This is a genomic window from Parabacteroides massiliensis, from assembly GCF_900155425.1.
GTDB classification, from domain to species: domain Bacteria; phylum Bacteroidota; class Bacteroidia; order Bacteroidales; family Tannerellaceae; genus Parabacteroides; species Parabacteroides massiliensis.
This window is the reverse complement of the sequence record NZ_LT700189.1, coordinates 173014-230684: the sequence shown is the minus strand read 5'-3', so window position 1 is coordinate 230684 and position 57671 is coordinate 173014. Positions and strand designations below refer to the sequence as shown.

The 57671-nt window shown below is 49.5% G+C and carries 46 protein-coding genes and 6 pseudogenes (2 of these 52 only partly in view); 8 read left to right on the top strand and 44 right to left on the bottom strand.

Annotated elements, in window-relative coordinates; genetic code table 11:
• The 7 genes and pseudogenes from BQ9893_RS01005 to BQ9893_RS21950 form a co-directional block, all read right to left on the bottom strand.
• On the bottom strand, positions 1-1014 hold the 5' portion of the coding sequence (locus BQ9893_RS01005; RefSeq protein ID WP_075964331.1) for a fimbrillin family protein. 24 nt of this gene lie to the left of the window's left edge; the window shows 1014 of its 1038 coding nt (coding positions 1-1014); the start codon lies at positions 1012-1014; its stop codon lies beyond the left edge, outside the window.
• Between the two features lie 30 nt (positions 1015-1044).
• Entirely contained in the window at positions 1045-1893 is an 849-nt protein-coding gene (locus tag BQ9893_RS01000) for a FimB/Mfa2 family fimbrial subunit (RefSeq protein WP_244155026.1), read from the bottom strand.
• A 17-nt stretch (positions 1894-1910) separates the two neighbouring features.
• Positions 1911-2438, bottom strand: a pseudogene (locus BQ9893_RS00995) (DUF3575 domain-containing protein); the annotation flags it as partial.
• A 417-nt stretch (positions 2439-2855) separates the two neighbouring features.
• A complete protein-coding gene (locus BQ9893_RS00990; protein ID WP_075964329.1) occupies positions 2856-3827 on the bottom strand; it encodes a fimbrillin family protein in 972 nt (323 codons plus the stop codon).
• A gap of 12 nt (positions 3828-3839) precedes the next feature.
• Positions 3840-5456 carry a fimbrillin family protein gene (locus BQ9893_RS00985; RefSeq protein WP_075964328.1) on the bottom strand — a complete coding sequence of 539 codons (1617 nt, stop codon included), beginning with the start codon at positions 5454-5456 and terminating at the stop codon, positions 3840-3842.
• A 32-nt stretch (positions 5457-5488) separates the two neighbouring features.
• On the bottom strand, positions 5489-6415 hold the full coding sequence (locus BQ9893_RS00980; protein WP_075964327.1) for a fimbrillin family protein: 927 nt from the start codon (positions 6413-6415) through the stop codon (positions 5489-5491).
• Positions 6416-6493: 78 nt separating this feature from the next.
• Positions 6494-7009, bottom strand: coding sequence for a FimB/Mfa2 family fimbrial subunit (locus tag BQ9893_RS21950; RefSeq protein ID WP_262497373.1), 516 nt, complete (start codon positions 7007-7009; stop codon positions 6494-6496).
• A gap of 85 nt (positions 7010-7094) precedes the next feature.
• On the opposite strand from BQ9893_RS21950, the gene BQ9893_RS21945 reads away from it, so the two are divergent.
• Entirely contained in the window at positions 7095-7280 is a 186-nt protein-coding gene (locus BQ9893_RS21945; protein ID WP_244155086.1) for a hypothetical protein, read from the top strand.
• Positions 7281-7309: 29 nt separating this feature from the next.
• Here BQ9893_RS21945 and BQ9893_RS00970 read toward each other — a convergent pair.
• The 6 genes and pseudogenes from BQ9893_RS00970 to BQ9893_RS00945 all read right to left on the bottom strand — a co-directional run.
• A pseudogene (locus BQ9893_RS00970) lies at positions 7310-7798 on the bottom strand (DUF3575 domain-containing protein); the annotation flags it as partial.
• Positions 7799-7831: 33 nt separating this feature from the next.
• A complete protein-coding gene (locus tag BQ9893_RS21545; protein WP_167369819.1) occupies positions 7832-7996 on the bottom strand; it encodes a hypothetical protein in 165 nt (54 codons plus the stop codon).
• Positions 7997-8037: 41 nt separating this feature from the next.
• Positions 8038-9546 carry a hypothetical protein gene (locus BQ9893_RS00960; RefSeq protein ID WP_244155025.1) on the bottom strand — a complete coding sequence of 503 codons (1509 nt, stop codon included), beginning with the start codon at positions 9544-9546 and terminating at the stop codon, positions 8038-8040.
• Between the two features lie 354 nt (positions 9547-9900).
• Positions 9901-10002: pseudogene (locus BQ9893_RS00955) on the bottom strand (AraC family transcriptional regulator); the annotation flags it as partial.
• 126 nt (positions 10003-10128) lie between these two features.
• A complete protein-coding gene (gene tatC, locus BQ9893_RS00950) occupies positions 10129-11010 on the bottom strand; it encodes a twin-arginine translocase subunit TatC (protein ID WP_075964326.1) in 882 nt (293 codons plus the stop codon).
• 3 nt (positions 11011-11013) lie between these two features.
• On the bottom strand, positions 11014-11208 hold the full coding sequence (locus BQ9893_RS00945) for a Sec-independent protein translocase subunit TatA/TatB (RefSeq protein ID WP_075964325.1): 195 nt from the start codon (positions 11206-11208) through the stop codon (positions 11014-11016).
• Positions 11209-11349: 141 nt separating this feature from the next.
• On the opposite strand from BQ9893_RS00945, the gene fabD reads away from it, so the two are divergent.
• Positions 11350-12231, top strand: a complete 882-nt coding sequence (fabD, locus tag BQ9893_RS00940) for an ACP S-malonyltransferase (RefSeq protein WP_075964324.1) — start codon at positions 11350-11352, stop codon at positions 12229-12231.
• A 95-nt stretch (positions 12232-12326) separates the two neighbouring features.
• Here fabD and BQ9893_RS00935 read toward each other — a convergent pair whose 3' ends face one another.
• The 4 genes from BQ9893_RS00935 to BQ9893_RS00920 all read right to left on the bottom strand — a co-directional run bounded on the left by BQ9893_RS00935 (position 12327) and on the right by BQ9893_RS00920 (position 22907).
• Positions 12327-14246, bottom strand: coding sequence for a SusD/RagB family nutrient-binding outer membrane lipoprotein (locus BQ9893_RS00935; protein ID WP_075964323.1), 1920 nt, complete (start codon positions 14244-14246; stop codon positions 12327-12329).
• Positions 14247-14279: 33 nt separating this feature from the next.
• A complete protein-coding gene (locus BQ9893_RS00930) occupies positions 14280-17453 on the bottom strand; it encodes a SusC/RagA family TonB-linked outer membrane protein (RefSeq protein WP_075964322.1) in 3174 nt (1057 codons plus the stop codon).
• Between the two features lie 215 nt (positions 17454-17668).
• The gene (locus tag BQ9893_RS00925; RefSeq protein ID WP_075964321.1) at positions 17669-19657 is read right to left on the bottom strand and encodes a RagB/SusD family nutrient uptake outer membrane protein; all 1989 of its coding nucleotides are present in this window, start codon (positions 19655-19657) and stop codon (positions 17669-17671) included.
• Positions 19658-19670: 13 nt separating this feature from the next.
• The gene (locus tag BQ9893_RS00920) at positions 19671-22907 is read right to left on the bottom strand and encodes a SusC/RagA family TonB-linked outer membrane protein (RefSeq protein ID WP_081415334.1); all 3237 of its coding nucleotides are present in this window, start codon (positions 22905-22907) and stop codon (positions 19671-19673) included.
• Between the two features lie 927 nt (positions 22908-23834).
• Here BQ9893_RS00920 and BQ9893_RS00915 point away from each other — a divergent pair.
• Positions 23835-25064 (top strand): site-specific integrase, encoded by a 1230-nt coding sequence (locus BQ9893_RS00915; RefSeq protein WP_075964320.1) that lies wholly within the window; start codon positions 23835-23837, stop codon positions 25062-25064.
• An 81-nt stretch (positions 25065-25145) separates the two neighbouring features.
• On the opposite strand, the gene BQ9893_RS00910 is transcribed toward BQ9893_RS00915, so the two are convergent.
• From BQ9893_RS00910 to BQ9893_RS00880, 7 genes are all read right to left on the bottom strand, one after another.
• On the bottom strand, positions 25146-25457 hold the full coding sequence (locus tag BQ9893_RS00910) for a helix-turn-helix domain-containing protein (protein ID WP_075964319.1): 312 nt from the start codon (positions 25455-25457) through the stop codon (positions 25146-25148).
• Positions 25458-25460: 3 nt separating this feature from the next.
• Complete coding sequence (locus tag BQ9893_RS00905) at positions 25461-25628, bottom strand: helix-turn-helix domain-containing protein (RefSeq protein WP_048928529.1); 168 nt, start codon at positions 25626-25628, stop codon at positions 25461-25463.
• A gap of 985 nt (positions 25629-26613) precedes the next feature.
• On the bottom strand, positions 26614-28143 hold the full coding sequence (locus tag BQ9893_RS00900; protein ID WP_075964318.1) for an ADP-ribosylglycohydrolase family protein: 1530 nt from the start codon (positions 28141-28143) through the stop codon (positions 26614-26616).
• 1 nt (position 28144) lies between these two features.
• Positions 28145-28825 carry a DarT ssDNA thymidine ADP-ribosyltransferase family protein gene (locus BQ9893_RS00895; RefSeq protein WP_075964317.1) on the bottom strand — a complete coding sequence of 227 codons (681 nt, stop codon included), beginning with the start codon at positions 28823-28825 and terminating at the stop codon, positions 28145-28147.
• A gap of 28 nt (positions 28826-28853) precedes the next feature.
• The gene (locus BQ9893_RS00890; RefSeq protein WP_075964316.1) at positions 28854-30350 is read right to left on the bottom strand and encodes a UvrD-helicase domain-containing protein; all 1497 of its coding nucleotides are present in this window, start codon (positions 30348-30350) and stop codon (positions 28854-28856) included.
• 156 nt (positions 30351-30506) lie between these two features.
• Entirely contained in the window at positions 30507-31781 is a 1275-nt protein-coding gene (locus tag BQ9893_RS00885; protein ID WP_075964315.1) for an ATP-binding protein, read from the bottom strand.
• Between the two features lie 737 nt (positions 31782-32518).
• Positions 32519-33652 carry a site-specific integrase gene (locus BQ9893_RS00880; RefSeq protein WP_075964314.1) on the bottom strand — a complete coding sequence of 378 codons (1134 nt, stop codon included), beginning with the start codon at positions 33650-33652 and terminating at the stop codon, positions 32519-32521.
• A 470-nt stretch (positions 33653-34122) separates the two neighbouring features.
• On the opposite strand from BQ9893_RS00880, the gene BQ9893_RS00875 reads away from it, so the two are divergent.
• Both BQ9893_RS00875 and BQ9893_RS21540 read left to right on the top strand, forming a co-directional pair.
• A complete protein-coding gene (locus tag BQ9893_RS00875; protein ID WP_244050370.1) occupies positions 34123-34458 on the top strand; it encodes a dihydrofolate reductase family protein in 336 nt (111 codons plus the stop codon).
• 91 nt (positions 34459-34549) lie between these two features.
• Complete coding sequence (locus BQ9893_RS21540; RefSeq protein ID WP_167369818.1) at positions 34550-34708, top strand: hypothetical protein; 159 nt, start codon at positions 34550-34552, stop codon at positions 34706-34708.
• A 65-nt stretch (positions 34709-34773) separates the two neighbouring features.
• On the opposite strand, the gene BQ9893_RS00870 is transcribed toward BQ9893_RS21540, so the two are convergent.
• The 9 genes from BQ9893_RS00870 to BQ9893_RS00830 form a co-directional block, all read right to left on the bottom strand.
• The gene (locus BQ9893_RS00870) at positions 34774-36678 is read right to left on the bottom strand and encodes a DNA topoisomerase (protein ID WP_075964313.1); all 1905 of its coding nucleotides are present in this window, start codon (positions 36676-36678) and stop codon (positions 34774-34776) included.
• A gap of 54 nt (positions 36679-36732) precedes the next feature.
• The gene (locus BQ9893_RS00865; RefSeq protein WP_075964312.1) at positions 36733-36846 is read right to left on the bottom strand and encodes a DNA topoisomerase III; all 114 of its coding nucleotides are present in this window, start codon (positions 36844-36846) and stop codon (positions 36733-36735) included.
• A 30-nt stretch (positions 36847-36876) separates the two neighbouring features.
• On the bottom strand, positions 36877-37761 hold the full coding sequence (locus BQ9893_RS00860; RefSeq protein ID WP_075964311.1) for a phospholipase D-like domain-containing protein: 885 nt from the start codon (positions 37759-37761) through the stop codon (positions 36877-36879).
• 13 nt (positions 37762-37774) lie between these two features.
• Complete coding sequence (locus BQ9893_RS00855) at positions 37775-38986, bottom strand: DUF6047 family protein (RefSeq protein ID WP_075964310.1); 1212 nt, start codon at positions 38984-38986, stop codon at positions 37775-37777.
• Between the two features lies 1 nt (position 38987).
• Complete coding sequence (locus tag BQ9893_RS00850; protein WP_244050732.1) at positions 38988-40037, bottom strand: DUF6047 family protein; 1050 nt, start codon at positions 40035-40037, stop codon at positions 38988-38990.
• 68 nt (positions 40038-40105) lie between these two features.
• On the bottom strand, positions 40106-41059 hold the full coding sequence (locus tag BQ9893_RS00845) for a DUF6047 family protein (RefSeq protein WP_225739829.1): 954 nt from the start codon (positions 41057-41059) through the stop codon (positions 40106-40108).
• Positions 41060-41077: 18 nt separating this feature from the next.
• Positions 41078-41890, bottom strand: coding sequence for a DUF6047 family protein (locus tag BQ9893_RS00840; RefSeq protein ID WP_075964307.1), 813 nt, complete (start codon positions 41888-41890; stop codon positions 41078-41080).
• A gap of 5 nt (positions 41891-41895) precedes the next feature.
• On the bottom strand, positions 41896-43332 hold the full coding sequence (locus BQ9893_RS00835) for a DUF6047 family protein (RefSeq protein ID WP_075964306.1): 1437 nt from the start codon (positions 43330-43332) through the stop codon (positions 41896-41898).
• Between the two features lie 4 nt (positions 43333-43336).
• Positions 43337-44425: a DUF4099 domain-containing protein gene (locus BQ9893_RS00830; protein WP_075964305.1), complete on the bottom strand. Its 1089-nt coding sequence runs from the start codon at positions 44423-44425 to the stop codon at positions 43337-43339.
• Between the two features lie 322 nt (positions 44426-44747).
• Between BQ9893_RS00830 and BQ9893_RS00825 the strand changes: the two genes are divergently transcribed.
• From BQ9893_RS00825 to BQ9893_RS00820, 3 genes are read left to right on the top strand one after another with little or no spacing between them, the layout of a single operon-like run.
• Positions 44748-45083, top strand: coding sequence for a M23 family metallopeptidase (locus BQ9893_RS00825; protein WP_075965345.1), 336 nt, complete (start codon positions 44748-44750; stop codon positions 45081-45083).
• A 19-nt stretch (positions 45084-45102) separates the two neighbouring features.
• Positions 45103-45261: a hypothetical protein gene (locus BQ9893_RS21535; protein ID WP_167369817.1), complete on the top strand. Its 159-nt coding sequence runs from the start codon at positions 45103-45105 to the stop codon at positions 45259-45261.
• A gap of 60 nt (positions 45262-45321) precedes the next feature.
• On the top strand, positions 45322-46005 hold the full coding sequence (locus BQ9893_RS00820; protein WP_075964304.1) for a toprim domain-containing protein: 684 nt from the start codon (positions 45322-45324) through the stop codon (positions 46003-46005).
• A 158-nt stretch (positions 46006-46163) separates the two neighbouring features.
• Here the strand turns inward: BQ9893_RS00820 and BQ9893_RS21530 are convergent, their stop codons facing one another.
• The 11 genes and pseudogenes from BQ9893_RS21530 to BQ9893_RS00760 all read right to left on the bottom strand — a co-directional run.
• Entirely contained in the window at positions 46164-46325 is a 162-nt protein-coding gene (locus tag BQ9893_RS21530) for a hypothetical protein (protein ID WP_167369816.1), read from the bottom strand.
• Positions 46326-47069: pseudogene (locus BQ9893_RS00815) on the bottom strand (DNA adenine methylase).
• 36 nt (positions 47070-47105) lie between these two features.
• A pseudogene (mobC, locus tag BQ9893_RS00805) lies at positions 47106-49118 on the bottom strand (conjugal transfer protein MobC).
• Between the two features lie 36 nt (positions 49119-49154).
• On the bottom strand, positions 49155-50282 hold the full coding sequence (gene mobB / locus BQ9893_RS00795) for a conjugal transfer protein MobB (protein ID WP_075964301.1): 1128 nt from the start codon (positions 50280-50282) through the stop codon (positions 49155-49157).
• Between the two features lie 89 nt (positions 50283-50371).
• Positions 50372-50776, bottom strand: a pseudogene (gene mobA, locus BQ9893_RS21855) (conjugal transfer protein MobA); the annotation flags it as partial.
• Between the two features lie 177 nt (positions 50777-50953).
• Complete coding sequence (locus BQ9893_RS00785; protein WP_075964299.1) at positions 50954-51583, bottom strand: RteC domain-containing protein; 630 nt, start codon at positions 51581-51583, stop codon at positions 50954-50956.
• A 292-nt stretch (positions 51584-51875) separates the two neighbouring features.
• A complete protein-coding gene (locus BQ9893_RS00780) occupies positions 51876-53159 on the bottom strand; it encodes a sigma-54-dependent transcriptional regulator (RefSeq protein ID WP_075964298.1) in 1284 nt (427 codons plus the stop codon).
• A complete protein-coding gene (locus BQ9893_RS00775) occupies positions 53156-55564 on the bottom strand; it encodes a hybrid sensor histidine kinase/response regulator (protein ID WP_075965344.1) in 2409 nt (802 codons plus the stop codon). The genes BQ9893_RS00780 and BQ9893_RS00775 overlap by 4 nt, the downstream gene beginning before the upstream one ends.
• A 186-nt stretch (positions 55565-55750) precedes the next feature.
• A complete protein-coding gene (locus BQ9893_RS00770) occupies positions 55751-56512 on the bottom strand; it encodes a hypothetical protein (protein WP_139322546.1) in 762 nt (253 codons plus the stop codon).
• 527 nt (positions 56513-57039) lie between these two features.
• Positions 57040-57393 (bottom strand): hypothetical protein, encoded by a 354-nt coding sequence (locus BQ9893_RS00765; RefSeq protein WP_244155021.1) that lies wholly within the window; start codon positions 57391-57393, stop codon positions 57040-57042.
• Between the two features lie 94 nt (positions 57394-57487).
• A protein-coding gene (locus BQ9893_RS00760; protein WP_081415333.1) for a PepSY-like domain-containing protein crosses the window boundary here: on the bottom strand, positions 57488-57671 show its end. The gene runs 263 nt beyond the window's last position; only the last 184 of its 447 coding nucleotides appear in the window; its start codon lies off the right edge, out of view — the gene reads right to left on this strand; it ends in the stop codon at positions 57488-57490.

Here is a 57671-nt window from a genome sequence, read left to right as displayed (position 1 = left end):
GCTGCCACCGTCGTTCCAGTTTTCGATGGTGCTTCCGCTGAGGGTCAGTTCCGTCTTCTTTACCGTGATGGTGTAGGTGTAGGAGTAACCGGCCTCCAACGCGGGTTTAATCAAACCCGCGTTGGAGTAAGTCTGATTCTCTCCATCATTGGGTGAAATCTCGAAGTTCAGGAAGTCGGTGAGCGTCTGCGGCAGCAGAATCATGGTGAGGGTCATCACGCCCGTGCTGACATCGTAGTCCGACACGCACTTGTATGTGACAGTTTGTGTGGTAGGCGTGGGATACGTGGATTCTATCAGCATCCAGTCGTTCACGACAGTACCCGTGGCTGTGGCTGTTCCGGTCAGTACATCGAACGTCCCCTCATGAATCAGCCCGCCCAGCTTGTAGTTGGCGAACCGCAATACACTTGGTTCGGTGAATCCGTCGGCAGCCGATACCTGCACTTTCAGGATAAGGCGGGCCATCTTGTGCTTGAAGGAGCAGTCGCTGCCGCCTGCGGCGGTGTTGTCCGTGAAGCTGATGACCGGATTGCCTTTACTTCCCTTCGCGCCCGTGGCATAGATGTAGTCTATGGCTTCCTGCTTCGCCACCGTATGTTGGTTTTCCGTGTTTACCGTGATTTTCCCATTGTTGCCGGGCAGGGATGTCGCGTGACTTGTTTCATAAGGTGCATAGGCGGCGAAGGTAAACTCGCGTGAGGCATCCTCGAAGAAAATGCCATCTCCGGCTGTTGTCGGGGCGAAGTCGGCGGAGGTTCCGGTACTTGCGGTCTGGTATTCCACGTTCTTGTACTTTTTGCCCATGGTCGTGAACTCTCCCGGTGCATCCACCGCCATCACGCCGATGTGGTCGGCATTCCACCGGTTGTCCACAGCGCGGGTTTTCGGCCCGCTCACGCCTGCCGTGATTCGTGCTTCCACCGGATTGTTTTGTACCTCGTCCTCTTGTGTACACGCAGCCAATAGCGTTGCTGCTACTGCAAGAATGAAAAATTTCATATTCATTGTCATAATATTGTTTTTTGATTAAAATATTTATCGTCAGTTAGCGTACCCATTGCCGCTTTCTACCTCGTTCCAGTCCGTGATGGTTGCGCCCGTCACCCCGGCCTCTACCGGTAGCAGCAGATTACCCGTAAGTTTTATCGATTTGGTGCCGTTGTTGAAGTCCCTCATGGCCTCGGTAAGGTCGCTCACTATCCGCTGCGTGTCACCGTTGTTGAAAATGATGTCTACCGTCAGCGTCTGTGCTTCCGTCGGGACGATACCGAGCAGTCGGAAAAAGAGTGTGAACTTATTGCCGTCTTGCCTGAAAGCGTTTATTACTTGTGCCGCTGCACTCCGTTCGCCTGTTGCTATGTCCGCAACCGAAGCCACACCGGAGAGCGTTGCCGAAGCCGACTGTACACGGCTGTAGTCGCCTTCGGTGGCGGTCAGTTCGATGTCGAGTCTGCGTACCAATTGTTTCATCCGGGCCGTGACACGCAGCGTGTCATCCGCCAAGACACTGATGTCTTGTACCGAAGCGAACAGATAACCCGGCGTGGGGTTGATGTGCTTGGCAGACGTGGCGTTCACCGAGGCGGTATTGTCGGTGACGGTAATTTGGTCCTGTTTATTGTATGCCGTCAAGGTGTATTTGCCGGGTGACAGGAGTCGGTTGAACACGTTTGTTTCTCCGCTCGCCTCCTGCTCCAGTCCGCCTATACGCAGGGTGTATGCTTGAGGGATGTCGGCCTCGCTGCTCCTATCGCTCCAATCTGCGGTAACGACTACCACTCCACTATCGGGATGCGGAGTATCATAAAGTTCGTCTTTCACACAAGAAGCGAATAATATGGCGGCCAGAACAGCCGTATATGTTATTAATATATGTCGGTTACTTTTCATTCTGTTTCCTCCCTTATTTAAAAGATGTTCCATACGAGTGACACACCGAGGTGGTTCACACCCCAATAATCCTTGTTTTCGCTTCCACGGCGCACGCGCACATTGTCGATGACCACGTACTTTTCATAATCGGCATAGGTACCCCCTATGCCCACGGAGAAGTCGAGAGAGAGGGCGCGGTTCAACTTAAGCATATAACCGCCGGTTAGTCCTCCGCCAATCAGGTCGCCCTGCTTGCCTGTCGCGGAGAGCTTGTAATTGAACTGTCCTGTCTTGAAAATGGCACCAAGGTAACCGTGTTTTTCTTTCCCTATATAATAACGGAGTTCCGGCATCACTTCCCAAAGGGCATACCTTCTATCTTTGTCATTCCACGACCATGATGTCCACGAGCCGTTCACGGATATGCTCCATGACGGGTTAAAACGCCACTCGACACCGAGGTCGGGTGTGAGGGTTGCCCAACGAAGCAGGTTGGCACGCAGAGATATCTCCTTCTGCGGAACGGAACGGAAAGCGTAGGTCGTGTCTGTTTTCTGCCGTGCAAAAGCAGGAAAAATTGTCGATGCCAGCCACAGAAACAAGACAAGGAATAAAATTCTTTTGCTCATTTTTATATGTTTTTTTGAATTTCTGATCCAGAACTCAGCATACAAACATAAGTCAAGAGATTTAATTTCAACCTAATTCTTGTATTCAAAAATCGCCTCAATTGTCAGAATCACACATCTTTGTAGTTTAGAATATTTTGTCTTTGTCGTTTAAGCTATTTTTTGTCGTTCAGATTATTTTCCCCATCCATAACACAGCATATTACTCCACCTCCGTTTTCCTCCATTTGACAGGCGTACAGCCTGTATTTTCCCTGAACAGCCCGATAAAAGCCCGTGGTGACCGACGGGCAATCGAGGTCAACCACAGGCTCAACGGATACTCGGATTATGTCGTCCGAGAATCAAATATTATAGATCAGAAGATGCGCCACTACTCACGGTCTCCATTTCCAACCGTTCGGCTTTGACCGTAATATTATAGGTACGTACCTTGCCGGGAGCGAGAGGCTGGGCATCGGCAGGGGCATTGTAGTAGAGCGTGGTGCCGAGGTCGGTCTCCACGGTCAGCATACACTTGCCAGCGGTTTCCTGCGGAATTACGAGTGCCTCATAGGTGGCGACATGTTGCTCCGGATCTGTCGGGGAAGGCAATAGACGAGGTTCAATGGCTCCTCGTGTGCCTCCCGAGCCCCAGTCACCAATCAATACCCCGATGTCCGGAGCTTTGAAGCCAGCTTCGAGTAACAGGTCATTGCCGATGTGTACCGAACGAATCCGTTCGGCAGAGGTAGCGTATCCCGTCTTGACGATGTTCACCACTACCTTGGCGGTCTGGTGGTAGAACTTCATCGGCACGGGATTGGCGGCATATTCCGCATAGCTTGCCTCCGTCACGGCGAAGAGAAAGTCGCTCTGCACATAGCCTTCGCCTCGCTGGTCGGCCTTGACGCTCCACTTGACGGGAACAGCCGTGGCATTTGCACCGCCTTGAGCAGTAGAACCATCAGCACAGTACCATGCGCAAAGTCGCTTCCACTCGTTATTGCGTGCCCACCAGAAAGGGATACCGGTGGTCAGTGTACCGTCGGCAGCAGTGGTGTAGATCTTCACTTCCGGCTGTACACCAACCAAATAGGAGGTAGCCTCGACTGCCACCTGTTCGCCCCCCATCCAAGCATCGTTGTCAGCCGTGGAGCGCGTCGCAGCACGGACAGATGCCGTCAGCATCACGGGGCATTCGCCGGCAGGAAGGGGTTCTCCCTGCGTCTCGTCAGCCGAATAGTCGCTACACGCCGTGAGCAACCCACCGGCAAGCAGCAGTATTGCCATGCTCCACCGCGCACCGCCTTTCAGGAATCGTTGTAGTTCTCTTGTTTTCATGCCATCATTGTTTTAAAAAGCCAGGATAGGCCGCACGTCTGCCGTTTCCATCTTACCCGGAGCGCGGCTGCTTACACTGTTTGAAGTCACACCCCACCACCAAGCTTTATATTCGTCGGATTCCGAGGATGACCAAAGATAGGCAGGAGCCAAAAACTCTTCGGCTGTAGGTACGTTTTTTAACCGGCTGTTCAGGTTGCCGAAGCAGTAATCATCTTTGCTTTGCCAGAAGTCACCGGTGTTCGTGCGTTGTGCTGCCAACGTGGTCACTTTCCCGAGAACCTCTATCAGATCCCACAACTGGCCTGCGGAAGGCAAGAACCACTGCGTAGCATTAGACGGCACGGGGTTGACACCATTGAAATCAGCAATCACCTTGAATGCGGGGAATTCATCTCCCGTACCGAGCGTTGTCGTATTCTTCAGACCACTGATATCCTTGTAGCTGTCGGCAAATGTCAGGCAATTATCCAAGGCTGTATCCTGATAAGAGTTGCTCCACTTGACTTCCTTGGCGGCAAACTTTATGGACATCACCAGCCCGTGCGGATCTCTGACACCTTTGGCTGCCAACGCATCTTTCTCCGACTGTCCGATGCGTTTCGGGTTGGTCTGGAAGATGATACCGATTACCGTCTTGTCGGGGTCGAGGTCTGTAGAGAAAGTACCGTCCGAATAGAAGTAGTCACCGATTCTTGCAGCCGGCGAAAGCGTTGTTTCCCCTCCGGTCGCCCCCTCCGATGTGTCCCACGGCTCGATTGAACTCTCAACCTTGATACCTGTGAGGGTCAGCTTCACGTTATAGATGTGCTTCTTACCGCTCTCGAAAGCCTTGCCTTCGGGAAAGGTGTAGTACAGCTCGCCACCGCTGGCGAGGGTGAAAGTCAACTTCTTGCTTCCCATATCCTGCGGGACTACAATGGCATCGTTGCTCCCTGCCAGTGCCTTGCCGAGGGTCATTGTCCCTGTTTGATTACCTGTTTTGACCATAGCCGAACGCACCGCCTGCCGCGTGATGTCCGCCGTTGCCCCCGGAGTGAATGTGCCGTCCACCGCCACGCCGTCGAGCGTAATGTTATTGATGTCGTCCGTCACGGTTGCATCCTTGGTGATGTTCAGTTCTAACTTCGAAAGCATGTGGTAGAACTTGAGCTGCACGGCACTTTTCGTCTTAGCAGCCTCCTGTGCTGCATATAAGAGGTCGGATTGCACATAGGCAGCACCTCCGGCACTCTGGTTAGCAGCTACCGTGAAACCGAAGGCGGTGGGGAAGGCAGTGGTGCCCGCCACGATATTTGCCGGCGAGGAGAGCGTACCGTGCAGGGCGCGTATCAGCACCGCGGTGCCTGTCTGTGGGAAGTACATCTCCGTGGTGCCCGTGAGTTCGCCGTTGGTACCGACGGTCAGCTGCTCTGCATTGTAGAGTGCCGTGCCCTTGTGGGCATCGGACACCCATGCCCACACCTTTTCATTGGCTACTATCTGCGTGTTCTGCACGTCGCCGCGCGTCACGGCCTCGATGCCGCTCGTCAGGCGCAGTTCCTGCCGCATGTCGAGACCAGGCGCCTCCTCTTTCGAGCAGGCGGCCAATATAAGGGCTGCCAGCAAGCATAATGTTATTTTGTTCATTTTCGTAGATGTTCTATTGTTGACATTATTGTTTATTCGGCTATTCCGTTGTCGCCTGCTCCCTCTTCCCACTCGGTGACGGTGGCGGTGAGTCCCAACGGCGTACGGTTTACCGTAACTGTATAGGTATAGGACTTGCCCGCCTCGAAAGCCTTGCCGCCAATCGGCCAGCGGAAGGTGTCTGTGCCGAGTGTGAAGTCCATGGTGCGGCCGGCATCAGCTGTAGTCGGCAGTACGAGGGCGGTGCGTCCCGTGCCGTCCGCCGTGTAGTCCTTCAGCGTCAGGGAGGCTGCATTGTCGGTCGGGGTCAGCCTGCCAGTCATGAGGTTAAAGTCAGCCTTCCGGTGCATGTCGGTAATGGAAACCGTCATCTTCTTCAGGTCATCGGCGGTGATGCCATTGCCGTTTTTCACGGTCAGCATGATTCGGGCGTACTGGCGCTTGAAGTTCAGCGATACGTTTGGCTGCATCTTATTGGCAGATGCCGTTATGCCGCCCGTCCAAAGCAGTTCGACCGCTGCCTGTCCGTCGGGGTTCGGCTGCGTGGTGAGGTCTACCTTGTATGTTGTTCCGGTCTTATATATCGGACCTGTCAAATTCTGATGGGGGAAGTACGCCATGAAACGGAGTCTGGAGCCGTTTACAGGAAAGTAGATGGTCTTGTCGACCGGAGTGAAGGTGTTGCCCGAACCGTCACAGGCATAAGGCACGTTGGCGTAGTCGTCCGCAATTTCGTCTGATGTCTGATAAAAGGCATAGATGCCTATTTTACCGGTTTGTTTCCACGGACTCACGGCACGTGTCTCGGGGGCAGGTTCAATGTCGAGCGTCGATCCTGTGAACTGCACCGCCACACGCTTTGCGGGGTCTGTCGGATCTATGGAAGACGTCGTTTCATTCTTGTCGCACGAGGCGAATGCGAGGAGTGCAGCCGCCAGCAAAAAATACTTGTTTCTCATGTCTAATTGATTTTTGTTTATTATATTCTTAATTGATTACAACGTTCTCCTTTTCGCCGACCTCCCAATCGGTTATCGTCACCGTGAAGCCCGCACCGATTGGTGTGAGTAGTTTCCCTTGACGGTCAGCGGAACGGTCATGTCATCGGCGTTGAATCCCGCGAGCAGCTCGGTCAAATCGCTTTCTATGCGCTGTGTGCGTCCGTCGGTGAAAGTGAGGTCGAGCGTAAGGGTCAGTCCGTCACCTGCCACGCCCAACAGACGGGCATCGGCTGTCACCTTGTCGCTACTACGGGTGAAGGTGGGTTCCACCGCAAAACGTTCTGTTTGGGGACGTTGTGTGGCGAGGTCGAACACGCTCGCCACACCGTCCAGTCGTCCGGTGATACCTGCTATCAGTTTTGGGTCACCCTCCGTGACGGTCAGTTCGAAATGCAGGTCTCTGGTACGCTGCGCCATCGGGAGGCGAACATGCAGGGTGTCGTCGCGGGTGACAGTGATTTCTTGTCGCGCGGTGAACAGGTATCCGGGCATCGCGTCGATAATGTTTGCCGACAGGGTATTTATCCGGATGTTCTCGCCTTCGGCTGTCATCTTGTCGCAAACGTTGCAAGCGGTCAGCGGGTAGTTGCCGGGAAGGAACTTTACCGGGTGGCAATAAGGTTGCCCTGCCGGGGCGGTGCAGCTCTCGCTGCTGATAACCAATGTATACTCCCGCGGTGCGGGACAGGATTCGCCGCGCCGCGAGAAGTCAGCCGTCACGACCACTGCTCCCTTGTCGGGATGCGGGGTATTGAAAAGCTTGTCTTTCACGCAGGAGGTGAGCGAGAGGGCGAACACTGCCACCACGATTACTACATTATAAATTGTTCTTGTCATCATATCCTCCTTTCATTAAAAGACATTCCATACTAATGTTACACCTGCCTGCACAGGTCCGATCCAATGTTTGGTTTTGCCGCCCTGACGGACACGTACATCCTCGATAACTTTGTATTTCTCGACATCTGCGTGGACATAACCCAATCCGAGGGAAAAGTCCATGGAGAGGGCTTTGTTCAGTCTTAATTGATACCCTCCCGTAATGCCGCCGCCCGTCAGGTCGCCTTGTTTTCCGGTCGTGGAAAACTTGTAAATGAACTGCCCTGTCTTGAACATTACACCAAGGTAGCCGCGCTTCTCCTTACCTATATAATGGCGGAATTCGGGTGTCACTTCCCAAAGGGCGTATCTTCTGTCCTTGTCATTCCACGACCACGAAGTCCACGAGCCGTTCACGGATATTCCCCATGACGGGGTGATGCGCCACTCGATACCAAGGTCGGGCGTGAGGGTTGCCCAACGCAGCAGGTTGGCACGCAGTGATAATCCCAAAGTTGTGGATGATGCCGGCAGTACGAATTCAGGCTGATTTTCCTATCCGGTAGGAGGCTGAAGGGTCTTCACCTTTAACGAGTCGATGGGCGGAGTGTCCACCTCTTGGGGAACCTCATTTGGCACAACAACCTCATCGTCATTCGAACATGACATCATAAATGTAAACGAGAGAACTATGCTCATCACCAAGAATGTTTTTCTCATAATCCAATAACTTTAGAAATTATTAATATCAACGTAACAAATCATTCATCTTTCAGATCGACAGTCGGCAAGTTAAAAACTTTTTCGATGCCAATCCAGCTTTCTGTCGCATCATCAAATAGCGTTTCATATTGATCATGTAATCCAAAAAGGTCACTAAAGACATATGCTTTCAGTGTTGGATACATACTTAGTTTCCATTCGTTGGCAGCTCCATCAGGTACTGAAATAATAAAATCCGTGGACAAGCTACAAGTGGTTATCCCGGCCTTAGCACCTCCATTGACAGCACTTGACGCGTAACAAAACATATTAAAATGTGAAGAAGGTTCGCGTAAATTAAACTGCCACCTAAGCTGTGGGCTTCCTTGGTTTGGATTACTTCTATTGATAACTTCAATATCATTTATTGTTTCCGTATGGCTATTGGAAATGCTTATTCCTCCTGAAATCTCTGATCCGGTGACACTGACACTTCCTCCTAACTCGAAAGAGACATTGCTGGTATAAGAGCTCTGGCGTTCTGTTGTTTGTGGGGAATGTGCATGAATAATGGCACCATTTGGGTGAACCGGAGCGAATTCCAAATTTACGTCAGTCAGGCAAAAGCCATACGCTTTCATTTTCAGAGAACCGACCTGGGAATGCCATTCTCCATAAAAAGAAGGTTCTACATAGGCTATAAAACCCAGGTTCACCAAATAAAAATGTTCTTTCCGATCTTTGCTATAAGCGGTCCATATCTTAGCTTCTACTTGAAAATTATCGGCTGTCCCTTTACCTTCATGTCCATAAACAGGAGGTGCGGTATAGCTATTTTGACCGATAACGATATAGGCGGATATCAAGTTTTTCAAATCCGACGAACCGTTTGACGGAGCTTTCGGTTCCAGGGCTCTTTGTAAACTTTGACTTGTCATGTCACAATGAAATCCCTGCCCGTATTCATTAATCGTCTGTACAGATTCTTTGCCATCAGCTCCGATAGCAGTACTGAGCGCATTGAGCTTGGAATAGAATCCGCTCGCCGACGGAAGCGGTCCGGAAAACACCCACAGCGGCAGTTCGTCCGAATAAGACTCATCTTCCTTCATATAAGGATTATAGCAATCCAGCAACGTGCAGACGGTATCAAAATCCTCGTTCGTTCCTCCCTCCATCATCATCACGATGCTCCGCTTATGGAACATATCCTTGATGTCAGCCAGCAAATCGGTATCCGACTGAATCAGGTCTATGTCCTGCCGGGTAAAGAAGAACGCGTCGCCAACCTCCATCTTCTTCCCCGGAGCATAAGGAACCGCCTCCTTGTAACGGTTTATCATGTTCTCGGATACCACATGGTCGTCTTCGCTCCAAGACGAAAGGTAATAAAGCGTGTTGTTGTGTCTTACGCTTAACTGGTCGGTTGTAGGCAAAGGATCTGTTCGCTTCTCGGGATCATTTACATTGTCGGGGTCGTAACCATCCTTGTCATCACCGCACGATGTAGCTACCGAAAGAACCAAACAGCACAACAATAAGTAATGAAGTAAATGAATCTTTTTCATGACATTTCAAAGGAGAGTCCTACTGTTTGTATTACTCAAATCAAGCTGTAGAACTCATTTGCCGCTTGAAATAGAGTTGTCTTTATTTGAAGTTATTTGGGTAGCATTTTCTTTTACACACGTTAAAATCACCCATAAAACCCTGTTTTACTCTTTTTGGAAATGACGCAGGCTCAACCGATCAACTGACAAGTGCAAAATAAGCTAAAAGATTTAAATTCAGCCCGATTCTTGCCTATAAAAATTGCCTCAATTGTCAGAATCACACATCTTTGTGGTTTAGAATATTTTGTCTTTGTCGTTTAAGCTATTTTTTGTCGTTCAGATTATTTTCCCCATCCATAACACAGCATATTACTCCACCTCCGTTTTCCTCCATTTGACAGGCGTACAGCCTGTATTTTCCCTGAACAACCCGATAAAATGGCTTGGAGACAAAAAGCCTGATCTTTCAGAATGCTAAACCTTATAAAATAACAAAGCCCCAACTTTCGCAAGTCGGAGCTTTGTGCATAAAAAAAGAAGGTGTACCCCATTTTGGCACACCTTCTCTTATATAACTATTTTACGATGTCCGCAGTTTTAGGCCGGTGCTATTTCCGTACTATCTTCATCTTCGTCATCAACATCATCTTCTTCGGGCGGATCCTTCTTCACAAAGAGGGCACTCAGTTCGAACAGCCCGTACAACGGGAAGAACACGATACTTAATGTGAACGGATCGCTGCTGGGAGTAATGAAGGCTGCCGCAACAAGCAGTCCGACAATCGCATGCCGCCTGTACTTATGGAAGAACGAACGCTTCAACAAACCGATCTGCGACAGCAGCCACGAAACCAACGGCATTTCAAAGACAATTCCCATCACAAAGATCAGCATCAGGAAATTATCCATATACGAATCCAAAGATACCTGTTCTATGATATTAGAGCTCAATTCATACGTTGCTAAAAAACGCAGTGTCATTGGAAATACCATAAAATATCCGACAGCACATCCGATAAAGAACATGATCGTTCCTAAGAGAAATACCCATCTGACATTTTTCTTCTCATTCTCATACAAAGCCGGACTGATAAATTTCCAGATTTCCCACATCAGATAGGGAAATGTAAGCACAAGAGCCAACCAAAACGAGGTGGTCATGTGAGTAAAGAACTGAGAAGCCAGTTTGATATTAAAAATCTGCACATGAAAATTATCATTACAGAAGTCCGGCAATACATCAAACCACGGACTGATATTAATCAACCACTGGTTCAACTCGCAAAGCCATCTGTAAAAAATAAAATCAGAGGAACAAGGCGCCTCTATCACACGGTGGAATATACCATTATCCCCCCGCATAAAGGCAAAACTGCCTATAGCAAAAACAAAGAGCGCTAAAAAAGAACGGAACAAAGTCCAACGAAGTGCTTCCAGGTGGTCCCAGAAGGACATTTCTTCTTGTTCTAATTCTGCCATCTTTTACTTCTTATCCGTATCGTCCAGCTTAATGTCGTCTTCTAATCCTTTTACACCGTCTTTGAAGTTCTTCACACCTTTACCGATACCTTTCATCAGTTCAGGTATTTTTTTACCACCGAAAAGCAACAACACAACAATGGCGATAATAACAATTTCGCCTGTACCTAAATTTCCAAGAAATAATAATTGATCCATGATATTGTATAAATTAGTCGTTAATATTCCTGTTATCGATGGGGCAAAGATACAATTTGTAATGAATAGTACCCCAATTATTCTAAATTTATTACCTTTGCGCCATCTTAAAAAACTGAAATTAGAAAAAGATTAGAAAAAATGAAAGCGTATGTATTTCCCGGTCAGGGTGCACAGTTTGTCGGAATGGGGAAAGACCTTTACGAAAACAATTCCCTTGCAAAAGAGATGTTTGAAAAGGCTAACGAAGTCCTCGGTTTCCGCATCACAGATCTGATGTTCGCCGGAACAGACGAAGATCTGCGTCAGACAAAAGTAACACAGCCTGCCATTTTCTTACACTCAGTCATTCTTGCAAAAACATTAGGTGACCAGTTCAAACCGGATATGACGGCCGGACACTCTTTAGGAGAATTCTCCGCTCTTGTTGCTGCCGGAGCTTTGTCTTTCGAAGACGGACTTGTCCTGGTATCCAAACGTGCTATGGCAATGCAGAAAGCCTGCGAAGCCACTCCCTCGACTATGGCTGCCGTTCTGGCCTTGCCGGACGAAAAAGTAGAAGAGATCTGCCGAAGCATCGAAGGTGAAGTCGTTGTATGTGCAAACTACAACTGTCCGGGACAGCTTGTCATCTCCGGTACCGTACCGGGTATCGATGCCGCATGTGAAAAGATGTTGGCTGCCGGTGCAAAACGTGCATTGAAGCTGAAAGTGGGTGGTGCATTCCACTCTCCTCTGATGGAACCGGCCCGTGCAGAACTGGCTGCCGCTATCGAAGCGACTCCGATCCACAAACCGGCTTGCCCTGTTTACCAAAACGTAAGCACGAAAGGCGAAACCTGCCCCGAAACAATCAAGGCAAACCTGATCGCCCAACTGACCGCCCCGGTTCGTTGGACACAGAGCGTTCAGAACATGATCGCCGATGGCGCCGATCATTTCATCGAACTGGGTCCGGGAGCCGTACTTCAGGGATTGGTGAAAAAGATCAACAAGGAAGTAACGACTGAAGGCATGCAATAAGCAGTTTGCATTATTCACATAAAAAGGTTGACAGACATTCGATCAAGAATTCATCTGTCAACCTTTTTTGTTTTACCCGATATGGCGTAATGCCATTACTTCAGGCCCCACCATAAGGCTGTCTCTACCACATCCGGTCCGCCCAGCAGTTCGAGGGCTTTGTTATAACCTTCGAGATTGTTCGTCTGGATATTGGCCGGGTAGCGGTAACGCTTCGGATAAAATTCAAGACGGCATTCTTTTGAAGCGGCAACCGTCAGCGGAACTTGGTTCAACGGGTTGTAGTCTTTTTCGACTGCCTGGTTCTCGAAGAAAGGCAATCCGATACGGCGATGGTCGCTCCAAGCCTCTTCCGGCAACCAGGGGACTTGGGCTATATATTTCTGCGTGAATATCTTCGTCATCGCATCGTTATTGTAGGCACCGCCACGGTAGATGGAATTCTTCGGATATGCATAAGTCATCGTCTTGTTCTCTTTCGTATACGGATCGACATAGTTTACGGTATAGGGCTTCGCCTCCGTCGTATGGTCGAAATTGACGGACGTCCCGATCCGGTTATACTCGGTAGAAGACAGATAAGCTCCCACTTCACTCAACAAACCGTGATATTCGAAACTGGCAGTCACTCCGTTTTCGTAGTTCGACTTGGGAGAGCCCGGAACATTCCAACCGCGCACACCGGCTTCAGCCAGCAGGAAATAGCTTTCCCAAGGACCGAAATAGACACGTTTCCGGGTACTCATACGGTATTGCTTGGATATGGACGGATAGTTATAGTTCTTCCCTGTCAACTCGGTAGCCAGACTGCCTTTCACATCCCATTCGCCTGCCACCCATGTGCCCCAGGTGTATTTAGGGTCGATTGTCAGCATCGGTTTCGTGTGATCATCCGGATCGAACAGGGAGACTGGTTTCACCTCACCGGCAGCCCCGATATAGTCGGAATAGACCACACCATCGTTCCATCCTACCACACTAAACAGTTTCGGTGCACGCGGATCGACATATTGCGGAATGCCGTCGAAATAGAATCCGGCACACGGATCGTTGGTCGTCAACGGGAAATGCTTATCCAGGTATAAGCCCATGTAAGTATGCGGGTTCTTCAGGTGTGCTTTCAACGAATCGGGTAGCGGAAATTCATTGCTTCCCAAACCGACCACGAGATTCTTGAATGTAACAGACATCGCCTGTGCATTCCAGGTACGGGACATGACACTGGTCAAATCGCTCCATCCGTCCTTTTCCTGCACACCGGCAAGTTCGGAGAGCGAAGAAATATATCCTTTGGAGGCGGCATCTTCAAACTCGCTCTCGGCCAACTTCGGATTGGCATTCACGATACGCATCGCCAGACGCATACGCAAGGAATTGGCATATTTCTTCCACATGCTCACATTTCCCGCATAGAAAGCATCTTCCGCCGACATCGGAGACATATCGATCGACGGATCGAGCGCGGCCTCCGCTTCCTTCAGTTCTTTCAGAATAAAGGTATAGATGGCGTCCACGCTATCGTACTCGCCTGGAACACCGGAGAAAGCATCCAATGCCGGAATCGGGCCGAACCCGTCAGAGACCTCCGAGTTCAGGTAAGCCCGCCAGATACGTGCCATCTGGATCACATTCTTATAATAGGGATAGAGGTCCGCTTCGCCATCCGCCACTTTCTTTTCGCCCAACTGAACGGCTTTAGTCGCCTGGTTCAACCATTTCACGGCGTAGTCGTTGCTCAGGTAGCGCGTGATATAGTCATTATTATCCGTACCGATCGTGAAACCGTTTCCCCGGTTGAAACGAGATGCCCTGTTCCAGGTCAGGATAAACATACGTTCGGCTATCTCCGGATTCATTTGGTCACCGATAATCGAGGCGTTCAGAAACCATTCCGGCTTCACCTTGCTTTCGTCTACCTGGTTCGGATCTTCATTTATCTCCTGAAAATCGTTACAAGATGAAAACAATGCCACCATGGAAAACAGCCCTGCCAATATTTTATTCTTCGTATTCATATCTTTAATTCTCTATTTTTAATTTTCAATTTTTCAGAACCCCACCGTTACGTTAAACGTGAACGAACGGCTTGTCGGAGCAGCCCCGTTTTCGAAACCGGTCGCATTCGTGTTGGTTGCCGAAACGGATTCGGGATCGATACCCGGCAAGTTGTAATGGATCATCCAGACGTTGTTGCAGGTTGCAGACAGGTTCAGACGCTGGAACGGTGTCTTTTTCAGCATTGCTTTGTTGAACGTATATCCCAAGGTGATGTTACGCAGGCGAATATTGGTCGCATCGTATGTGAAAACCTCCGGCAAACCGTAATTGCCGGTCGATCCGATCCGTTCCCAATAGTTTTGAGGAGTGACCGGGACCTTGTTTTCCACATATCTTCCGTCTTCTTGGACGACCGTGTTAGGCACGACAAACTCCCGGCGTTCACCGTCCACAACCGTTCCGGCTGCGTTACCACGAACATGCAAGCTAGAAGCCGTTGCCGAATAGATGTCGCCACCGATACGGAAGTCGACCAGGAAACTTAGGTTAAACCCTTTATAAGAGAAACTGTTCGTCAATCCAAGCATCCAGTCCGGACTTTGGTTGCCCACCTTGCTCTTCTCGGTCGAGATCAGCGGCAGGCCGTCTTCGCCGACGATCACTTTTCCATAATGCGGACTTTCTTTATCCGTCACGCGCAGGAAAGTCTGTCCGTAGATATCGCCATAATAACCGCCTTGAGCCGCGACGATCTGGATCGCATCCAAAGTCTTGATGTCATAAAGCGTCACTCCCGGATAAAGGTCGATGATCTTATTGCGGTTCAAAGAGAACTGAGCTGTCGCATTCCAGTTGAAACCCTGCGGATCATTGCTCTGGAAGATAGCGCCGTTCAGTGAGATTTCCAAACCTTCGTTCTGGATATTGCCGGCGTTCACCTTACGGGAACTATAGCCGGCAAAGGGGTCGAGCGGCAGGTTCAGCAACTGGCGGGTAGCATTCGTCTTATACCAGGCGAAGTCCAACCCCAAGCGGTTTTGTATGAAACGCACGTCGAAACCGGCTTCCCATGATTTGATCAGCTCGCTTCGTACACTCGAATCAAACAGGATTTGACCGGGAGCGGCCGTCGTGTTCCCGTTCTCATCTTTTCCCACCGTGTAATTATTGTACAGCTGATAGGGGTCGAGATCATTACCGACCTCTGCATAAGAAGCCCTCACCTTTGCAAAGGAAAACCATTCCGGCATACTTCCGCCTATCTTAGGCAACATATCCGAGATCACTCCGGAGAGGCTGACCGAAGGATAGAAATAAGAGCGGTTGGCTTTGGACATCGTAGACGACCAGTCGTTACGGGCTGTCACGTCCAGGAACAGATAACCATCCCAGTTCAGTTGCAACGATCCGTAAAGGGAGTTCATCTTCCGGCGGATCAGCTCGGAGGTAACGGACGGTTTATTGATACCGTTGTTCAGGGAGAAAAGGTTCGGGACCAGCAATTCGCCGGCCGATGCGTTCATCTTGGTTCTTTGCTGCATCATCAGGTTGCCACCGAACGTCACGAAACCACCCAGGCGATCCAGCAAATTGTCTTTGTGTGCGGTAGCCAGAAAGCTGTAGTTGTTTTCGTAGAAAGTTTCGGAACCTTCGCTATACAGACCGCGTGGAGAGGTATTGCCTCCGGCATACACTTTCTCGTTTTTGGTTGTCGTATAATAGTCGGTACCGCCGCGCAGTTCGATATCGAACCAATCGGTCGGTGCATACTTCAGCGATACGTTTCCCAAAAGGCGGTTACGAGTATCGTTGTTCTGCCGATATTTGGTCACCCAGTAGGGATTTTCCTGCGGGTTCTTGGAAGCGTCCCACCAGATCATATTGCCTTCTTCGTCCACGCTGTTCTTAAAATCCCTGACATTCAGGGAACGAGGCAGGCCGTAGATCGTATTGAACGCATTCGACGGGTTCACCCCCTGGATCGGGCGGTTGTGGGCATTCATATTGATATAGTTCACTTTGGTATCCACTTTCCATTTCTCCGCCTTATCGAGGAATGTGGTGGCACGCAACGTGATGTTCGTCTTATTCAGCTTCGACTCCGGTGTGATACCGGCATCATCCGAACGGTTGATAGAAGTAAAGACAGAAGTCCCGTTGATATTCTGCTGGAAGCTGACACCTTCGTTAAAAGAGGTTCCAGTGTGGAAGAAGGCGTCGATATTGTCATACGTCCGGAGAGGAACCTGACGTCCGAGCCAGTCCGTCACCGTCTGTCCTTCTGCTTTCGGTCCCCAGCTCAAACGGGACTGGTTGTCGTAAACCCCGACCGAGCCTTGTCCGAAACTGTTTTGCATATCCGGTTTCAGGAAGATGGATTCGGTCGTGATGCCGGCGTTTACCGTAATTCCCAGACCTTCGTTTTTACGTCCCGATTTGGTCGTGATCAGGATCACGCCGTTACCGGCTCTCGAACCGTAAAGAGCGGCAGCCGAAGCGCCTTTCAGAACTGTCATCGACTCGATGTCTTCGGGGTTGATATCAGAGAGGCCGTTACCCATATCCGCACCTGAGTTACCCCAGACATCATCCACCCCACCGGTGAAGTTATCCATCGGCGTACCGTCCACCACGATCAACGGTTGGTTACTGCCGGTCAGCGAACTGTTACCGCGGAGCACGATCTTCGAAGACCCTCCCACCCCGTTGCTGGAGCGGACAATCTGCAAACCGGATACTTTACCGGACAACGAATTGGCCAAATTCGGTTCGCGGGAAGACAACAAATCGTCTCCCTTCAATTCCTGCATGGCGTAGCCCAATGCTTTTTTATCACGCTTCATGCCCAAAGCAGTCACGACTACTTCATCCAATTTCTGCGTGTCTTCTTCAAGATGCACGGACAAAGAGGCTTGCCCGGTATAAGGGATTTCCTGGGTGGTGTAACCGATAAAGGATATTTGGATTATATCCCCCTCTTTTACCCCGTCCAGCGTGAAGTTGCCATCCATATCGGTCATTGTTCCGTTGGTGGTTCCTTTTATAACGACAGACGCACCGGCAACCGGTCCTAACGCGTCCTCGACGACTCCCGTTACTTTTGCATTTTGCCTCAAAATGCCAGTGTCCGGATTACCTGCACTTGAAGCGGCGTATATATTTCCGGAGAAACACAACGCGCTCGCAAGCAAAACCATGCTGACAGGCTTAATTCTCTTCAACATAACTAATGTTTTTTGTTTAATTTATGATACATGTCTTGGCTGAAACCAACATCTTTTTTGATATATGTAACACAAAAAAAGAGAAGTTGTTTTGTATTTAACTTTTCAAGAGGCGTTTTTTAGATTTAGCCACAAAAAACAAAAGCCGCCGGCCCTCTCCCCTACAGAGACAGCCGCCGGCCCTAAAAAGATTTAACTATTAAAACCAATACTTCCTATTCGACTTCCGTCGCACCCATACTGGCTTGATAACCCCATCCCGGATTCTGATAGATAACCGCACTCGAAAAATCATTTTTGTCTACGGCAGTCTGACGGAAGACATCGACACTGATCGGTTCCAAATAATGAGCAGGTGTGAACTTAAAGCCTGATTGCTTAGCTATATCACTATTGGCTGTTTTTTCATAAGGAACAATATAATTGCTTAATGCAGGCGCAGACATATTTCCTTTCGCCGGGTCTACGACGCAAAGATGAGCCAGTTCTTTTTCATAGACACTACCCCAATACAACATACCTTCGATACGATAAGGGTTTACCTTCATCTGGTCCAATGCACGCCAGCGTTTCAGGTCGGTCCAACGATACGCTTCGGCACAAAGCTCGTTACGACGTTCACGGCGGATGTTATATAGGGTCGGGTCGATCAACTGTCCGTGCGAATATGCTCCCCAGTCACCTTTTGCCTCTTCCGACATGATAGTTGCGGCAATCGTTTTATTATAATCTTCGTCAACATTGGCACGGCGGCGCAAAGCTTTCCAATAATTACCGGCCGTAGCATCGACCACACGGTTTTTCTCATAGCTTGCTTCCATGTAAATCAGCATCGCTTCTGTTCCACGGAATACGATGCCACCGGATGTCCCGGCGCTATGGTCGTTAGCCATATGGTTGGAATAGTGTTTACCCTTTTTGATAATGAAACCGGTTGTAGCCAGACTTCCTGCATCTCCATATATGAAACTGATTTCACAAAGCGCCGGCGTTCCGTTCGGTTGATAGAAATTCACATCACCCGGCTTTTTCGTAAAGATCACAATACGCGAATCACGATCCTGCAAGGTAGCATTCACTCCTTCTTTTTCCCAATCTTTATTATAGCCGGAACCGCTTGCATAAATAGGCAAACCATTACGCATCAAGAAAGAATTGACCATACCGCGTGTCCAACCCGAACCTCCGCCGTTACGTTCCAACTCCATCTGCAGGTTGCTGGTGACACCCAATGCTTCGTCAAATTTCTTCCACATCAGAATCTCATCGTATCCTTCCATATTCTCATCACAGAACATGGTATAGTAAGGATTCAGAGAATTCATATTGGCATCCATACCTTCAGCAGCATCCGTGTTGTTTGCCAAATTACCGACCATCTGATCACCGACTATTTTAGAAGAAGCGATTGCTTCATCCAAGAAATAATTGATTTCGGCATCAGCATTGTAACCTTGTGCATCTTTGCCCGGCCAGCCATTGCCTCCCGGAACGAAAGCTGTTCCCTGATGGTACTTTTCCCAAGTCGCTTCCAAAAGAGCGACACGTGAATGAAGCAGATAAGCAACGTTTTTACTGATGCGGTTCTTGCCTCCCGGAGCCGTATTCAACAACAAGTCTTCTGCCTTTTTCAGGTCTTCGATAATAAAACGCGCCACCTTATTACGGGGTTGACGTTCCGATGCTTTCATCAATTCATCTTCAATATCGGGCAGTGCTGTCGTGACGATAGGCAGATCTCCGTATTTTACGAGCATTTGATAATAAATATAAGCACGGTTGACATACATTTCGCCAATATAATGTCTCACATTGTCTTGGTTCCCGCTGATTTCTCCTGCTTCATATTTAGGCAACACGTTATCAAAGAAATAATTGCAGGATCGTACATCTTCCCATTTATAACCGTTATCACCGACGGAAGAAGCTACTTGCTTCAATCCGGGAATCCAGAAATTAGGATCGCCCGTACCTGCTTGATTATCCGTATTGTTGTCTAACCCGAACAAATTGATTCCGTAGCTGTCGGTTACCGTTTCAAATTTATAATTATTAATGGCATACGCCGCTAAATCGCTTTCTGCATTAAAGAATTTTTCGGGAGTAACTTTGTCTAACGGTTCTCTGTCAAGAAAATCGTTACAATTTGTCAGGCCCCCCATTATGAATGCCCCAATTGTTAATACTTTTATATATGTCTTCATAATTTCCTATTATTTAAAAAGTTGCACTTAAACCGAACGAGAAGGTTTTTGACAGAGGATAAGTACATCCGTCCCAGTCACCTACGCCAATTGTCTCAGGATCGAAAGTATCTACCAGGCTCGTGATCGTAAACAGGTTTTCCGCAGAAACGAACAGGCGCAAATTGCTCACATAGAATTTGTTTGTCAACTGTACAGGCAACGTATATCCTAACGTCACATTCTTCAAACGGCAATAAGCCGCATTTTGTAAATACCGGCTCTGCCCCTGGCGGTTCTTTGTATCCTGTACCGGACGCGGATAATAACCGTTGACATTGGCGCCTAACGGACTGTCGGTATCTGCCGGACGGAAATAGTCCAAATGGCTTTCAAAGAAGTTTGTCTGCCAATAACCAACAGATCCCCAGAACATCATAGCTCCATCAGAAGGCATATAATCACGTTTCATCGTACCTTGCAAGAATATTTTCAGGTCAAAACCTTTCCATGCCCCGTCCAAATTCAAACCAAAATTGTAACGCGGAGTGGAGTTCCCCAATAATATCTGGTCGCCATGATCCGCTACAGTGTTATCGCCTTTATTGATAACGCCATCTCCGTTACGGTCTGCATACATGACATCTCCTGCGCCCCAATTGCTTCCCAAGGAAGACTGGTTCACTTTAGACAAATGATCTTGCATTTCCTGATCTGTTTTGGCAAGCCCAATCGTTTGATAGCCCCAGATTTCACCTAAATGAGAACCGTTATAATATTTCTGCCCAAGGTCTTTCGATGGATTCGGGTATTTATCTACAACAACCTGGTTGTCCGAAAGAGACAATGTTACTCCATATCTGAAATCCCGGATCTGGTCACGCCATGTAACCATGACCTCCCAACCCTTGGAAGTCATGTCCAGATTGTTTACGTTCGGAACTTTTGTACCTAAGATATTAGGCAATTCAGGAGCCGGTCCGACTATGTCTTTGGATTTACGCTGGAAATAATCGAAATTGACGTTTAAACGGTTATTAAACATGGCAAGGTCAAAACCAATATCTAATGTTTGCGTTTTTTCCCATCCCAATAAAGCGGAAACCAAAGCCGATTCGGCTGCCGTATTCGGTTTAAGTCCATTAACCAGCCACTTTCCATCATTCTGTTTATAGGTAATGGTCCGATAGAACGGATACCAATTCTCCGTGTTTTGATTGCCCAATTCTCCCCATGATCCACGTATTTTCAACGTACTGATCAGATCTGTCATATCTTCGAAGAAATCTTCACGGGCAATATTCCATCCTGCAGAGAAAGAAGGGAACCAGTTCCAACGCTGGTCTGCCAAAAAACGAGACGTCCCGTCATAACGCAAGTTTACCTCAGCCAAATAACGTCCCTTATAGTCGTAATTAACGCGACCGAAGAAACCGGCTGTAGCCCATTCTGCATAACCTCCGCTTGAACGTGAGTTATCGGATGTCGTATTCAACGTCGGAACTCCTGCCATGATTCCATCCTGCCGGGCCGTAATCTGACGTTCTTTAAACAACTCGCTTTGGAAACCGACCATAACCTTGAAATTATGTCCGCTTTCCAATTGTTTGCTATACTCGGTAAAAATATTCGGATTGAAGAAATTACTCTTATAACCATATTCTTTTACGCCTGAAGTCGTATTTGCTATGGCATACGGGTTTTTACTCACATCATAAGCATAGGCCGTCTGATAATCCGTGTGGTCAAAATTATAGTTTGAACGGTAGTTCAATTCTACAGTCGTTTTCCAATTTTTTATCGGTTCGATCAGGAATTGCAATTGTTGTGCCAAAACATCACTCTGGGTTTTATAACGTCCGCCTGTAGTCAGCTGGTAAATCTTTGATTCAGCGGTATAATAGCCATTAGGGTCCACAACCGGAATTACCGGCCAATAACGACAAACATCGAAATAGAACACGTTGGAATGTACGTCACTTGCACCGGCATTGGCGAATGAAGGCGATTCGAAATCCGAACGATTAAAACGAATGCTATATCCCACTTTCAACCATTTAGTCAGATCGGCATTGACTTTAGCTGTTAAAGAGTAACGTTTTTTACCGTCATCTCCATATTCCAGCAAACCTCCTTGATCCAAATAATTTGCAGACAGATAATATTGCATCGCTTCAGAACCTCCGTTCACACTGAGCGAATGTTCTTGGGTAAAGCTGCTTCCGAATAACTCATGGAGCCAGTCTGTATTTGCGGCAGGCATGATATCCAGACGATTGGGATCATCGAATGAGTTCCAACGTCCGTTAAGATCCCACATATACTGAGAACCTTTTCCTTGTTGGTAGTCTAAAATCTGTTGCAATTTCGTCGCGCTATACATAGGCGCACCGGCATTAGCCGTATTGGCTATCTGATCGTTGACAGCCAAAGCGAAACTATAAGAATCTGCCATATGCGGCATGTTCAACGGAGAGTTGAAACGGAAGTTGTTGTTATAGTTGATGTTCGCCTTTCCGCTTTTACCTTTTTTGGTCGTTACAAGAATAACGCCTCCCGGAGCACGGGAACCATAAATTGAAGAAGCAGCGGCATCTTTCAGGACGGAGATATTCTCGATATCTTGCGGATTGATCGCATTTATGTCACCTTCCATGCCATCAATCAAGACCAAAGGTGTAAGAGCCGACCCGTAATCTCCGATCTTGCCCGAACCGCGAATATTGAATGATTTATCTGCATTCAAAGAACCACCGGCATTACTGGTTGAGATGTTCATGCCCGGCACAACTCCCTGTAGTGCGTCGATTGTCGAATTCACCGGACGGGCAGAAAGTTCTTTTGCGCCGACAGACGAAACAGCTCCGGTTACATTTACTTTCTTTTGCGTGCCGAATGCAACAACAACAACTTCATCCAATTTCTGGGTGTCTTCTGTCAATTTGATACGAAGAGTAGGTTGTCCTGTATACTGAAGTTCCTGAGTCGTGTAACCAATAAAAGATATCTGGATGATATCTCCCTTTTTTACACCTTCCAGAGTAAAGTTACCATCCATATCGGTCATGATGCCGTTTGTGGTTCCTTTCACAATTACCGATGCTCCGGCAACAGGGCCGAATTCATCTTCTACAACACCTGAACATTTTCCATTTTGTTGGGAAACGTTCAGGCTTTCTCCGGCTATAGCCGGTACTGCCCAAGCTCCTTTCGGGAAAGAAAATGCTCCGGCCAGCAAGATTAAGCTGATGGGTTTAAAATTTTTCAACATAAATTCGCGTTTTATTAAATTTAAAGAAACACTCCGCTTTTTGTACTAAATTTTATTCAATGAAACAAACAGGTTCTATATATTTTCGCGTTTTAGCGTGTAAAATGATATTAGTTCTAAAAGAACTCAGGTGCTTTTACTCGAATACAAATTTTTCTTATAGTTTAAATCATCTAATTATCAATATATTACAATGCAAAACCTACATCATACAACAATTAATTAAAATATACAATAGATTTGATTTACTTTTATTAATAAATAGATTATAATTCGACCACGGTTTTTTATTTATCTATTTTTATAGATCCATATATTTACAGCAGATTCATTCTGCTGATGAACAGCACAATATCAGTATGACTCAAATGGAGAAAATGTTAAAAAAGAGACTTCTATGCATTTTTTTGCAGAAAATAACAGGATGATGGAAAATTTCCATATCTTTGACACCGATATGAAATGCACTGAGTTCTTTTAGAACTAATTACAAACACAGATAAACACGATACGCAAAAGCCAAAAAGCTCTAATATTTTGCACATATGGTGTAAAAGGCAAAAGCAAGCGACACCATCCCTAATCTATCTCCGGACAAACGAACAATACCTCTTTCCTTTAGCCGGAAAGCATCGTTTTTAAAACATATATGTTTTCCTAAGAAAAACTAAGTATTTTTTCACAAATTGCAAAGGTAGCGAAAACCAATTAACAATCAAATAGTTATTAATTTCTATTTTGGGTTGTTGGTAGAGAAAGCGGGCATTATGGGGCATATTTTGCTGCGACTTCCGTTACTTATCCGTTACCTTGCGAATACGGATATTTCAAGGAATATAAACGATTATTTTTCAATGCATTGCGTTACTTTTCATAACTTCAAAAAGCTCGATATTTATTAATTTTGTAACTAAAAGAAGCGAGTTTATGAGAAGTACATTTTCCGTGTTGTTTTACACCAAGAACCAATCGTTGAAAGATGGCAAGGTGCCCATTATGGGACGTATAACCATCAACAAGACCACCGCCTGCTTCAGTTGCAAGCGGGAAGTTTCACTGGCATTATGGGATGCCAAGGCCAAGAGGGCGAAAGGGAAATCCGACGAGGCCAGACGGCTGAACCAGGAGCTTGACAATATCAAGGCCCAGATCACAAGGCATTACCAGTATGTCTGCGACCATGACAGCCTGGTGACAGCCAAAAGTGTCTACAACCGCTATCTTGGTTTCGGGGACGATTATCACACCCTTATGGGACTGTTCAGGGAGCAGCTTGCCTCCTACAAGGAAAAGATAGGCAAGGAAAAGGCGGCAAGCACCTATCGCGGGCTGGTGGCCGACTACAAGAATCTGCAGCTTTTCCTCAAAGAGAAGAGACGTATCGAGGATATAGCCATCGCCGAGCTTGACAAGAAGTTCATCGAGGACTATTACAACTGGATGCTCGGGACATGCGCCCTGGCGAGCTCGACGGCTTTCGGCCGGGTCAACACCCTGAAATGGCTGATGTATACCGCCCAGGAAAGAGGCTGGATAAGGCTTCACCCGTTCATCGGTTTCGACTGCCTGCCCGAATACAAGCGGCGTTCTTTCCTCACCGAGGAGGACTTGCAAAGCGTCATCCATGTCAAGTTGAATTACAAGCGCCAGCGGGCTATCCGTGACATGTTCCTGTTCATGTGCTTCACAGGTCTGGCGTACGCGGATCTGAAGGAGATCACGTACAAGAATATCCATACGGATTCCGAGGGTGGTACATGGCTGATGGGCAACCGTATAAAAACCGGCGTGGCCTACGTGGTGAAGCTGCTTCCTATCGCCATCGAACTGGTCGAGAGGTACAGGGGGGACAATGAAAAGAAAAGTTCTCCTGACAAGGTGTTTCCCGTAGGCGAATACCAGACCATGGCATCCAGTCTGAGGGTTCTGACCAGAAAATGCGGCTGCTCGACCGAGATAACCCCGCACATCGGGCGCCATACCTTTGCCGTTCTGGCCATTTTAAAGGGGATGCCGTTGGAAACCTTGCAGAAGGTGTTGGGACATAAGTCCATTCTTTCCACCCAGATTTATGCCGAGCTGATCAATCCGAAAGTCGGGGAAGATACGGACAGGCTGTGTATGAAGATCGGTGACACGTACCGGCTGGCCAACTAAGCCCCGAAACTTATATAAAGAAACTCCTTCAGCCTCGGATCCGGCCGAAGGAGTTTTTTTGTGTGAATACGCACCGTTTGTTTATCCGGCGTATCGCCTGAAGTCCTTATAGTTCTTTTTCAGTACCTCGTACAGTCCGCTTTCCGGGTATAGCAGCTTGCCTCCTGCAGCGGTAATGGAAGTATACGGGATTGCCTTCTCGTCCCTGAGTGCCTGAAGTGTCCTTCTGGATACATGCAATTTCTCGCAGACTTCCTCTCCCGTGAGATAATGCTCGTCGGCTATGCCCGGACGGATTCGTGCCGTCGCGTTTTCCAGTGCCTTTCCGCATCTCCTGATCCATCCGGTGAGTTCCTTGAACTCCTCCGAATCCCTGGTAATGATTTCCGCCATCCGTTATTTTCTGTTTTTGATTAGTCCTTCTTCCAGGATTTGCTGTATGTCCGTCTCACGGTAGAAATATTTTCCGCCGATATGTGAGCAGGGAACCAGTCCCCTGTCACGGTAAGCCTGGAGACACCTTTTCGAGATTCCCAACGCCAGGCATACCTCCTGCGCATCCATTCATTTGTCCGGAGCCGGTGGAGCCATTTTCCGGACGAGGTCCTCCATTTGCACGGACAACGTGCTGAGCTGCCGCTTTAATTCCAGATAAGCGCTTGTTTCGATAATTGTCAGTTCCATATTTATTTCTTTTAATGATTTCGGGTGCAAGATAGTGAGGAAAGTGGGATGTAACTTTCCCGTGTCATGCATAGTCATGTATAGTCACTAATAGTCAGATGCTTTCCTGAAAGCCCGTCGTGAAACACTATACCCTTTCCAATCCTTGACGGGAAGATTATCCGGGCGGATATTTCGTGATTTTTAGAATAATTCCTATATTTGGAACGAAAATATGAGTTTGGGAAAAGAAGGGGTATTTTTCCTTCTTTCTTGATATATAGACATAACGTTCGCAGAACGTCCTAAAAGTGGAATCTGGTAAATTTTGATATACAAATATTTAAATATTTATAAATGAATTGTTTGTTATTTTTTGTCTCGAATTAAGGAACAATACAGAAACAAAATCATCAATTAAAGCAAATTCAGACCTTTTCTATTTTCATTAGGTTTCATTCCCTTCACTTGTTTGCATAAGGAGTCCGAACTTTACAGTGGGTTGTTCTTCTCTCTGTTCCGAGAAATATTTATTGGTAAACATACTTGCAGCCAAAAAAGAAAAAGGATCTCAATTTCTCGTAGGCCACCTTTATTTTTCACCTAACTTCCTCTTACCTTAAGTCATAGGCATACTGAAAAGCAAATATGCCTATATAAATATAGTTTACTTTGGTTTAGCTTATATATAGAGCTAACCGACTAAACTAAACTGAATTTTCGTAGCTTCTACCTCTTCAACAGTGCAGCCAAAAGAAAAATGGCTGAAGCCAATAAGTCTTGGCGCAGCCATCTCTTTTTCTACCCTTTGTTTGACTTTACTTTAATGAGCGTATATATGAGACGGGAATAAAGTAAAGCTCGTATTTTTCTTTTCGCTGCAACCCTATTTTTCATTTATTAGAATCGTCATCATAATATCAAGCTGCTCTTTTGATATTTTCTTTTGCTTGTTAACATATTCATTTAGTTTCTCAAATGCTTTAGGGCGGAGCTTATTTTCTGCAATTTGAAGCAACACTTCAACATCATTGTTTTTGTGTACATTGTTATCTATATTCTCTAATGTATCAAATAGCTGTGATACCACAATACTTTGACCGTTGTCAAAATGAACCCCAAGTATCAGATTGTATTTACCCTTTGTTAGAGTAGGTTGTTTGTCTATAAAAGTGATTTTCCCTCTACCTAATGGAATGAATTCTACTTCTGTATTCAAAGAAAAATCATCTTTATGTATGTTATTCAATGATTGCAGATTAGAATTCGATGTAAATGGAACACTTATAAATCTATCCTCAGAAATAGATAAAAGCTGTTCTGCAATTTTGTCTAAATAGTCATTATCTTGGACTGACTTCCATTTATTGGGGATTATGCTATTGCCATGTAACGCTCCTATAAGTCCACCTGTAAAAGCTGCAATACTATCAGTATCAGAGCCTAATGCATTAACCGCTTCTATAATTGCATTTAGTGGCTTATCGTGAAATTTTGCAGCTAAATAAATTCCAGCGATAACAGTTGAAGTCCCAGATCCTTTTGTAGCTTGGTTAAAACACCCTAATTTCGTCAGTGTTTCTTTTACAGATAGATTTTGTTTGATGCTTTGAAATGCAAATCTCAGATAATTCTGTGTTTCTACTATTATTTCAGAATAAAGACGCTCAAACGTTATATCACTTAATTTATTCCACTCTTTAATCCATTCTTTTATTTCATATCTATTAGTAAATGCAAGGTCAAATTTTTGAAGAAAATCTAATCCTATTCGAATAATATAATTTTCCCAATTAAAATCTTCTGGTCTAAAAATTATAATTTGGTCAATAGCATAACCATATAACATTGCACCCAAAATCGCTCTTGGATGTCCGTGAGTTATTATACTATTGCAGAAAATCTCCTCTTTAATTTTTTCGACATTTCCAAGATTAGCTAACGCAATAGGTAAAATCCTCATTGCAGCACCATTTGCACCACTTTGCCTATAATCTAGAATTCCACCATTCGTTTTGTATGTATAAAAATTACTGAACCATGTAACTGATTTCCTTTTAATCTTTTCAGCAGCGATCTTTACAGTTCGACCTCCACCTCTCGCATAAGTCAACCAATTTGCAAGTTCAACTTTTGCAAAATAGTTATGATCGACCTCTCCGTTTTTTTTTATACTTCGTGCAACAGAAAGAAGTAATTGCGTATCGTCTGAATAGGATCCGGCTTCGATAATATCTACATAACCATAAAATCTACCACCAACTTTTTTTTCCCAAGTATGAAACTCTTCAATTCGAGCATTTCCAAATTTTTCTTTTAGCGATTGCGTGTTTGTTTCAAACTCAGTCATCCACCCCAAAGCATCTCCAATAGCCGACAATTTAATGCTCCCTTTATATTTTGTTTCAGGTTTCATATTATATTCTTGAATTAATGAATAGTGAAGTATCTACTACAAAATTATCGGTATTATAACCACTTAGTGCAGCTTTTCCTGCCGCTAAATCATTGGCATCTCTAAAACAAACTTGTAAAATATCAGATACAGGTATTTCATTTTTTACTAAAACCTCAGCTTGCTCATCCGTGGGATATTTAGATTTCAAAGTTCCCCGTGAAATTACTCTTGAATTATAAGATGTTACGACAGTCAAAGATGGTGTAAACATCATTCGAAATTTATCAATATCACCTGTTACTCCTACATTCCTTTTATTATAACTATTTGCAGCATTTGTTACTGAAAATAAAGTATCTTGGCGATAAATATATTTCTTGTCTATTTTCAGAACACACCAATAAATATGGCTTTCATTTGCTGTTTTTTCTCTAAAGCGATTAAACAAAAACGAATTAGGGTGCTGTATTGAGAGATTGATGTAATTCTTATCATCAAATCTTATATCATCAGTAAACTCAACATAGTCACGAATATCAGTTTGAGCAACATCGAATTCTTCAAGCAATGCTCTAGAAAGTAATTTACCTTGTTCAAAAATACCCATAAGATTTATGGTTGGAGTGAAATGTATCAAATATTCAATTCCTCTCTCTTCTATTTCTTTTTCAAATGCAGTATGGTCTAATTTTAATTGCATAATCACAAAATATGAATGTTATACTTTATTAATTGTCGGCTTTTACGAGCAAATTTTCATCTATTTCAGTCAAATATCTAGAGGGCACCCCACTTGATAAAAGATATAATCGCTCTCTAGCTCTTGTCATCGAGGTGTACAACAAACGTCTTTCTGTAGAAATATGTAATTCATCATCTTCTCCATTGAATCCTGGAGGATAAGGAAGTATATCATCATTCAGATCTATAATAAAAACATTGTCAAACTCAAGCCCTTTCACAGATGATAGTGTACAGATTTTAATAGACTCTCTTTCAAAATCGATCTCTCCCGAGTCTAATAATATTTGTGTGTCATATCCATTTCCCTCTAAAAATGACTGAATTTCATTTAGGCCACTTCGGCTTCGATGAAGCACGACTGTTGAGCTAATATTATTATTTGTCTTTAATTGATTTAATGATTTTAATAAATATAAATTTTGCTCATTCTTATTCTCAAAATATCCGACTATTGGTTTTTCATTTCCACTCCTTGCAGTTTCAACAGTTGTAAAATCGCTTTTATCATTTTCCTTTTCCAAAAGAGAGAGAGCCGCTTTAACTATTTGCACAGTATTGCGATAATTCTTTTTGAGTTCTATTGTTCTTCCACCTCGTACATTGAGACCAACTTCACTCCATGTAAAACCACTTTTATAAATTCTCTGTGCAGCATCAGCAATCACAGAAATACTTTTTGTTTCATCAGATACAAGTCGTGAAATAACAAGAATTTGAGCTTTACTCAAATCTTGCGCTTCATCAATAATAATATGGGAAAAAGGTTTCTCTAAATTAGGTTTTGAATCCAATATTCTCAAACAGAGTAAGGCATAGTCATCAAAGTCTACTTGCACGTTTGTCTTAAGCTGATTATTATAGTCTTCAAAGATGCTCCAAATTATTTCTTTATCTGACTTTGTAACTCTATCGCTAGTTCCTCTACCAGTTCTTTTTGCATCGAAATATTCTTCTTTTGATTGAAATGCCTTCCCTTTTATCCAAGAAATTTCTTCACTGAAAAACTCAACAGATTTATTAGAAATGGCATGAGAAGAATATTTTGCTTTAATCCTAGATATGACACTTAACTGAAAATTTCCTGAAATAGTCTTGTATATTCGTTTATTATCAACAATATCATGTAGAGGGATCCCATTTTGTTCTATAAAATGATATGCCCATTTATGGAAACTCGTTATATAAACATTCAACCCTTTAGGTTTAGTCGGTTTTATCTCATCTGTATCTGGTCGATATCCTCCCGATATTTGTGGAGCAATGGCATTAATATATTTTACCAAAGTTTTATTATATGTAAAAATAGCAACTTTTGCTTCGTTAAATAGATTTGCATAAGTATCGAGTAAATGCTTTGCTCGATACAATGCGACAGTTGTTTTCCCACTACCTGCAACTCCTTTAATTTGAATAGGATCAGTTGCTGGCAAAAATAAAACTCGTTTTTGTTCCCCTTTTAAGATAATTGGTTTTAATGACATATGAGTTATTTTTTTATATCGTTGATGAAATTAGTGATTCTTCAATAAAAACCGAGTGTGATTTGTCGCTTTTAACATCCGCTAGAATTAATTCCACTAATAAGCCTACGAATTAATGTGTTGGTCTAATCAATAGTTTAACTCTGAATTTTATAATTAATTTTTCAAGCATCCAATTGGCACTACATACACTCCATCTGTCCGCCTGTACGCAAAGTCACCAACGCCTGTCAGTACCATACAGAAAGCAGGCGCTTTCATTCGTGTAGTATCTATGATATTCGAAAGTGCAGTCAATGTTTTTGCGCCCTCCTCAATTAACCTGTCTCCACCCAATTTTATTTCAATAAGACCATACGAGCCATTACGAAGGTGTACCACGGCATCGCACTCCAAACCGTTCTTGTCTCTATAATGATATACTGAACCATCCAAGGCATCTGCATAAACCCGAAGGTCCCGAATACACATTGTTTCAAAAAACAGTCCGAATGTATTCAGGTCGTTAATCAAATCATTGGGACCAAGACCAAGTGCAGCTACTCCCACTGAAGGGTCAACATAATATCTTGTATCCGATGTGCGAATAGCAGTTTTACTCCTCAAATTGGGGTTCCATGCCGGCATATCTTCAATTACAAATATTTTACGCAAAGCATTAAGGTAAGAATCTATTGTTTCGTCGCTAACGCTTTCCGGCTCATTTGTCGATATGTCGGCAAGGATTGTAGCGATACTCGCCTGAGATCCTTGGTGTCTGGCATATGACCGCATAATTCTCTTGGCCCGTTCTGCGTCACGTTTCACATTATCAGCACGTGATATATCGCTATTTGTAATGGCTTTATAATATTCTGTCGCTTGCAACAGTGCGGCCTTTTCCGTTTTCTTTAGCAAAGTTTTCGGCCATCCTCCGCGACAAACAATAAATGCGAGCATAGACAGTGTAAGTTTATTCAAAGCCCCTATTTTATCCGGCATAAGAAATAAATCCGATAAGCTTATCTCACCAGTAGAGTCTCCAGATTCCCATAAACTCATAGGGCGCATAGTAAGCCATCCATATCTTCCAGTACCTGTATGATGAATATCTTTGGCGTCAGCAGGTACCGCAGACCCCGTAAGCATAAATTGTCCATCCTCGCCTCTATGGTCTACCTCAAATCGGATGGCATCCCAAAATTGAGGTACTTCCTGCCATTCATCAATCAAACGAGGAGTTTCCCCCTCAAGCAAAAAGCTAATATTTGTTTGCGCCATCTGTTTGTATTGCTGCTGTTTGGTAGGGTCATCCATATAAATAATGCTTTTGGCCTGTTGCTCTGCTGTAGTTGTTTTGCCACAAGCCTTGGGGCCTTCTATCAACACAGCACCCATTGCCTCTAATTTATCACGTAGCAGTTGATCTGCTATTCGATTTTTATATTCCATAGAATTGTGTTTTTTATGCAAAAATAGCACATTTCTTTGTAATTCAATTCGTTTTCGAAGATTATTTGGAAAAATGACGGAATTATATTTGGAATTTTAGCTTTATTTTGATTGGAAATTTGGCGTATAATTATTTAGACTTTGTACTAGATTTAAAAAGCGCACTATTGCAGTGATACTCTTTTATGGCATTTTCATTGAAAAATTCCCAATCTCTGACTTCATAGTAGGTATTAGACGTTCGCCAAAGCCGTTTTAGTTCGGGCTTGCCCGTATGCCTGTAATAAACCCTTCTGGGGAGCCTAATACCCCAATCGCCTTACGTCGTTGGGAGGGTTGCCATACAATCTGCAAGCAGCAGCGATGAGATTGTCCGCTATCGAGGTGATTATAAAGCGGCAAACGGATAGGCAGAGTGTTTTGCGCATATCGGAGAATTTAGCCTATACCTGTTCGTGTCGAGTAGGTATCCGACAAGAGGGATAAGAAAGAATTTGCCCCTTATAGTGTTGCCTCATCCGACAAGAACAGGGTTATATCTTGTTTGTCTTTCATTGGTCTTTCAACACCACCGTCCGAGCAATGACATCCCAGTTTTAGGTGCAGTTTCGAACAACTGAACAGTCTCCAATTTTCTTTTCAGTTATTTGCACGAAAACGGTTTACTTTAGTTTTTCTCCCTTATATATAAATACTAAAGTAAACTGAATTATATATGCATGCGCGGCTGGTAAACTTTAGTCGAACAATCCGTTTACTAAATTGACTGCATCGTCCTTTTTCTGATTGATGATTTTGGCGTACACCTGTGTCATCTTCACATCGGCATGGCCGAGCAGTTTCGAGGTCGTGTAGAGGTCTGCACCGAGCGTCAGCATCATCGTTGCGAACGTGTGCCTGCTCGTGTGAAATGAAAACCTCTTATCTATTCCAGCCGCTTTCGCCCAAGGTTTGAGAAGCGTGTTTATCATCGTTGGGCTCGGCAAATCGAATACATGGTCTTCCGATGTCTTCTCTCCACGTTCCGGCATCCACTTCAAGGCTTCGGGGGAAAGTGGCAGATAAATCGACTCTTTGGTCTTTTGCATGGATACAGCCAAACGGTATTGTCCTCTATCGACAAACACGTCTTTCCACTTCAAGCTGATAATATCACTTATCCGCAGTCCGCAGAAGCAGGAGAACAAATAAGCCTGTTTTACGGCCTCGTTTTTCATCGGAGTAGCAATCAGTGCCCGCACCTCTTCGATGGTCATATACGACCGCTTACTCTCCGGCAGACGGATTTTATCCGAATTGTTGATTTTGGTAAAAGGATTGACTTTTATAATCTCCGCACGCACGGCAGCATTTAAAGCTCCGTTCAGAATGCGGTAGTAGGTATGGAGCGTAAAGTTCGATACACGCTTGCCCTTTGGCCGATATTCCGTCAGCAGATAGTCAATATACTCTTGACAGAACGCCTTGTCGATCTGATCCATCGTTACCCGTTCTCCAACATAATCTTCCAAGATGCGGATAGTAACTTGGATTTGGTTTCCATCTTTCTTTCCTCGCTTCGCCTGATTCTCTTTGTAGGTTTCCATCCAGTCCAGAAGAAAAACCTTTTCACGGGTTTCGATACCCGCTTCGCCGTTGGTAAGTTGAATGATCCGTTTCGATTTGATGGCATTAGCTGCCGCCATAGTCGTTTGGTTCCGCACACGGGCATTATTATCCGTTTCGGGGATAAGATACATCTTCAGATACTCATATGTCCGTTTACCGTCCCGATAGATATCCAAATACAGACTTTTGTTTCCGTTTGCTAAATCTTTCATCCGAAGACGGATAGGTTCTTTGACTTTTGCAGGCTTTTTTATTCGTGGCATAGTTCCTCCTCTTTTACTCGTTATTTCTGCTGCAAAACTACAAATAAAAGCCGAGATTAAGGAACAAATAAGAAACAAAAATGTACCGAAAAAGAGCCAAGCAACAATAATCAAGCAAAACAAGTGAAGATATAAATACACTATAATCACTTATCATACAGTGTATTTATTTTCATTTGATTGGTTTTTATTTTCTTCTTCAATTCATACTTTGTAAATCTGGTAAATTTCAAAAGAATAAAGGACTTCTGTGTAAGGCTATGCTATGCATTGTCATAGCGTGGCTTGCACAGCCTTTATTCTTAGCTTTACCAGAGCTCCACTTTTAGGCTGGGCAAGTCCACGTTTTTTTATGGATTTTGCCTGCGAAATAGACGGTATCATTAAACATTCAGCTTATGGCAAAGATTCAGCTTATGGCCTTTCTCTCCCTTGACGGCTGCCTGTTGGAGCGGTAGTCCCTCTCCGCGTTGCAGGATTCTGCGGACAAATACGGTATCACCCGGATCAGGAAGAAGGCGGTACGGCACCTTGAGGAACCGGTATCTTTCGTCTCGCTTTCCCGATGGAAAGAGGAAGGGGACGGTATCGCCCTTGTCGAGGCCAGTCCTGACACACTCCCGCTTGTTGACAGCCTGCTCAGGTTCTGGATGGTGGACGAGATGGTGATCTACCTTTCCCCGAGACTGCAGGGTGGTATCAGACTGTTCGGAGACGCTCTTGCGCCTTCCGTCTGGAAATTGATCGGAAGCAGACATTTCGATACGGGTGTCTGCCGTCTGGATTATTTACATACAGGATATTGAATGGTGATTGCGGCAGGAGCTTCCTCATAGCGTACCCTGAGCCCCGGCTTGTCCACCTCCTTGCGGACAACAACTCCTTGAACTATCGGCAATGAACTTTTCCGTAAGCGGGCCGCTGGCATTTTCCGTTCCGTCACTTCGGGAAAGGAACCCCGACATTCACTTGGTGGGAGCTACCGTCGGTACACATCAGGTGGTAACGCCCGAGACGGTTGTAATGATATACGGACTTTCCATACACCCTGATTAACGGAAAATCCCGGCCAGTCTCCGAAAAGAGCAGACCGGGACATTTCCCTTGCAGTATCGGTCCTGTTACAGCTCCCGCATGCTGTCCTTGAATGTAAGCTCCACCTTGTAATTCTCGTCCATTCTGAGCGACGCCTCATAGGGTTTTCCCGCCTTGGTGGTAAATTTCAGGAAGGGGGTAGCTTCCCATGCCATCAGCCGTGTCATCTCTTCGTCTGTCATCTCCCGTCCGTTGAACATGCGCGGAAGATGGAACGCGCAGTCGGGATCTCCGCATTTGGCCACCCTGTCGTAGAGTGTCACTGTTCCTGTTCCACATTTCGGGCAGGCGCACCTTGTCACGCCCGGGTTCCTGACCTGCAGGGCGAGCAGTTCCGATACGATTTTCCGTGCATACTCATGGATACCCTTCATGAACTTCCCGGCACTGAGCCTTCCTTCCTCGATTTCACGCAGTGCCTCTTCCCAGGCTGCCGTCATAGCCGCATCGGCGATCAGCTTGTCTCCTACGATACCGTATATCTCCAGCCCCTTCTCCGTAGGGATGAGACGGTTTCCGATACGCTCTACGTACCGGCGGGCCACCAGCAGGTCGATGATTCCCGCACGGGTGCCCGGTGTCCCGAGCCCGCACCTCTCCGTTATTTTCTTTTTGCTTTCACCGTCCGCCGTACCGTCGGCGTTTTCCATGGCAGCCAGCAGTCCGGCTTCCGTGAATGGTGGCAGCGGCTTTGTACTGTCTTCCAGTATTTCTGTTTCCAATACCGCCAGTGTCTCTCCCTGATGGAACTGTGGCAAGGGGGTGCTTTCTTCCGCCATGTCCGGTCCGTTATAAATGTCCCGCCATCCCGGATACTTCACACATGAGGTTTCGGCCTCGAATTCCATTCCGCCGTAATCGGCCCTGACACGTACAACCTCCCTGACACATCCTTCGGAAAATGCTTCCAGCATCCTCCCGGCGATCAAGGAGTAGATGTTCTGCTCGTCCGGGGAGAGCCCTTCGGGTACCTCTCCCGTGATGAGAAGGGCATGGTGTTCCGTTACGCTGTTCCCGTCCACCGCATGAGGGTTCAGCCCTTTCTCGAGCAGCCTTTCTGCGTGCCTTCCGAACCGGGGATGTCCTTTAAGGGAGGCGACGAGTGTGGGTGCCTGCTCGAATATATCTTCCGGAATGTGGCGGCATCCGGTTCTCGGATATGAGACGTATCCTCTCTCGTAGAGCCTTTGGACGACGGCGAGGGTCTGTCCGGCTGCCATGCCCAGGCGTGTATTGGCTTCCCGCTGCAGGCCGGTCAGGTCATGCGGCAGAGGCGGCTCCTCCATATTCTCTTTCTTTTCCACGGCAAGGACCGTACAGCGGCTTTCGCCCTCCAGTCCGGCCCGGGCTTTTTCCGCATCCTCTTTCCTTTCATACCGGAGAGGACGCGTGAAAAGAACTTTCTGCCCGTCCTTGCAGACTCCGGTCCGCAGATGGTAAAAGCTCACGGGCACAAAATCCCTGTTCTCAAGATAACGGCGGCAGACCAGTGCCAGCGTGGGTGTCTGCACCCGTCCGAGCGAGTGGTTGCCCATGCCGGCGGCTATCCCCAGGGCGATGCTCGCGTTCACGCCCAATATCCAGTCCGCTTCCCTGCGTGCCCTCGCCGCCAGGGCGAGGTTGTCGAAGTCACCGTCCTCTCTCAGATTTTTGAAACCATTCAGGATGGCCTTTTCCGTCAGGGAGGATATCCACAGGCGCAGGGCCGGTTTACGGTAACCGAGATAGTCCAGGAGATACCGGCTGACCAGTTCTCCTTCACGCCCCGCGTCCGTGGCTATGACCAGAGCGTCGGCGTTTTCGAGCAACCCGCGGAGCACTTCCAGCTGCCGGATGGCTACCGGGTCGGTGACATACCCTTCCTCCGTCCTGACTTGTCTGACAACGAGGCGGAACGGGACCGGAATGAGGGGAAGCGCCTGCCGTTCCACACGGGCGGGCCCGTAAGCGGACGGCGGTGCCTGTGCCAGCAGGTGGCCGTAAGTTCATGTGACGGCATACCCGTTGCCGTAAAGATATCCTTCCGCCTTTTCGTTGGCGCCCAGTACGGAGGCGATACTCCTTGCCATGACTGGCTTGTCTGTAAGTACGATTCTCATAATTTTTGTCTTTATCAGGTGAATAATTGGTTACATGCTCATGCCTTTGTTGTTGGCCTTTGTCTTTTTGACTTTTGCGTTCCGGACCGTTCTTTTCTCCTTTACGGTACCCCTTCCGTTTTTTTCCGCCTTTTCGGAGAGCGGTACGGCATCTTCCGTCCCATGGGGAACGGAAGGGGCCTTCGGGCTGTCGGGCCGGCGGGCGGGAAGCATGTCATACCCGCCCGGGCCGGCATCCAGCCTCACGTGTTCCAAGGGACGCAGATATTGTAGCCCTTTCCCGCCAGAGGTGAACTCGTAGATGACCGTCTCCCTTCCTTGCAGCAGGCTTTCGTAGTTCTGGTAATACAGGCTCTCCGGCGGCACGCCGTTCTGCCGCAGCATCCCGCAGATCCCGTCCGGGCAGAGGGCGCCGAACCGCCTGTCATGGGGAGCCATGAATATATACCTGTAGGTGGAGAGCAGCAGCCTCTCCGTGAGCAGGCTGGGACAATGCTCATAGCCGGTCATCCGGTTTATCATCCTCCCGACACGGTCCAGCCTTTTGGCAAGGTCACGGGGCCTGGAATGCAGCGGGATGCTCCCCAGCTCTTCCAGCGAGAGGTTGATACGGCCGATGACCGCCCTTTCCCAGTCCGCTGTCAGGTCCGCGCGGTTCTGCCGGAAGTTGTCGCGGAGAATCCGCAGCGGGTTTCTGGTGCCGAGGAACAGCCTGACACGTTTTCCGAGGGTCGGTTCCCTGAGGTTGGACGCGCTCCAGCGGATGACGTTGAAGCGGTAGGCGTCCATGAACTGCCGCAGCGGGTTACGGTACGAGAAGATGTCCCTCAGTGTCCGCATCAATGCCCGTCGGCCGACAGCGCGGCGGCCCATGTCGACGGCCTCTTCCGAGGTAAGTGGTTTGTTGGTTGCCATATATGCTTGCAGTTTACAGTTTTACTTGTCTTCCTTCGGCATGTTTCCGTTTGGAAGAGGGTTGTTTTCTCTTTTTGCCGGTATCGGCCGCCCCCGGGATATCCGCCGGACTCTCCAGCATGCGTGATATCCTGTCGGCATACCTTGTTTCCGACCGTGGCATTCCTGTCCGGACTCCCTCCCTTGCCAACAGGGCGGCGGCGATCTTCCTGGAAGTCTCCCGGAGCTCCGCCATCCTCTCCCCGAGGGGAAAGTCCGGATGGAGCTCCTTTTCCCTGGATAGCCTTCCGAGTTCTTTTTCCACGGAGGCGAACTCCCTCCTGTAACGGAACGGCTCCTCCAGCGCCAGGTGGGCGTATCCCTTTTCCGCGATGTCCTGCAATGTCATGATATCCAGGTTGCGTCTGGAAAGTTCCAGGGAGCCGGCCGTAACGAACCTGTCGAGGTTGGCCGCCGTGGGCGAGAGGTCGAAGGAGGCTACCGGACGGTAACTTCCGAACACTTCCAGTCCGGGCTGGGAGGCGGGGAAGCTCCGTCCGGGCTGCCGGGACATCTCCATCAGCCGTTTTGACGAGGTCTCGATGCGGAATATGGACAATGTCCCCGGTCCCTTTCCACAGGGGGAGTAGAAATTGTCGGCTATTTCCTGCAGGTACTCGTGCAGGTGGCGCGGGCCGTGCAGCCCCCTGTTGAACACCCTGACGCCTTGGTCCGTCTTTACGGCGGTCACGAGGAACCGGGCGCTCCTTCCTTGAAGGATACGTTCCCGTGCGGTCTCGTATGCCACGAAGTCTTTGTAGCCTGGCGAGTGTTCCAGCCCTTCCAGGTTCCTGCGGTCCGTTTCCACACCGTGTGCCTCCAAGTAGGCGGCCCGTCTCAGCGGGACGGAGTTGCCGTCCGTGATCCCGCCGTTTTCGATGATGAAACGCCATGCCTGCCTGGGTTCCTTCTCCTGCAGTCCGCTGACAGGGGGCAGCTCCTCTTTCCGGATGCCGGCATAGAAGAGCAACAGGTTGTCGGGGACACCCCGGGCTTCCTCAAGTACGGCTTTACGGGCCGCTTCCTTGACAAACCGGATGAAGGGGTTCCCGCTTCGGGGCGTATGGTCCGTTATCATGAAGGAGGCTATCCGGTTGTCCGGACACAGTTCCAGACAGAAGTCCTTCAGCTCTTCTTTTGGGGGACGCGTTCTTTGCAGTCCCAGCTTTTCCAACCACGAGGCCATATTATCTTCCTATTTTAGTTTTTTTACCTGTCTTTTCCGGCTTCTTTTCCCGCCTGCGCCTCGTATCCGGGGTGGGCAATTCATATCCCCGCACGTCGTATTCGTTCTGCAGGATGCGCCGTGCCGTATCGCTGACGGCTTGTCTCATGGAGCTCCCGAGCAGCGTGTCCGCCTGTGAGGAGAGGAAGGAATGGTTCATCTGCGAGTGCAGGGAGGAAAAGCTGCAGAAATGCCTGAAGTTCCTGTTTTCCGGCATCTCGTCAAGATTTCCCGTCCTGCACAGCCTGTCCAGTATGCCGATGTTGAAGGGTGTCTCACTTTCCCTGAGCTTGAATGTCTTCAGCATCTCCCGGTATCGGGCGAGGTCGGGGGACATGTCGCACTCCACGGCAGGCTTGCATCCCCGCAGGATGTCCGCCCGGAGGAATTCCGCCCTGGCGGGGATGAAACGGCACCGGTCATCAGGGGTGAACATACTGCCACACTCCCGCGCCTTTTCCACCAGCCTTGCGTTGTCCGTGCTGAAATAATAGACGCCCAGTTTGTCGGTATTCCGGTGTATCGGGCTGAAGAAGTTGTCCGCATTATACTGGAGATAGCTCTCCGCCCGCTCCAGTCCCCGGCCTGTGTCATCGAAGAGCAGCACGCCCTGTCCGGTCTGTATAGCCGTGAGTACACGGTTGCCGGTATCCTTCTCGCGGCTCCGGTGGAAGTCGTGGTAGGCTTCCAGCAGCCTGCCCGCCCTCCCGTTGTGGAGTGTCCGTTCAAGCTCGCCGACAATAAAGTCCCGGCTGTCGGTCCTCCTGTAGGAGTCGGCCGTCTCATGGACAAATCCGATATCCCGCAGCCTCTGGTAGTCGTCGGAGGGCCACGCGCCTCTGTCGATTATATCCCGCACAAGGGATTCCACCCGGTTCTTATCCCCATCGGCGGCCTCGATGCAGTAGATCCTTTCCTCGGGCAGGTAGGCCCCTTTCAGCTGTTTCCTGACCTGGCTGAAGCAGAACTCCCCGAACCGGCGGTCCAGGTCATTTGCGTCAGAAGACAGCATCCGGCAGTATTCCAGGTTGTTCCTGCCGTTCAATATGAATCCGATATACATGGTGGTACTGTTTTAATTTATAATTTTCTGCCGGAAGGCTTCCGTCCGGTCCTTTTCCTTTTCTCTGGTAACTCCTCACACTGCCCTGCCGGATGACGGATGCCGTCCTTTACCCGGTAGGTCCTGACAGGGAACGGTTCACCGGATACCAGTAATTTGTGCTGTATGAAATCCGCCATGCAGTAGAGCAGGTGCCGTGAGGCGGGGCGGTCATTCTCCGGAAGGTACAGGGCGTGGCCTTCGGAGAGCACCCTGAACTGCTCGTTCTCCAGCTTCACGTTTCCCACGAGCAGGGCGGTGTCGGGATTACTGAGGTATTTCTCCAGTGACCGGTGCCCCCTTACGTCAAAGTCCCGGCGGAGGATATCGTCCGCCTTTTTCCTTATCTCGGATGAAAGTTTCCTGAAAGCCTGCGGGTCAAACAGCTCGGCGGCTTTCACCTGCGTCACCTCTTCGAGCCGTTCGGCCAGGGGAAGCAGTTCCCTGTAATAGGTGAACGGCCGGTCATGGATATTCATGTAGCCGCGCTCCCTGATCGATAGCAGGCGGTATATGTCCTCGTTCTCCGCTCTGGAGGAGAGTTCAAAACCCGTATATCCCTTCACTTTGGAGAACAGCCCCCGGTATTCGTCGGCTGTCGGGTTCATCGCATGGTAGAGCCTTGGCTCGAGGCTGTCGACAAACCAGGCGGGGAGGGCCTTCAGTGGAATGTATTCCGCCTTTCCCGTCCCTTCCCGGCAGGACATGCCATGTCCGCCGCCGTTGATATGGTGCATCAGCTCCCTGCGCCGCCCGGAGTACTCGTAGATCTCCAGCGCCCCGTCATGGGCATGCGGTTCGAAGTACCTGTCAGCGGCACGCTGGAGATATCCCCTGAGGGCCTCCTCACCGGCCTTGTTGCCGGAGAACAGCAGGTAACCGTGATTTCGGAGCACCACTTTCAAGGGTGCGGTCCTGTTGCTTTTTTCCATTGTCATATGTTTCTTATTTTACATTTTGGGACGTGTCCCGATCCTTTTACGTGTTTTTCCTGGCGGGCTGTACAGCCTCTTCTCGACCTCCGGTCTGATCCTGACGGTTTTCCGGTCCACAGGCGGGTTGCCGCCGAAGATGATCCGGTCCGTAGCTTGGTCCACCCACGCGTAGGCATGCGAGGGGTTGTTCCCGCTTTCGTGCGGCAGATACAGCCCGAGGCCCTCTTTCAGTACGCTCCTGTGAGGTCCGTAGAGCGGGACTCCTTCCAGGATGACGCGCTCCGCCGGGTCGTCCAGTATTCTCCCGGCCGTCCGGTGTCCTCGGACATCATAGGCGGAGTCCATCAGTTTCTGCAGCTGCCTCCTGGTCTCGAGGGTCTGCAGTAATTCCTCCCTGTCGCGGGCAGATTTTGCGGGTATCCGTTGTAACTCCTCCACCCGGCGGTCATAACGCTCCAGGGCATCCAGGGTGTCCGTGATATTGACGTTGCGGGCACTTATCTCACAGCCCGCATTATGGCAGAAACTGCGGAAGTCCTCCGCAGTGGGTCTCATCTCACCTCTGTAGAGGAGTTCCATCTGGTCGCCATGAGGCTTCGGGCCATAGGGGTACTCGTCCGACCACATCCTCCCCGGGTTGACCCAGGGGCGGTTGCCAAGTTCCCCTTCGGCCCTGTAGACACTTAACGCTCCGGAATTGAATGCCGGATTGAAATAGGCGTCGGCCGTCTGTTGCAGGAACTGCCGCAGCTTTCTCCTGCCTTCCGCCGTGTCGGTAAAGGCAAGGAAGCCGCCCAAGGTCTCTATCGCTGTGTAGGTCTGCTCCATGATGTCTATAACTTTAAATAGTTTCCGTTCCTCTTCCCGTTTCTCTTTGCCCGCGTTTTATCCGTTTTTACTGCCCCCGCCTCATAAGGGACGATCTTGCCGTCCTTGACCTGGTATACAGGTTTGAGCCCTGGAGGATTCTTATAGGCCATGACCCGGTCGCAGGTCTTATCGGCATGGATGTAACGGAGTCCGGGCATTTTTGCCGACAGTCCGGGGAAGTAAATCCATCTCCCTTCGAGCAGCGCCCTTCTCAAAGTGTCATCGGCCTCGTGTTCCCCGATGAGGAACGGCACGCTGCGGTCATTCAGGAGCCGTTCCAGGGTGCGGTGCCCCCTTACGTCGAAATCCGTTTTCAGGATACGCCCCGCCTTGCCGTGCATGTCGTCCAGTATCTTTCCCATGTCATCGCCGCCGGGATTTCCCCGGAGAAAGCTGTCCATGCGTTCCACGAACTCCCGGAACTGGTGCCGGTAGGAAAAGGCGGGGTCAAGGATGAGCTGCCGGTCGAAGTGGCGGGTAAGGGAGAGCAACCGGTAGATATCCGCGTTGCACCCGCTCATCCCGCATCCGGAAAACTCCGTGAGGTTGCGGTATCCTTCAGCGGAGGGTGTCATGTCGGTAAAGAAGACCGGCTCCAGTTTTCTTTCATCGGGCAGGTCCGCCCGTACCGGGGAGTCCGTGAACTCGTACACGTATCTTCCGATATCGGGATCTTTTCTGCAGGAGGCGTCAATCAGCGGGGCCAGGCTTGCCGGAACGGAATGCATGTCATATTGTTTGACCGGTCCCGGTTCGCTGTGTATCCACCAGTAGTTGTCCGCCAGGTGTTGGTAGAACTCCTTCAGCCCTTTCCGACCCGTCGGCCCGTCACTGAAAACAAGTATACCCCTTGATGTTTCCACGATATGCAGGGGCAGCCTGTAGGCGGGCTCATAGCCGTATAGCCGCGCCTTCTCGTCCTGCTGCCGGCGGAAATTCACCAGGCGGTCGAGCTCTGCGGCTGTCAGCCGCAGCCGTCCGCCCGGTTCCATGGACCGTTTCAGGACAGACCTCATGAACACCGCGTCACGCAGGTTGACGCTCACCACCGGTTCCAGGCCGCACCTTTGGATATGGGGCAGCAGTTTGCCTGTGATGTATTCCTTCACGGGGATGTCCCGGGATATGGAAGGGACATCGGACATACAGGGGAAGCGGTAGATCTCCAGGCGGGTATCGGGGACGAAAGCCGATATTCGGGCGGTCTCCATCCCGACATGCAGCAGGCTGAGGAACTGGTAGGTCATGCCGTCCTGATCCGGATTGACAGGGTAAAGCTGGTAGGAAATCGCGGCATGGGGCTTGTCCATGCCGGTTTCGTACCCGATGAGCAGGTACCCTCCGCCGTCCTGCCTGAACAGCTCCTCCAGTTGTTCCATGTTGTCTTTTATGGATGCCATGCCGTTACATTTTCGGGGTTATCTTTGATTTGCGCGCATAGGTCCTCTTTTCAGGCTTCTGCGTTTTCTCCGGTGAGCCGCCCTTCTGTTCCTGCCCCTGTCTGTTCTCCGGCTTCTTCGTGCTTCTTTCCCACAGGAACTCGGTCCCGCGTTCGGCGGCGCTCATCTGGATGGAGGTCCGCAGGATTTTCCCGTTTGAGGACTTGAACTCGATGGGGACCTCCTTGCCGGCCGTGTAGTCGGCGTACTCCTGCTGCGAGAGCGTATAATCCTTGATTTTCTTGGGGCAGCGGGCCTGGTCCGCCGGGAGGAAGAACATCTCGTTGGTAACCGGGTCTTTTGAAAGGTAGCACGGTTTCGTCTCCTTACTGCGGAAGTCGACGACCAGGTCTACCAGCCTTCCGGCATTGCCCGTCCGGTTCAAGGCGTCCAGCACGTCCTCCTCCAGCTTGTATCCCCGGTATTCCTGTCCCACCTTGGGAGCCTGGCGGATAAAGTGCAGGTCGAATTTGGCCAGGCCATTCTCGTCGCGGAAGAGCGAGAGCTTGGCATCCCCCTTCTGGCGTCCCAGCTCGGTGTTCATGGAGATGTCATAGGCTATGCCGGACTGTCTGCCCTGCAACAGCCTTTCCATGTCGCCCGTCTGTCTGAGCACGTCCGGGGTGAGCCCGTAACGCTCGGCCTGCTGCCAGTTGATCTCGCGCTCGTTGAAAAGGTGGTTGTTGTAGATCCGGTTATCCCGGGAGAGCTCGCGTCTTAAGGACTCGTTTTCGGGGAGCTGTGCCTGCTCGATCCTACGCTTGGCTTCCTCCACCGGGGTCTTCTCTTCCATCCGGTACAGCGCATAGCGTGTCGGATGGTTGTACTGGTACATGAAGTTCTTTCCGAAGTTGGTGAAGAAATTCCCATGTCGGTCCACGCGGATAAACTGGTCCTTGTTCGTTTCATTGGCCTCGAGCGTCTCCAGCTCTCCGTTTGCCGCGATGCCCTTGACACCTTTCGCCTTCTGTTCCTTCTTGTCGTAAGCCATCAGGTAACCCTGTTCCTGGGTGGCGTTTTCGCTGCCTGTAGCAGTCGGTTTTACTTCTTCCATAACTGTTAATTTTAAAGTGGATAAATCGTTTCGGGAGATAAAATTACTATCTTCGTCTTAAAATATTCTGATTATGAGAAAGTTGTCATTGATAGTCATGTATTGTCACCTTTTGTCAGTCTCCTCCTGTGTGAGGGGGGACGGTACGGCTGGCGGAAACAAGGGTGAATTGTTAAAGGGACATTTCACCGGTACTGATGTAAAGTGAACGGTTCCTTGAAGGTCCCGACGTAGCCTCATTCTCCTGACGGATTATCCCGTGCTTTTCCCCCTTGACAGAAGATACACCCGTTTCAGGGTCTCGTCCACGTTCGGTATGAGGATGCATCCGGTAAAGGGAAGGAGACTGTTCCACCAGGGGGTGGACCTGGCCGCGCCTTATGGCACTCCGGTGTACAGTGCGGGTAACGGCAGGGTTGCCGAAGCACGCTACAGCCGGAGTTACGGCTGGTTCGTACATGTCCGGCATGCGGGAGGATACTCGACACTGTACGCGCATATGGACAGGCTGCATGTAAGGACGGGCACTCATGTCCGTATCGGGCAGCATATCGGGAATGTCGGGCATACGGGAGTGGCGAGCGGCAACCACCTGCATTTTGAATTAAGGAAGGACGGCATCTCGCTGGACCCGCTCTCATGGCCGCCTTTTAAATAACCTGTAAAACAAGCAAGCGATGAACATCGAGGAAGTAAAGAAGATTCCGCTGGAGGATTTCCTCGGGCGGGCGGGATTCTCGCCTGTCAGAAGACAGGGGGACAGTGTATGGTACCTTTCGCCTTTCAGGCAGGAGCGTACCCCGTCATTCAAGGTCAGCCTTTCCTTGAACCTGTGACATGATTTCGGGGAGGGGACCGGAGGCAGTATCATCGACCTGGCACAAAAGCTGTACGGGGTGACGGATATCCCGACCGTATTGCAGAGGATCGGGAGCGATTTTCCGGCGTTCAGGCCGGTTCCTTCTCCTGCGAAAGGACGGACTGTGGCATCGGCCTTTGAGGAACTGCGCGTCTCACCTCTTAAGAACACCGTCCTGCTGGATTATCTCGGGACAAGGGGTATTCCATCCGATATCGCCTCAAGGGAATGCGTGGAGGTACATTACCGCATGCGCGGCAAATGGTATTTCGCGGTCGGTTTCAAAAACAGGAAAGGGGGGATTGAGATACGTAACCCGTACTTCAAAGGAGCGGTCTCTCCCAAGGATATCACGCATGTCAGCCATAATGCAGTGGATAGACGGCAGTCATCGGTGCTGGTTTTCGAGGGGTTCATGGACTATCTCTCGTACCTGGCCTTGAAGGAAGGGCAAGCCGTGCCGGACTGCGTGGTGCTCAATTCTGTGGCCAACCTGCCCAAAGCCGTGGATATCCTTAAAAGTTACGGACAGGTCTGTTGCTTCCTGGATAATGATGAAACCGGCAGAAAGGCGGTGGAGGAGATCGGAAGGCTGTGCGAAAAAGTAACTGACAAGGCCGTACACTATCTGCCACACAAGGATTTGAACGAGTTCCTGCAGGAAAGAGTCCGGTCGGGGTGGATGTCGGTGCGACAGAAGGCAAAGACCCGGGAGGGTTGAAAAAGAGGAAGGCAGCTGTAAGCTGTTGTCCCTGATAGAAAAAGTAATAATCTCAAATTTATTGAATGATATTTTCGGGGATACTTACAGACTGTAAGTAAATGAATAAGGAGCTGACGTTTTGGACAGCTCCTTTATACAATCAAGAATATCCGGCTTTAATAGTTACGGATCAGCAGTTCGTTGACCGTCTCCCTCTTCTCGGCTATGGAACAAACCGAGCGGAAGATGCTCAGCCGCTGGATATGGAAGCCGGCGTACAGGTCGTCGAAGAAGGTGTTCTCCGGGTTCTTCTGACGGGGATCGGAGTTGGAGAGCATTCATTTGCTTCCTTTCTCTCCCAAGTCCTTGCAGAATCCGGCCAGTTCTATCTGGCAGTCGTCATCGAAGTCGTCCGGCATGTAGGAGGTACAGGCACCGGCCTCATTGACGGGTTTGTAGGGCGGGTCGAAATAAAAGAACGATTTCTCTCCCGCGTATTTTTCCGTCTGGCGGTAGTCCCCGTCCAGGATGACGACGCCCTGCAGCAGCTTGTGGTTGAAGCGGATCAGTTCCTCCTCCAGTATCCTGGCGCGGCTGCCCGTACCGAAGGTTACCGAGAGCCTGCCCTTGCGGTTGACCGAATAGATGCCGTTATAGCAGGTGCGCATGAAGAAAATGAAAAGGGCGGCACGTGTGATACCATCCGGGTGCTCTTCGTTGAAGACCCTGCGCTTTTCCATGAAATAGTCCCTTCTCTCTGTACGTCCCTGAAGGGCGTGGTATTCACCCTGGATGCCGGCAAGCAGTCCGACCAGTTCTTCCGGCGTGTCGCGTATGACACGGTAGACATTCACCAGGCTCTCGTTCGAGTCGTTGATCACGCAACGGATATGCGGATAGGTCTGTCTCAGTCAGAAGAACAGGGCGCCTCCCCCGACAAAGGGTTCCACATAGGTTTCCATTTCCGTGATATTTTCCGGCAGTGACTGGATCAGTACCGGAAGCAGTCTTCTCTTGCCTCCCACCCAAGGGAAGCAGGGTTTGCCGGGCAGACAGCCCGCACTGTTTTTCTTCTTTTCCATGATTCGATAAATTAAAATGAATGGTTAAAACTATTGTTACCCGTCATCTTCCGTTTCCAGCAGATGTTTCAGGTCCGGGTCATTCCCTATGCGGCGGAGCTCCTTTTGGATGATCCCGCCCACCTCCTCCTTGATGCGGTAGTAGTTACGCTCTATCTCTTCCCGCATATGGTCCTTGCCGTCCCTGCCGGTAAAGTCCGTAATCACGGGGATCGGTTTGTAGGCTTTCGTCTCTGCCGCCACCCTCGCGTTGTCCACAACGATCTCGCAGTGGAAGATTTTCTGCTCCATCTTCTCTTGGAAGCTGTCGCAGACGCTTCCCACGAACATGCCTTGGGAGAGGTTGGATATTTTCGAGGCCGGTATCAGCGAGTCCAGCTGGGTGCTGATGCTGGTCGATGTGTCCTCACGGGTCATGTTGACGGACTTGCGCTGCTGGAGCACCTTCCCGAACCGTTCCGAAAGGTTCTTGGCCGTTTCCCCCAACACTTGCCCGGCAAAGACATTGCCGACGGTGTTCTGGATGACGCGCGCCTCCTTTTCACCGTAGTCGCGTACCAGCTGGCTGAAATCCTGCGCGCCCAGGCAGACGGCCACCTTGTTGCTGCGGGCCGTGGCTATCAGGGTGTCGAGCCCTTTGAAATAGATCGTCGGGACCTCGTCCACCAGGATGGAGCACTTGAGCTTTCCCTTACGGTTCACCATCTTGACGATACGGGCGTTGTACAGCCCAAGGGCCGCCGAATAGATGTTCTGCCGGTCCGGGTTGTTGCCCACGCACAAGACCTTGGGGGCGTCCGGGTTATTGATGTCCAGTGTGAAGTCGTCCCCGCTCATAATCCAGTAGAGCGAGGGGCTGATCATGCGTGAGAGCGGGATCTTGGCACTTGCGATCTGGCCCTGGAGCTGCTCCATCGCCCCGCCTTTCCAGGCGTCCATGAAAGGCGAGAGGTAGTTCTCCAGCTCCCTGTACGAGGTCAAGATGGTGAAGATGTCCGAGTAGGGCTTGTTCAGCAGCTCGATGGCATGGGGAAAGGTACAGTACTTCCCGTTCTCGTAGATTTTAAGATACCATATGATGGCGGCGAACAATACGATCGGACTCTCCACGAAGAAGTCACCCTGTTTCTGTATCCAGGTTTTATTTAAATTTAACATTATTACATAGGCTGACTCATAGGCGTCGGCGATGTCGGACATGAATGCTGGGTTGATAGGGTTGCAGCGGTGGCTGTGCCGCGGATCGTCGAAATTGATCACGTAGAACTGGACGTTCGCCTTGTACTTGTCCTTGTTCTTGAGCAGATGGTTATAGACGATAAGGCTCAGGTCCGGGAACTTGAAATCATAGCAGTAAAGCGCATAGCCTTTCTCTATCTGCTGCTTGATGAACTGGTTGATGACACAGTAGCTCTTCCCGCTGCCCGGCGAACCGACCACCATGCAGCCCCTTTGGGGCAATACGACGTTGATCCACCCATTGTGCCATTTCTTCTTGTAATAGAACCGTGTGGGCAGGTTCACCGAGTATTCATTGGTGATCAGGCGGGTCTCCTGCATGAAGGACTCGTTCTCCTCATTGAAGACGTCATCCATCAGGTGTTCCTTTAAAAGACGCCCGATCCACATGCCTGCGGTGAGCAGGCAGATGTACCCGGCGGCAAGGGCGGACACATACGCAAGGGTGGTGAGCGGGACACTCCAGCCGGCGGTGAGGAAAAGCTCGCTTCCCCAATAGAGGAGCAGCCCGGCTGCCAGGTAGCAGCCGATACGCCTTCATGTCATCTCCGGGACCCTCCGCCCTTTGGCTCCCATCGAGGAGAAGAAAAGGAACATCAGGCTGAAGCATTTGGTCACGGGGGAGCCGGTGAACAGTCCGGTGTCACGCTGGAAGTTCAGCAGTATCCTGTCCACCATGCCGTTGGTACAACCGGCGGCATGGAAGAACGGATAGCAGAAATAATAGATGTTCATCACGAGAAGCAGGATGCTGACCGCCCGCATGAAGTCGATGGTCTTGCCGAGCCCTCTGGAATCTTCTTGTGCCATATGGGTTATGATTGGTTGTTATACGTGAATACTTCGTTAGTTGATCCGCGGGCCTTTCCGCCCCTTCCTCTTTTTCTTCTTTCCATAAATATTCCGGGGAATGTCCTCAGCCGGGTAGGGACAGGATTCCATGGAGAAGATATCCAGTAGGCCTTCCGCAAGCCCCGTCTCCCTTGTGTCCGTATTTACGGGTGGTTCCTGTCCGGGAGCCGGCCTGTCGGGGACGGGCGGGGGCGTGCCGTATTTCCGGTTGATAACCGAAGCGGAGAACTCCTTGCCGAGCGCCGATCCCTTGAAGACCGCCCTGGTATTATGGTCTATATAGGTCACGCCGTAGATCACGCCCGCCCCGTTCTCCCAGAGTACGGGCACGATGCCTTTGCCTGCCAGCTCGTGCAGGAATCCTTCACGGGTATCCCGGCAGAGTGCCGTACGGATGTTTTCCCTTGTCTTTTCCGGCAGGGGATGCTTTTTCATCCATGCCCTGCTTTGTGAGAACCTCTTTTGGAGGGCACGGTATCCCACGCTTTTCCCGATATCGCTGGATTTGATTCCGACCCCGGTACGTTTTCCATTCCCGTCGGTCGCCGCATAGACCAGGCCGTCGCAACGTTTCCCGTCCACGACCTTATGCACTTCCTCCACGGTCACGTTGAAAAGTCCGAGCAGTGCCCTGAACTCCTTGAACGACTGGAAGCGGTAATTCTGTACGGCCGGTTTTACCACACCCGCAATCTGGTGTTTCAGATCGCCTTTCGTGTGGTCCACCGCGGTCATCGGCCGGGAAATCCTGTATTCCTCCCCGCGTGACTGCAGCAGGCCGTATTTCCTTTCCAGCTCCCGGCAGATGTCCGTCGAACGCTCCCATTCCTTGTAATCCCTCAGCTTTCTTCCCTGTTCATCAATACGCAGGGAGACAATGTGGATGTGAGGACGCGCGTTGTCGTCATGGCGGAAGATAATGTAAGGCTGGTCGCCATATCCGAGCCTGTCCATGTATTCCCGCCCGATAGCTTCCAGCTGTTCGTCGGAGAGCACGTCATCGGGATGGGGATTGAGCGAGAGATGGATCACCGGCTTTTCCGTCCGGCGGTTCATGGCAAGGTAAGGTTCGAAGCTGCGCATGCATTCGGAGATGCCGACCTTTCCCTCCGGTGTCTCCATCACGCGGTTTCATGCCAGTGTCCGCGCTTTCCCTTTCTCCACTTTTTCCTGATTGTAATACAGCGCCCCGTAAATGGCGGCACCGGATGTTATCTTTGCAACCATTGTTCGAACTCTTTGGTAAGACGGATGATTTCCTTGTTTAACGATACGAGCTCCACGGTCAGCTGTTCCAGCTTGTAAAGCAGGGCGAGGGCTTTCTTTTCGGTCAGTTCCCCGCTGTGGACCGCCTTGACAACCTGGTTGTAGTTCACCCCGACGCGGCGGTACTCGCTCTGCAGGTTGGTGAGCTTGATGTAATAGTCCGTGGCAACCTTGTCGATTTTCACCACTTTCATCGGCTTGTCGAAAATGGCCGACAGGATGAACTGCGACTTGGTTACGGCACCGGAATTCTCATAGAGCCGCTCGAACTCGATGTTCTGGAGCTCGTTCAGACGGAATCCGTAGTAAAAGGAATGAAGCTCGGAGGATTCCTTCGGACTGCGGCCCCCTCTTCATGTCCGGGAGACGGCCGTTTTCTCTTTCTTGTACGCCTGTTTGATCTTAGCCATATTATTGATGTTTTTACCGGAGGCAAAGTAAATGATAATTCGTATACCGGCCTAATTTCGGAAGGTGACTATTCGTGACAGGAGATGACTATTCATGACAGGGGATTTTCCTCCCTGTCATCCGTTCCCGATCCCGCAGTTTATGATGTTCTTTTCAAAGGCTTCCCGGAGTTTTGGGAGCAGTACTGAGAGGGTTTTCTTACGTCTGGCAAGGTCCGCACGCAAATCGTAGGGCTTGGGGATTCGGATATGCAGGAACTCCTCGAATGCCGCCACCAGGGAGGCGAATGACTGGCGGTTGCCGTTGCCGTCTGTTATCACTCCCAGGTAGTGCAGTGAGGCGATCAGTTCCATCAGGTTCACCAAGGAACCTTTCCAACGAAGGGAGAACAGGCCTGTCCGTCCCTTGTCGGTATCGGGAACGGTATCGCGGCATTCGGGATACCGAAGCGCGAAATGCAACAGTTCTATCTCCGTCCTGACAAGGCCGGATGCCTTCATCAGATAGATATGTGTCCGGCTGTCAACCCTGCTTCCGGCCATATTCATATAGGCGTCCAGTTCCGTCTCCATGTGGCGTAGGCGGCGCAGCCTCTTGGGGATGGGAAGCCCGCTTTCCGCCAGGGAGGCCAGATGGTCTGAAAATTCATCGTAGGCGGATGACAATACGTTTTCCATAGCATTTTTTCCTTCCAGGACGGCTTCTTGGAGATGGTTCAGCAGGCGGTGTGTTGTTGATGTTTTCATATGCTCAAACTTTAGTTTAACAATTCATGCCTTACGACAGAATATTAAAGGCGAATATGATGCCATCCGGTGGATGCCTATTGCATTTTCTTGTTAATAGTCAGATATTCAGCATGATAAAAATATCAGTTGAAAACAGGCTCAAAAAAAGAAATGTACACCGCTTTACAATAACTGTAAGGCGGATGTACATTTTATGTAAACCATGTCCGGCCGCTTGTATGACACTCTCATTTCGCTGTGGTTCCGGAAGGAGACTCACGGAGCTGGCCCGTATTGTACAACGGCCCGCTCATATAATCCGATATTTTCTCAGTTTCTCGTACAGGGAAGTCCGGCTGATGCCGAGTATCCTGGCTGCACGGGCACGGTTGCCCTCCGCCTCTTCAAGGGTCCTGAGAAGCAGCTGTTTTTCCTTTTCCTCCGGAATGGGGGCGGTTTCCTCCCGTCCGACGGCGAGGTCCAGATTCAGTTCCTCCGGTGAGATCCATCCGTCGGCAGAGAGCAGGACGGCACGTTGGATGCAGTTTCTCAGCTCGCGTATATTACCGGGCCAGGGATATTTCTGCAATGAGGCCGCGGCCAGGCTGTTGAACCCGCGTACGGGCTTACGGTGCTTTTCTGAAAAATGCTTCACGAAGAACTCCGCCAGCGGAAGGATGTCCTCCCCGCATTCCGAGAGAGGGGGGACATTGATGGTGAACTCGTTCAGGCGGTGGAACAGGTCCTCCCGGAAACGTCCTTCGGATATCGCCCTCTCCAGGTTCTCGTTCGTGGCGGCCACCAGACGGACGTCAAAGGTGTATTCCTGGGTGGAGCCGACGGGCTTGTAGCGTCTTTCCTGCAGGGCACGTAGCAGGAGCATCTGTGTCTCGGGGGAAAGGTTGCCGATCTCGTCAAGGAACAGCGTGCCCCCGTCAGCCACTTGAAACAGCCCGTACCTGTCACCGTAGGCACCGGTGAACGTCCCCTTGCGGTGTCCGAAAAATTCGGATTTGGCAAGGTCACCCGTGATGGTCCCGCAGTCCACCGGGACGAAGGGCTTGTCCCTACGGTGGCTTTGTTCATGCAGCTCGCGGGCGATATGCTCCTTCCCCGTACCGGAGGCTCCCCGAATGAGCACGGAAATGTCGGAACGTGCCACCAGCCCCACTAGCTGGTACATTTCCCGCGCTTTGGCACTCTCCCCGCGATAGAATTCGTTCCCGTCATGTCGGGGACGGCTGAATATCTTCCCGATGGCTTCCAGCAGCCTGTCCGGCTGGACAGGCTTGCACAGGTAATTGACCGCCCCCAGCTGCATGGCTTCCACCGCGTTCTCCACCTGCCCGTAGTTGGTCATGATAAGGAACGGGGTGGCGTAGAACCTCTCGTTCATCCATTCCAGCAGGGAGGTGCTGTTCCCGTCCGGCAGGCGGAGGTCTGCAAGGACAAGGTCGAACTCCCTTGCGGAAAGGGCCTTGCGGGCAGCCGACAGCGTCGCGGCATGTTCGGTCGCCATCCCTTTCTTCTTCAGCCAGTTGCCGATGCTGCGGCTGAAAATCACGTCATCTTCCAAAATCAGTATCGTTTTCATTCCTTTCCCTCTTTCTGCATCAGTTCCGCATAGGATATCAGTTCCCTGACGGCACCGATTATTTTTTCTATTTTCACATATTCCTCTTCCTCCCATTGGCCCGCGTCGGATTTGACCAGCACCCACAGGTCCGCTACCGGATAGTTCAGACGCACCGTCTCCCACAGTGGCAGGCTCCTGTGGAGGATGGAAATGATTTCCCGGCTGTCCTTTTCTTTCACGGCGGCCGACAGCCTTTCGATGTCCTTGCGGCTTTCACTGACAAACAGCCCCAGCATTTCCTGCCGGTTGTCCTCTCCGGCAAGCAGGAGGGAGAAGTCCGGCCTCCACTCTTTCCCGTTCCCTTTTATGACCCGCATGATGGCGGTCACCAGCCCTTCCGCGGAGAAAGGCTTATGGATACATCCGGCGAAACCTGCGAAGAGGTATTCCTCTTCCCTGTCGGAATGTGCCGTGACGGCTATGGCCGGAATCTCCCTTGCCCGGGGGATGTTTGATCCCCTCAGCAGTTCAAGGATCGAGAAGCCGTCCGCACCGGGCATCTGTATGTCGGTCAGCAGAAGGTCGTACTCCTGACTTTTCAGGCAGTCCATCAGTTCCCGGACATCCGTGCAGCAGTCACAGTGAATCCGGCTGCGGGAGAGCATCTCCCGGGTGATCCCCTGCTGGATACGGTCGTCATCCATGACCAGCACACGGGTGCCACCGAGCAATTCACAGGCCGGAAACACCTTCTCTTCCAGAGGGGCGGACTGTCCGGCCGGTGGTACGGGAAGGAAAACGGAGAAGCGGCTGCCTTCACCGGGAGCGCTCTTTACCTCTACACGGCCCCGCATTTCAGACACGAGCCGAGCCGTGATCGCCAGCCCCAGTCCGAACCCTGGAATATTACGCGCGTTGTCCAGCCTTTCAAACGCCCCGAATATCCGTTCTTTCTCCTCAGCGCTCATTCCCACGCCGGTATCCCGGACAGAGATGCTAAGTTCCCCATACAAGTATTCCGCCTCAAGGCGCACCTCCCCGTGGGGTGTGAACTTCAGGGCATTGGACAGCAGGTTGCCGGCTATCTGCCGGATATGCGAGCTGTCACAGCAGACGACGACGTCCAAGCCTGAGAGGGATACGGTGAACGCCAGGTCCTTCTGTCTGGCGATAAGTCGATGACTGTCCGCTATTTCCTCGAACAGGGCTTTTAGGCTAAAGAGCGTGTCATTGGAGCGAACTTCGCCTTCATCCATCCGGTGGTATTCCATCAGCGTGTTTACCAGGCCGAGCATGTAATCGGCCGAGTGCAGGATGTTGTCCAGATAGCCACTCCTGCGGCTGACGTCGCTTTCCGAGGGTAACAGTTCCGCGCAGCCTTTGACGGCCGCCAGCGGGGCGCGCAGGTCGTGAGCAACCGAGGCCATCAGCTCCTTGCGTGAGCGGAGCAGTTCCCTGTTCCGCCTGTCGGACTGTTCAAGCTCCCTCTCGTATTGGAGACGGCGGTTCAGGTCCCGGTGTATGACGGTATACAGCATGATCGCCAGAAGGGAGACGGACAGGGCAAGGCCGGCCACCATATGGTAGGAATTGTCCCGTTCAAGGACAAAGGCCCTGTAGCGTGCGGTAAAACGTTCGTTGTTTTTCCGCTCAAATTCGGAGATCATATTGTTCATCCTCCCGTTCAACTCCATACTGCCGGCATACAGGCTGTCCATCTGTGCCAGCAGCCTGGCCCGCCTTTCAGCCTGTTCCCGGGTGACCCTTTCATTCAGGGAGCGGAGCATGCGTGTTGTCGTCCCGGTTGAAGAGGGAACGGACAGGGATTGCCGTTTACGTTCAGCCTCTTCCCTCTGTTGCAGGTAAGCGGATTTGTTTTCTTTTCTACGGAAGATATCCCGGAAACTCCTTTTCTTTTTGGGTACATCTCCCGCACCGGCTTCCGGAGAAGCCGTATTTTCCTTTTGCCGTGCAGCCTGTTTCCGGGCTGTCAAGACAATGGCAGGAATGCTTTCTTGTACAATGCCACCTATGTCCTGCAGTTCCTTGAAGGTATGTACCGCCTTGGATAAAAGGAGTTCCTTGTTCCAAAGAAGAAGGCACAACGAGTCGATATGGCTTTTTTGTAACGGGGTATGGACATATTCTTTCAGAAGTTGCAGGCTGTCGCAGACCCCGTGGCGTTTGCGGCTGTATTCCCCGAGGTCGTCATCATCCCATGTGACGGCAATCTCGGCATGGGTGGAAAGGTCCAGCAGGTCGATGTAGATTCTTTCAGCCAGACGGTGTATCGCCACCAGCTCTTTCTCCTTCTTACGTAGCATGTGTCTTTGCATTTGTTCCTGACGGAACTGATAGACAATGAATGCGGACAACAGAACCAAGATGGCATAACCGAACGATATTTTTAACTTCAACCATATTATACCATTGTTCATGATTTTTATTTATAAATACATACTTCTATATAATATCCACAAATTACACAGATAAAATAACCAGCAAAAGCATAAAATATTTGATATTGGCGTTCCAACATTTTAAGTTAAGAAGAATAACGTTCGCAGCTTGTTTTTATATTTCGTCTGCATTTATAAGCTACGCATTTTCTACTTCATTGCATGCTGATATTCATTCAGCGAGGGACAGGCTTGCAGGATCATCCTGTCCTGTTCTCTCAGCTTCGCCCTGACACTCGGGATATGGTGTCTTGCCATCCGCGTGAGGATGCCGGGCAGGTCACCGTCCACGATGGGCAGGCGGGCGGAGAGGCACGCCGCCAGCATGTCGGATATGAAGCCGTGCACGGGATCACCCTTTTGGGCGCTTTCCCATCTGCGAGAGTCCACATACGTGCCGTCCTGCTTGGAAAGCAGGGTGTGACACAGGAACTCGGAGAGCATGTCGTCATCCACGCGGTCGAGCCGGCTGATGAGTTGACCGGGAAGGCACATACGTCTCCGGAAATCTTCACGGGTGATCACGCGTACGGGGCGGTTGTCTATCTCCTTGCGTACTGACTTTAGGAGGGCATCGTCCTTTTCGGGTTCCTTGCCGGAAAGGAACACCCATACCGGCGAGCCTGCCGTGAGGCGGCCTGTCGGGCAGGGGCAGTCCTCGTACCACCTCACGATTTCAGAGAATTTGTGCAGCAAATAGTCACTCACTTCATTCTCGTAAAATATGCGGCCCGTATCGGGGGAAAACGTTTTCATCACGATCCCCGCACTTACCGGGAAGCCACAACGCACGAGGGCGGCCAGCGCTCTACCCGGCAAAAGTATGAATTTGTTCAATTTTAATGTTGCCATATTATTCTTGTTTTTGAATTTATTCTGTTCATATAAAAAACGGAAGCTTCGGACTGTCACAGGTGGAAGCTTCCATACATTTTAATTTCATTCACTTGTACCGCATCCGCCGATGCGAAGTGAACTAACTTCGAAAAAATATCTCCATGGCATGCCTGCCGGGGTAAAGCTGGCAGGCTGCCATGCTAAAGTACAAGCTCCGGGCTTTCACAAGTGCGGGCCTTGTTTTCCCATGTAAAAAAGTGGTTTCCCACTTAATAAATCCAATCCCTTTTGGGGATTGAACTTTCCTAAAAATTCAAAAAAACTGTGTCCTACGGGCATTGCTACCCTTCGGCGGACATCTGGCGACCTTTCACAAGGACGCATTCCGTTTTCTTCATCGTAACTCTTCGTATATATGTCTAAATTGCACTTTTTCCTTTTTTACTTCCACGCTTTCCTTTTCCGCCCAGAGGAATGTGATAAAAGGAAGCGGTGGGCTGCATCTCGTTTAATCATAAAGAAGGCCCCAGGATGCCCGAACACAACTTAAACAGACAGCAGCCCACGCTTGTAGTAGCTGTATAGGAGCCAGTCCTGTTCCTTTAGCAGAACCAGCTTCGGTCGATGGCCGGCAGCTCCTTTTTCCAATACCACTTGCGCCAAGCGAAATGTTTGCGCACCACGAAGTAGCTTACTTCCTCGCTCTCTTTTTCTGCCTCGTAATCAAACGCTGAATGGCCGACAGCCAAGCGTTCAGCCCAGTAAAGGAGGTAGTAAGCGAACAGCGGCAGGGCGGCAAATCCCCAGCATACCTGCCAGCCCAAAAGCAGGGACGGCAGCAGGGACACACAAAAACATTCCGTGTATTGCCGGCGGTGGATGCTCATCTCCATCTCTTCCCAAATGCCTTTCTCGCCATAAGGGAGGGCAGTCAGGGTAACCAGAGGCAGGGTCACGTAATCGTAGGGATTCAGCCGGCCTTGCAGCAGACGGGCGATTTTGCTGTCATAGATGATCATAGCTCTTTAGTTATTGGTGTTTCATGCAGTTTTACAGGTCTCTCTCGGCGCGGATGAACGTGCCTTGATAGTTGTAGTACAGTTCCCAGCCGGGGATGTCTATCTCGTAACCGCCCGGTTGTTTCTCCACCTTGTAAGGTACGGCATCGGGGTAACGGGCGGTGATGTCCGTCGCGATGGATTCCGGCAGGATGCCGTCCGGCAGCGCGGAGAAC

Coding starts and splice junctions, on each gene's coding strand:
- BQ9893_RS01000 (WP_244155026.1), bottom strand. CDS start 1,893: ATGAAAAGTAACCGACATATATTAATAACATATACGGCTGTTCTGGCC.
- BQ9893_RS00990 (WP_075964329.1), bottom strand. CDS start 3,827: ATGAAAACAAGAGAACTACAACGATTCCTGAAAGGCGGTGCGCGGTGG.
- BQ9893_RS00985 (WP_075964328.1), bottom strand. CDS start 5,456: ATGAACAAAATAACATTATGCTTGCTGGCAGCCCTTATATTGGCCGCC.
- BQ9893_RS00980 (WP_075964327.1), bottom strand. CDS start 6,415: ATGAGAAACAAGTATTTTTTGCTGGCGGCTGCACTCCTCGCATTCGCC.
- BQ9893_RS21950 (WP_262497373.1), bottom strand. CDS start 7,009: ATGACAGCCGAAGGCGAGAACATCCGGATAAATACCCTGTCGGCAAAC.
- BQ9893_RS21545 (WP_167369819.1), bottom strand. CDS start 7,996: ATGAGAAAAACATTCTTGGTGATGAGCATAGTTCTCTCGTTTACATTT.
- BQ9893_RS00960 (WP_244155025.1), bottom strand. CDS start 9,546: ATGAAAAAGATTCATTTACTTCATTACTTATTGTTGTGCTGTTTGGTT.
- tatC (WP_075964326.1), bottom strand. CDS start 11,010: ATGGCAGAATTAGAACAAGAAGAAATGTCCTTCTGGGACCACCTGGAA.
- BQ9893_RS00945 (WP_075964325.1), bottom strand. CDS start 11,208: ATGGATCAATTATTATTTCTTGGAAATTTAGGTACAGGCGAAATTGTT.
- fabD (WP_075964324.1), top strand. CDS start 11,350: ATGAAAGCGTATGTATTTCCCGGTCAGGGTGCACAGTTTGTCGGAATG.
- BQ9893_RS00935 (WP_075964323.1), bottom strand. CDS start 14,246: ATGAATACGAAGAATAAAATATTGGCAGGGCTGTTTTCCATGGTGGCA.
- BQ9893_RS00930 (WP_075964322.1), bottom strand. CDS start 17,453: ATGTTGAAGAGAATTAAGCCTGTCAGCATGGTTTTGCTTGCGAGCGCG.
- BQ9893_RS00925 (WP_075964321.1), bottom strand. CDS start 19,657: ATGAAGACATATATAAAAGTATTAACAATTGGGGCATTCATAATGGGG.
- BQ9893_RS00920 (WP_081415334.1), bottom strand. CDS start 22,907: ATGTTGAAAAATTTTAAACCCATCAGCTTAATCTTGCTGGCCGGAGCA.
- BQ9893_RS00915 (WP_075964320.1), top strand. CDS start 23,835: ATGAGAAGTACATTTTCCGTGTTGTTTTACACCAAGAACCAATCGTTG.
- BQ9893_RS00910 (WP_075964319.1), bottom strand. CDS start 25,457: ATGGCGGAAATCATTACCAGGGATTCGGAGGAGTTCAAGGAACTCACC.
- BQ9893_RS00905 (WP_048928529.1), bottom strand. CDS start 25,628: ATGGATGCGCAGGAGGTATGCCTGGCGTTGGGAATCTCGAAAAGGTGT.
- BQ9893_RS00900 (WP_075964318.1), bottom strand. CDS start 28,143: ATGAAACCTGAAACAAAATATAAAGGGAGCATTAAATTGTCGGCTATT.
- BQ9893_RS00895 (WP_075964317.1), bottom strand. CDS start 28,825: ATGCAATTAAAATTAGACCATACTGCATTTGAAAAAGAAATAGAAGAG.
- BQ9893_RS00890 (WP_075964316.1), bottom strand. CDS start 30,350: ATGTCATTAAAACCAATTATCTTAAAAGGGGAACAAAAACGAGTTTTA.
- BQ9893_RS00885 (WP_075964315.1), bottom strand. CDS start 31,781: ATGGAATATAAAAATCGAATAGCAGATCAACTGCTACGTGATAAATTA.
- BQ9893_RS00880 (WP_075964314.1), bottom strand. CDS start 33,652: ATGCCACGAATAAAAAAGCCTGCAAAAGTCAAAGAACCTATCCGTCTT.
- BQ9893_RS21540 (WP_167369818.1), top strand. CDS start 34,550: ATGAACTTTTCCGTAAGCGGGCCGCTGGCATTTTCCGTTCCGTCACTT.
- BQ9893_RS00865 (WP_075964312.1), bottom strand. CDS start 36,846: ATGAGAATCGTACTTACAGACAAGCCAGTCATGGCAAGGAGTATCGCC.
- BQ9893_RS00860 (WP_075964311.1), bottom strand. CDS start 37,761: ATGGCAACCAACAAACCACTTACCTCGGAAGAGGCCGTCGACATGGGC.
- BQ9893_RS00855 (WP_075964310.1), bottom strand. CDS start 38,986: ATGGCCTCGTGGTTGGAAAAGCTGGGACTGCAAAGAACGCGTCCCCCA.
- BQ9893_RS00850 (WP_244050732.1), bottom strand. CDS start 40,037: ATGCTGTCTTCTGACGCAAATGACCTGGACCGCCGGTTCGGGGAGTTC.
- BQ9893_RS00845 (WP_225739829.1), bottom strand. CDS start 41,059: ATGGAAAAAAGCAACAGGACCGCACCCTTGAAAGTGGTGCTCCGAAAT.
- BQ9893_RS00840 (WP_075964307.1), bottom strand. CDS start 41,890: ATGGAGCAGACCTACACAGCGATAGAGACCTTGGGCGGCTTCCTTGCC.
- BQ9893_RS00835 (WP_075964306.1), bottom strand. CDS start 43,332: ATGGCATCCATAAAAGACAACATGGAACAACTGGAGGAGCTGTTCAGG.
- BQ9893_RS00830 (WP_075964305.1), bottom strand. CDS start 44,425: ATGGAAGAAGTAAAACCGACTGCTACAGGCAGCGAAAACGCCACCCAG.
- BQ9893_RS00825 (WP_075965345.1), top strand. CDS start 44,748: ATGCATCCGGTAAAGGGAAGGAGACTGTTCCACCAGGGGGTGGACCTG.
- BQ9893_RS21535 (WP_167369817.1), top strand. CDS start 45,103: ATGAACATCGAGGAAGTAAAGAAGATTCCGCTGGAGGATTTCCTCGGG.
- BQ9893_RS21530 (WP_167369816.1), bottom strand. CDS start 46,325: ATGCTCTCCAACTCCGATCCCCGTCAGAAGAACCCGGAGAACACCTTC.
- mobB (WP_075964301.1), bottom strand. CDS start 50,282: ATGGAGACACCGGAGGGAAAGGTCGGCATCTCCGAATGCATGCGCAGC.
- BQ9893_RS00785 (WP_075964299.1), bottom strand. CDS start 51,583: ATGAAAACATCAACAACACACCGCCTGCTGAACCATCTCCAAGAAGCC.
- BQ9893_RS00780 (WP_075964298.1), bottom strand. CDS start 53,159: ATGAAAACGATACTGATTTTGGAAGATGACGTGATTTTCAGCCGCAGC.